Annotated in this window: 53 protein-coding genes and 1 pseudogene (1 of these 54 running past the window's edge); 30 read left to right on the top strand and 24 right to left on the bottom strand. The window is 62.4% G+C overall.

Annotated elements, in window-relative coordinates; all coding sequences use genetic code 11:
• The first annotated feature begins 320 nt into the window (after positions 1–320).
• Positions 321–1,538, top strand: coding sequence for a methyl-accepting chemotaxis protein (locus H3028_RS07430; protein WP_375154398.1), 1,218 nt, complete (start codon positions 321–323; stop codon positions 1,536–1,538).
• A gap of 120 nt (positions 1,539–1,658) precedes the next feature.
• The gene (locus H3028_RS07435; protein ID WP_181296397.1) at positions 1,659–2,183 is read left to right on the top strand and encodes a DUF962 domain-containing protein; all 525 of its coding nucleotides are present in this window, start codon (positions 1,659–1,661) and stop codon (positions 2,181–2,183) included.
• A gap of 11 nt (positions 2,184–2,194) precedes the next feature.
• Here H3028_RS07435 and H3028_RS07440 read toward each other — a convergent pair whose 3' ends face one another.
• The 4 genes from H3028_RS07440 to H3028_RS07455 form a co-directional block, all read right to left on the bottom strand.
• Positions 2,195–2,944: a hypothetical protein gene (locus tag H3028_RS07440; RefSeq protein ID WP_181296398.1), complete on the bottom strand. Its 750-nt coding sequence runs from the start codon at positions 2,942–2,944 to the stop codon at positions 2,195–2,197.
• Between the two features lie 173 nt (positions 2,945–3,117).
• Positions 3,118–4,668 (bottom strand): phospholipase D family protein, encoded by a 1,551-nt coding sequence (locus H3028_RS07445; RefSeq protein ID WP_375154396.1) that lies wholly within the window; start codon positions 4,666–4,668, stop codon positions 3,118–3,120.
• Between the two features lie 62 nt (positions 4,669–4,730).
• Complete coding sequence (locus H3028_RS07450; protein WP_258237725.1) at positions 4,731–6,041, bottom strand: FAD-binding oxidoreductase; 1,311 nt, start codon at positions 6,039–6,041, stop codon at positions 4,731–4,733.
• A 91-nt stretch (positions 6,042–6,132) separates the two neighbouring features.
• Positions 6,133–6,621 carry an Lrp/AsnC ligand binding domain-containing protein gene (locus H3028_RS07455; RefSeq protein WP_181296399.1) on the bottom strand — a complete coding sequence of 163 codons (489 nt, stop codon included), beginning with the start codon at positions 6,619–6,621 and terminating at the stop codon, positions 6,133–6,135.
• 148 nt (positions 6,622–6,769) lie between these two features.
• Between H3028_RS07455 and dadA the strand changes: the two genes are divergently transcribed.
• From dadA to H3028_RS07480, 5 genes are all read left to right on the top strand, one after another.
• On the top strand, positions 6,770–8,068 hold the full coding sequence (gene dadA, locus H3028_RS07460) for a D-amino acid dehydrogenase (protein WP_181296400.1): 1,299 nt from the start codon (positions 6,770–6,772) through the stop codon (positions 8,066–8,068).
• Positions 8,043–8,399: a RidA family protein gene (locus tag H3028_RS07465; protein ID WP_181296401.1), complete on the top strand. Its 357-nt coding sequence runs from the start codon at positions 8,043–8,045 to the stop codon at positions 8,397–8,399. Before dadA ends, H3028_RS07465 begins: the two co-directional genes overlap by 26 nt.
• A 111-nt stretch (positions 8,400–8,510) precedes the next feature.
• Positions 8,511–9,059, top strand: coding sequence for a cupin domain-containing protein (locus H3028_RS07470; RefSeq protein ID WP_181296402.1), 549 nt, complete (start codon positions 8,511–8,513; stop codon positions 9,057–9,059).
• Positions 9,060–9,224: 165 nt separating this feature from the next.
• The gene (locus tag H3028_RS07475) at positions 9,225–9,647 is read left to right on the top strand and encodes a c-type cytochrome (RefSeq protein WP_309109532.1); all 423 of its coding nucleotides are present in this window, start codon (positions 9,225–9,227) and stop codon (positions 9,645–9,647) included.
• 154 nt (positions 9,648–9,801) lie between these two features.
• Positions 9,802–10,320, top strand: a complete 519-nt coding sequence (locus tag H3028_RS07480) for a cupin domain-containing protein (protein WP_181296403.1) — start codon at positions 9,802–9,804, stop codon at positions 10,318–10,320.
• Between the two features lie 59 nt (positions 10,321–10,379).
• On the opposite strand, the gene xpt is transcribed toward H3028_RS07480, so the two are convergent.
• From xpt to H3028_RS07500, 4 genes are all read right to left on the bottom strand, one after another.
• The gene (xpt, locus tag H3028_RS07485) at positions 10,380–10,952 is read right to left on the bottom strand and encodes a xanthine phosphoribosyltransferase (protein ID WP_181296404.1); all 573 of its coding nucleotides are present in this window, start codon (positions 10,950–10,952) and stop codon (positions 10,380–10,382) included.
• Positions 10,953–11,143: 191 nt separating this feature from the next.
• Positions 11,144–11,734, bottom strand: coding sequence for a DUF1080 domain-containing protein (locus H3028_RS07490; RefSeq protein ID WP_181296405.1), 591 nt, complete (start codon positions 11,732–11,734; stop codon positions 11,144–11,146).
• 4 nt (positions 11,735–11,738) lie between these two features.
• Complete coding sequence (locus H3028_RS07495; RefSeq protein WP_181296406.1) at positions 11,739–13,355, bottom strand: alpha-amylase family protein; 1,617 nt, start codon at positions 13,353–13,355, stop codon at positions 11,739–11,741.
• Between the two features lies 1 nt (position 13,356).
• A complete protein-coding gene (locus H3028_RS07500) occupies positions 13,357–14,892 on the bottom strand; it encodes an alpha-amylase family glycosyl hydrolase (protein ID WP_181296407.1) in 1,536 nt (511 codons plus the stop codon).
• A 176-nt stretch (positions 14,893–15,068) separates the two neighbouring features.
• Here H3028_RS07500 and gap point away from each other — a divergent pair, with 176 nt between their 5' ends.
• The 5 genes from gap (at position 15,069) to H3028_RS07525 (ending at position 20,872) form a co-directional block, all read left to right on the top strand.
• Positions 15,069–16,088 carry a type I glyceraldehyde-3-phosphate dehydrogenase gene (gene gap / locus H3028_RS07505; protein WP_168425433.1) on the top strand — a complete coding sequence of 340 codons (1,020 nt, stop codon included), beginning with the start codon at positions 15,069–15,071 and terminating at the stop codon, positions 16,086–16,088.
• Positions 16,089–16,101: 13 nt separating this feature from the next.
• Positions 16,102–16,698 carry a cyclodeaminase/cyclohydrolase family protein gene (locus H3028_RS07510; RefSeq protein ID WP_181296408.1) on the top strand — a complete coding sequence of 199 codons (597 nt, stop codon included), beginning with the start codon at positions 16,102–16,104 and terminating at the stop codon, positions 16,696–16,698.
• 359 nt (positions 16,699–17,057) lie between these two features.
• The gene (locus H3028_RS07515) at positions 17,058–18,224 is read left to right on the top strand and encodes an iron-containing alcohol dehydrogenase (RefSeq protein WP_181296409.1); all 1,167 of its coding nucleotides are present in this window, start codon (positions 17,058–17,060) and stop codon (positions 18,222–18,224) included.
• A gap of 4 nt (positions 18,225–18,228) precedes the next feature.
• Positions 18,229–19,731 carry a CoA-acylating methylmalonate-semialdehyde dehydrogenase gene (locus H3028_RS07520; protein WP_181296410.1) on the top strand — a complete coding sequence of 501 codons (1,503 nt, stop codon included), beginning with the start codon at positions 18,229–18,231 and terminating at the stop codon, positions 19,729–19,731.
• Positions 19,732–20,107: 376 nt separating this feature from the next.
• Positions 20,108–20,872, top strand: a complete 765-nt coding sequence (locus H3028_RS07525; RefSeq protein WP_181296411.1) for an IclR family transcriptional regulator — start codon at positions 20,108–20,110, stop codon at positions 20,870–20,872.
• A 154-nt stretch (positions 20,873–21,026) separates the two neighbouring features.
• Here H3028_RS07525 and rep read toward each other — a convergent pair whose 3' ends face one another.
• Positions 21,027–23,036 (bottom strand): DNA helicase Rep, encoded by a 2,010-nt coding sequence (rep, locus tag H3028_RS07530; RefSeq protein ID WP_181296412.1) that lies wholly within the window; start codon positions 23,034–23,036, stop codon positions 21,027–21,029.
• 261 nt (positions 23,037–23,297) lie between these two features.
• Here rep and H3028_RS07535 point away from each other — a divergent pair, with 261 nt between their 5' ends.
• Positions 23,298–24,941 (top strand): bifunctional diguanylate cyclase/phosphodiesterase, encoded by a 1,644-nt coding sequence (locus H3028_RS07535; RefSeq protein ID WP_181296542.1) that lies wholly within the window; start codon positions 23,298–23,300, stop codon positions 24,939–24,941.
• A gap of 28 nt (positions 24,942–24,969) precedes the next feature.
• Here H3028_RS07535 and H3028_RS07540 read toward each other — a convergent pair whose 3' ends face one another.
• The 3 genes from H3028_RS07540 to H3028_RS07550 all read right to left on the bottom strand — a co-directional run bounded on the left by H3028_RS07540 (position 24,970) and on the right by H3028_RS07550 (position 28,946).
• Positions 24,970–26,934, bottom strand: a complete 1,965-nt coding sequence (locus H3028_RS07540; RefSeq protein ID WP_181296413.1) for a choline BCCT transporter BetT — start codon at positions 26,932–26,934, stop codon at positions 24,970–24,972.
• Positions 26,935–27,150: 216 nt separating this feature from the next.
• Positions 27,151–28,650 carry a YifB family Mg chelatase-like AAA ATPase gene (locus H3028_RS07545; protein WP_181296414.1) on the bottom strand — a complete coding sequence of 500 codons (1,500 nt, stop codon included), beginning with the start codon at positions 28,648–28,650 and terminating at the stop codon, positions 27,151–27,153.
• A 32-nt stretch (positions 28,651–28,682) separates the two neighbouring features.
• Positions 28,683–28,946: an accessory factor UbiK family protein gene (locus tag H3028_RS07550; protein WP_181296415.1), complete on the bottom strand. Its 264-nt coding sequence runs from the start codon at positions 28,944–28,946 to the stop codon at positions 28,683–28,685.
• 393 nt (positions 28,947–29,339) lie between these two features.
• Between H3028_RS07550 and glnK the strand changes: the two genes are divergently transcribed.
• From glnK to sutA, 5 genes are all read left to right on the top strand, one after another.
• Positions 29,340–29,678, top strand: a complete 339-nt coding sequence (gene glnK / locus H3028_RS07555; protein ID WP_003096476.1) for a P-II family nitrogen regulator — start codon at positions 29,340–29,342, stop codon at positions 29,676–29,678.
• A gap of 133 nt (positions 29,679–29,811) precedes the next feature.
• The gene (locus H3028_RS07560) at positions 29,812–31,128 is read left to right on the top strand and encodes an ammonium transporter (protein ID WP_181296416.1); all 1,317 of its coding nucleotides are present in this window, start codon (positions 29,812–29,814) and stop codon (positions 31,126–31,128) included.
• A gap of 78 nt (positions 31,129–31,206) precedes the next feature.
• A complete protein-coding gene (locus tag H3028_RS07565) occupies positions 31,207–32,460 on the top strand; it encodes an ammonium transporter (RefSeq protein WP_181296417.1) in 1,254 nt (417 codons plus the stop codon).
• A gap of 97 nt (positions 32,461–32,557) precedes the next feature.
• Positions 32,558–32,983 (top strand): secondary thiamine-phosphate synthase enzyme YjbQ, encoded by a 426-nt coding sequence (locus H3028_RS07570; RefSeq protein ID WP_181296418.1) that lies wholly within the window; start codon positions 32,558–32,560, stop codon positions 32,981–32,983.
• 74 nt (positions 32,984–33,057) lie between these two features.
• Positions 33,058–33,396: a transcriptional regulator SutA gene (sutA, locus tag H3028_RS07575; protein WP_181296419.1), complete on the top strand. Its 339-nt coding sequence runs from the start codon at positions 33,058–33,060 to the stop codon at positions 33,394–33,396.
• Positions 33,397–33,543: 147 nt separating this feature from the next.
• Here sutA and H3028_RS07580 read toward each other — a convergent pair whose 3' ends face one another.
• From H3028_RS07580 to H3028_RS07605, 6 genes are all read right to left on the bottom strand, one after another.
• Positions 33,544–34,239, bottom strand: a complete 696-nt coding sequence (locus H3028_RS07580; RefSeq protein WP_181296420.1) for an HAD family hydrolase — start codon at positions 34,237–34,239, stop codon at positions 33,544–33,546.
• Positions 34,236–35,135, bottom strand: a complete 900-nt coding sequence (gene xerC, locus H3028_RS07585) for a tyrosine recombinase XerC (RefSeq protein ID WP_181296421.1) — start codon at positions 35,133–35,135, stop codon at positions 34,236–34,238. The genes H3028_RS07580 and xerC overlap by 4 nt, the downstream gene beginning before the upstream one ends.
• A 108-nt stretch (positions 35,136–35,243) precedes the next feature.
• The gene (locus tag H3028_RS07590; protein WP_181296422.1) at positions 35,244–35,939 is read right to left on the bottom strand and encodes a DUF484 family protein; all 696 of its coding nucleotides are present in this window, start codon (positions 35,937–35,939) and stop codon (positions 35,244–35,246) included.
• Positions 35,936–36,766 (bottom strand): diaminopimelate epimerase, encoded by an 831-nt coding sequence (gene dapF / locus H3028_RS07595; protein ID WP_181296423.1) that lies wholly within the window; start codon positions 36,764–36,766, stop codon positions 35,936–35,938. The genes H3028_RS07590 and dapF overlap by 4 nt, the downstream gene beginning before the upstream one ends.
• Positions 36,767–36,776: 10 nt before the next feature.
• Positions 36,777–38,024 (bottom strand): diaminopimelate decarboxylase, encoded by a 1,248-nt coding sequence (lysA, locus tag H3028_RS07600; RefSeq protein WP_181296424.1) that lies wholly within the window; start codon positions 38,022–38,024, stop codon positions 36,777–36,779.
• 12 nt (positions 38,025–38,036) lie between these two features.
• Positions 38,037–38,177 carry a lipoprotein gene (locus H3028_RS07605; protein WP_019341253.1) on the bottom strand — a complete coding sequence of 47 codons (141 nt, stop codon included), beginning with the start codon at positions 38,175–38,177 and terminating at the stop codon, positions 38,037–38,039.
• Between the two features lie 202 nt (positions 38,178–38,379).
• Between H3028_RS07605 and cyaY the strand changes: the two genes are divergently transcribed.
• Positions 38,380–38,712 carry an iron donor protein CyaY gene (gene cyaY / locus H3028_RS07610; RefSeq protein WP_181296425.1) on the top strand — a complete coding sequence of 111 codons (333 nt, stop codon included), beginning with the start codon at positions 38,380–38,382 and terminating at the stop codon, positions 38,710–38,712.
• A 165-nt stretch (positions 38,713–38,877) separates the two neighbouring features.
• A complete protein-coding gene (gene rnk, locus H3028_RS07615; protein WP_181296426.1) occupies positions 38,878–39,285 on the top strand; it encodes a nucleoside diphosphate kinase regulator in 408 nt (135 codons plus the stop codon).
• 29 nt (positions 39,286–39,314) lie between these two features.
• Here rnk and H3028_RS07620 read toward each other — a convergent pair whose 3' ends face one another.
• From H3028_RS07620 to H3028_RS07630, 3 genes and pseudogenes are all read right to left on the bottom strand, one after another.
• The gene (locus H3028_RS07620; RefSeq protein ID WP_181296427.1) at positions 39,315–42,146 is read right to left on the bottom strand and encodes a class I adenylate cyclase; all 2,832 of its coding nucleotides are present in this window, start codon (positions 42,144–42,146) and stop codon (positions 39,315–39,317) included.
• 183 nt (positions 42,147–42,329) lie between these two features.
• A complete protein-coding gene (locus tag H3028_RS07625; protein WP_168425454.1) occupies positions 42,330–42,575 on the bottom strand; it encodes a TIGR02647 family protein in 246 nt (81 codons plus the stop codon).
• A gap of 98 nt (positions 42,576–42,673) precedes the next feature.
• A pseudogene (locus tag H3028_RS07630) lies at positions 42,674–42,928 on the bottom strand (hypothetical protein); the annotation flags it as partial.
• Positions 42,929–43,085: 157 nt separating this feature from the next.
• On the opposite strand from H3028_RS07630, the gene H3028_RS07635 reads away from it, so the two are divergent.
• Complete coding sequence (locus H3028_RS07635; RefSeq protein ID WP_181296429.1) at positions 43,086–44,051, top strand: magnesium transporter CorA family protein; 966 nt, start codon at positions 43,086–43,088, stop codon at positions 44,049–44,051.
• Here H3028_RS07635 and H3028_RS07640 read toward each other — a convergent pair whose 3' ends face one another.
• The 3 genes from H3028_RS07640 to H3028_RS07650 form a co-directional block, all read right to left on the bottom strand.
• Positions 44,052–44,579, bottom strand: coding sequence for a hypothetical protein (locus H3028_RS07640; protein ID WP_181296430.1), 528 nt, complete (start codon positions 44,577–44,579; stop codon positions 44,052–44,054).
• 155 nt (positions 44,580–44,734) lie between these two features.
• Positions 44,735–46,129 carry an argininosuccinate lyase gene (gene argH, locus H3028_RS07645; RefSeq protein WP_181296431.1) on the bottom strand — a complete coding sequence of 465 codons (1,395 nt, stop codon included), beginning with the start codon at positions 46,127–46,129 and terminating at the stop codon, positions 44,735–44,737.
• A gap of 167 nt (positions 46,130–46,296) precedes the next feature.
• A complete protein-coding gene (locus H3028_RS07650) occupies positions 46,297–48,228 on the bottom strand; it encodes a methyl-accepting chemotaxis protein (protein WP_181296432.1) in 1,932 nt (643 codons plus the stop codon).
• A 267-nt stretch (positions 48,229–48,495) separates the two neighbouring features.
• Here H3028_RS07650 and H3028_RS07655 point away from each other — a divergent pair, with 267 nt between their 5' ends.
• From H3028_RS07655 to H3028_RS07695, 9 genes are all read left to right on the top strand, one after another.
• Positions 48,496–49,578: a sensor histidine kinase gene (locus H3028_RS07655; RefSeq protein ID WP_181296433.1), complete on the top strand. Its 1,083-nt coding sequence runs from the start codon at positions 48,496–48,498 to the stop codon at positions 49,576–49,578.
• On the top strand, positions 49,575–50,321 hold the full coding sequence (locus tag H3028_RS07660; RefSeq protein ID WP_168426065.1) for a LytTR family DNA-binding domain-containing protein: 747 nt from the start codon (positions 49,575–49,577) through the stop codon (positions 50,319–50,321). The genes H3028_RS07655 and H3028_RS07660 overlap by 4 nt, the downstream gene beginning before the upstream one ends.
• Positions 50,322–50,474: 153 nt before the next feature.
• Positions 50,475–51,413 (top strand): hydroxymethylbilane synthase, encoded by a 939-nt coding sequence (hemC, locus tag H3028_RS07665; RefSeq protein WP_181296434.1) that lies wholly within the window; start codon positions 50,475–50,477, stop codon positions 51,411–51,413.
• Positions 51,410–52,180, top strand: a complete 771-nt coding sequence (locus tag H3028_RS07670; protein WP_181296435.1) for a uroporphyrinogen-III synthase — start codon at positions 51,410–51,412, stop codon at positions 52,178–52,180. The genes hemC and H3028_RS07670 overlap by 4 nt, the downstream gene beginning before the upstream one ends.
• Positions 52,181–52,196: 16 nt before the next feature.
• On the top strand, positions 52,197–53,438 hold the full coding sequence (locus H3028_RS07675; protein WP_181296436.1) for a uroporphyrinogen-III C-methyltransferase: 1,242 nt from the start codon (positions 52,197–52,199) through the stop codon (positions 53,436–53,438).
• Entirely contained in the window at positions 53,435–54,673 is a 1,239-nt protein-coding gene (locus tag H3028_RS07680) for a heme biosynthesis HemY N-terminal domain-containing protein (RefSeq protein ID WP_181296437.1), read from the top strand. Before H3028_RS07675 ends, H3028_RS07680 begins: the two co-directional genes overlap by 4 nt.
• A gap of 118 nt (positions 54,674–54,791) precedes the next feature.
• On the top strand, positions 54,792–55,283 hold the full coding sequence (locus H3028_RS07685; protein WP_181296438.1) for a disulfide bond formation protein B: 492 nt from the start codon (positions 54,792–54,794) through the stop codon (positions 55,281–55,283).
• 256 nt (positions 55,284–55,539) lie between these two features.
• Positions 55,540–56,007 carry a sigma D regulator gene (rsd, locus tag H3028_RS07690; protein ID WP_181296439.1) on the top strand — a complete coding sequence of 156 codons (468 nt, stop codon included), beginning with the start codon at positions 55,540–55,542 and terminating at the stop codon, positions 56,005–56,007.
• 102 nt (positions 56,008–56,109) lie between these two features.
• Positions 56,110–56,147, top strand: partial view of an AlgP family protein gene (locus H3028_RS07695; RefSeq protein ID WP_181296440.1) — the beginning only. The gene runs 721 nt beyond the window's last position; the window shows 38 of its 759 coding nt (coding positions 1–38); the start codon lies at positions 56,110–56,112; its stop codon lies off the right edge, out of view.

Genomic DNA, 56,147 nt, shown 5'->3' on the forward strand with positions numbered 1-56,147 from the left:
CCTGTCTGTTGCACGCAGCAGCCTTGCTGGGACTGCTGCTTTTTCATGGCTGGATGGGACTGCCGTTCTATCTGACTGCGATCTCTATTCTGCTACTTGGCCTGTGGCCTTGGTTTGGACCTTGGCGCACCGAGGCGAAGGTCCCGGCTGCAGCCGACACCGATGCCTTGAGCTCCGCTGCCCTGAGCAAGAGTCTATCGCGTCATACCTGCCACAACGCCCTGTCGGCGGCACAGGTTTCGTTCAGTGCTGAGCAACTGGCGGCGCGCCTGCAATCGCAGCTGGCGGCGATCAGCGAGATTGCCCAGGGTGCAGAGGCCATGACCACGACCGAGCAGGACAGCGCCACCCGTGCGCGCCAGACGCTCGAAGCGGCCGAAGCGGTGCGGCGCAGCAGCGATAGCGGGCGGGCAGAATTGCAGCATGCCATCGAGCGAATGCAACAACTCAGCGCGCAGACCGAAGCGAGTCGTGAGCTGCTGGACGGGCTTTCGGCGCGTACCGAAGAGATACGGCAGATCACCGATGTGATCCAGTCCATCGCTAGCCAGACCAACCTGCTTGCGCTCAATGCCGCGATCGAGGCCGCCCGTGCCGGGGAGGCCGGTCGCGGATTTGCCGTGGTGGCTGACGAGGTGCGCAACCTTGCCGGACGTACCAGCAGCGCCACCGAGGAAGTCGGTCGAATGGTCAGCGACATCCGCGAGCAGAGCGGGGCGGTGGTCAGCCATATACAGAAACAGGCCAGTGAGCTTGACCAGGCCGCGGCGCAGATTGCCGGGACCGGGACCCAGCTCAGCGGCATCGCGGACCTGGCCGGAAATGTCGAAACCCAGGTGGCCGAAATTGCCTCCGGCACGGCCAGCAATCACGAACGGCTCGCGCAGCTGTTCGTGGCGCTGGAGCAACTGCGCGGCGATGCGCTGGAGAGCGGAACCCAGACCCGCCAGCTGGAGCAGGCTGCCGAGACACTCGTCGGCCAGGCGGAAACCGTCAGCGAGCAGCTCGCGGAGGTGCAGCTCGATGACTACCATCAGCGCATCTTTGACCTGGCCCGAGAGGGCGCGGCGGCCGTTGGTGCGCGCTTCGAGGCGGATCTGCAAGCCGGGCGGCTCACCGTCGATGATCTTTTCGATCGCAATTACCAGGCGCAGCCGGGGACCAATCCAATTCGTTACAGCACCCGCTTCGACCGCTACGCCGATGAAGTCCTGCCGGCGATCCAGGAGCCGTTGCTCGCGCTTGACGGTGCGTTGATCTACGCCATTGCCACCACACCGGATGGCTACGTGCCAACCCACAACCGCGCCTTCAGCCAGCCCCCGGTGGGCGATCCGGAGATCGATAAGGTCAAGAGCCGCAGCAAGCGGCTATTCAATGACCGCACGGGTGGGCGCTGCGGCAGCCATGAACGCAAGGTCCTGTTGCAGACTTATAGCCGCGACACCGGCGAACTGATGCATGACCTTTCGGTGCCGATCATGGTGAATGGTCGTCATTGGGGCGGCCTGCGGCTGGGTTACCGCCCCGAGCCATAGCGGGCAAGCGGCGCGTTGGCACAAGAGCCGTAGCCTTTGGCACACGAACATCGCTCGTCGCCGCCCTGCATGCCGGCAAGCTGGCTAAGCTTGCTGCACAAAGCCATCCGGAGCTCGCCCATGAAAACCTTGACTGATCATTTGGCGCAGTACGCGGCCTATCACCGTGACCCTCGCAACCTATTGAGCCATTTCATCGGCATTCCGATGATAGTGCTGGCGGTTGCTGTGCTGCTGTCACGTCCAGGGGTGGAGGCGTTCGGGCTACGGCTGAGTCCGGTCGCGCCGGTTGCGTTGGCAGCGACCCTGTTCTATCTGCGATTGGATCTTCGCTTTGCCGTGCTCATGGCGGCGGTACTGCTGCTCTGCGTGTGGATCGGCGCAGGATTGGCGCAGCAGTCGACCACGGTCTGGCTAAGTGCCGGCGCCGGTCTGTTCGTTGTGGGTTGGATCATCCAGTTCGTTGGGCACTACTTCGAAGGGCGTAAGCCGGCGTTCGTCGATGACCTGACCGGGCTGATCATCGGGCCGCTATTCGTCGCGGCCGAGCTGGGGTTCCTGCTTGGTTTGCGTGAGCCGCTGCGTCAGGCCATCGAGGCGCGGGTTGGACCGGTACGGCTGCACCAGCGCCCGATCGATGCCTGACTGCAGGGCTTTCAGTTGGTAGCGAGTGCCATCCACTGATCGCTGAGGCTGCGGGCATGGCGGTCGACCATGATCGGCGCAAACGCTCGGCCCGAGGCGGTATTGAAACTGTTGTTGCCGCTATTCATGTCTTCCAGGGCCACCTTGAGAAAGTCCCAGCGGGTTTTCAGCTTGGCGATAGCAGGGTCCGATTGGCTGTCGAGCGCGGCGAGCTGCTCGTCGATAGAGGGCACCAGGCGCCGCTCATCCTGGCCGAGGTAGGTATCCGGTTGTTCTCGAGCAGTCTCAAAGGAGCCGACATAGGCGCGGCTCAGATATTGAACGGTCAGGTACTCCACCTTGGCCGGCAGTTCGGCGCGGAAATCGGCACCCTGCTGGCTGCGTACCTCGGTCAGAAAGTCGCGTAGCGCCTTGCTCATCTGCAGCGGCCAGCCCCAGGGCATATCGTCTTCTTCGTAGCCGAAGCCTGCGCCCTCGCGCAGCGTAGCCTGCAGCGCCTGGTGCAGCTCGCGCAGCTCGTTGCTGCTGCCAGGAAAGCTGGCAACGGTATCGGCCAGCGCCTTGAGATCGTTTTCCATGCGCGCCAGATGCGCTTTCTGAAATCCCTCGCCGCGATAGAGCAGCAGGCTGCTAGTGGCGCGGTTGGCATGTATCTGCATGCCCTCCAGTGCGGTAAACGTCTGAGCCTTGGCGGAATTGAGCAGCCCTGGAAGCCAGCTCGCCAGCAAAACGGCCATCCATATCCATTTGCGATGATGCATCTCGCGCTCCTTTTTATTTTTATAGAAGCAAGTGCCGTATTGGCATTGGCATTGGCAGCCTAGCCAGCCGATGGCACCTTGGTATCACACGAAGGGGTGAAATCAAGCGGAACGGCAATTTGACAGGCTATGTTGGCCGGATCGCCATGCACCTCAACATTTCGTAGGCCCGCTTAGAGCATCCGTTCCAGTCCGATCATCTGACTGAACCAGGCGTTGAAGCGCCGCCAGGCGCCGCCGGGTTCATCCAGCAGCACCTTGCGGCGACCATTGTCTTCGGCGATCCAGATCAGCTGCTCGTGGCCGTCGAGTTTCACCAGGCGGACTTCGTAGCTGACCGTCGGCGAGGTACCTTCGAGCGTTAGTCGCTGCACCTCGCTGGCCAGCTCGGCGCTCTCGATCAGGATGCCGACCTCTGTGTTCCAGAGAATCGATCGTGGGTCGAAATTCAACGAGCCGAGAAACACATCCTGCCGGTCAAATATTACCGCCTTGCTGTGTAGGCTCGATTCCGATTCGCCGCCCAGGTTGTAGGACGCCTCCTGGTCGGGCTGTCGACGCAATTCGAACAACCGCACGCCAGCCTCAAGGAGCGGTCGGCGATAGGGTGCATATCCGCCGTGAACGAGGGGTACATCGGTGGCTTCCAGCGAATTGGTCAGAACCCGAATGGCCACGCCGTTTTCGGCATGGCCGGCGAGGTAGTCGACACCCTCTTGGGTGGGAACGAAATAGGCCGAAATCAAGGTCATTTCGCGCGTCACCGCATCCATGCTCGGCTGTAGCCGAGTGGTCAGCAGTAGACGCTCGTCGGGAATGCCGCTGGCGTTGATTTTTTCCGGGTGATCCCACATGGCCTCACCCGGCGCCCAGATCAGGTCGTCCAGCCACGTCTTCAGCGGTGGTTCGTCCAGTTCCGCCATCAGGCGCTCATACCGCTGCGGATTTCCTTGCTGCTCGGATTGCAAATACTGAGTGATCTGTCGGCGTGCCTCGTCCAGCTCCTCGATGCGAGGAGGGCGCCGCAGGAAATGCTGGATGGGGACGCTAAGGGGATGGTTCCAGTACTGATCGAAGCTGGTTGCCAGCTGCCGGGCAACCGGCCCTGCGCCGAGCAGGTCGATGTCCGTGAAGTTGAGGCCCTTGTCGGCGTCGAAATATTCGTCACCCAGATTGCGACCGCCAACGATGGCCAGGCTGCTGTCGGACAACATCAGCTTGTTGTGCATGCGTCGGTGTTGCTGGGAGAGATGCAGCAGCCGGCCCAGCGTACGGGTGACGATGTTGCTGCGGCCGACATGCAGCGGATTGAAGATGCGAATGAGGATGTTCGGATGGGCTGCCAGGATTGCGGTCTGGTAATCGCTGCCACTGCTGCCGATGTCATCGAGCAGCAGCCGGACCCTGACACCACGATCCGCAGCCTTGATCAGCTCGTCGATCAGCGCTCGCGTACTCAAGCCGTCGTGGACGATGTAGTACTGAACATCAAGGCTCGTTTCGGCGGCCCGGATCATCTGGATCCGCGCCGCGAACGCTTCAGCGCTGGCCGGCAACAGACGGAAACCCGAGTGGCCGGCCGACTGGTCGACGGCCAGCGAATCGACATGCCGAGCCAGTTCCGAATCCTGGTTCGGCAGGACATGCGACGAGGGCGGGGAAACCACGTGCCCGGCGCAGCCAGCCAGCAACAGCAGCGCCAGGAACATCAGAGATATGCGCAAGGGTCTGCTCCGTTTCGTTGTTATCGATCCTTGGCAATTGGACGCCAGCGCAACGGCGAAATTCAGAACTGGTCCTTGAGCCGGTACCAGAGCATGCCCAGCGCCAGCAGCGGCGAGCGCAGCCGCTGACCGCCGGGGAAAGTCGGATGCGGCACGCGAGCAAACAGGTCGAAGCGCCCCTGAGCCTGGCCGCTGATGGCCTCGGCGAGCAGCCGGCCGGCCAGATGGGTGGCGTTCAGCCCGTGGCCGGAGTAGGCCTGGGCATAGTAGACGTTGGGGTGATCGGTGAGCCGGCCGATCTGCGGCAGCCGGTTCGCACCGATGCCGATCATGCCGCCCCATTGGTAGTCGACGCTGGTGCCCTGCAGCTGTGAAAACACCTTGAGCATTTTTGGTTGCATGTAGGCGGCGATGTCCTTCGGGTCGCGGCCGGAGTAGTGGCAGGCGCCGCCGAACAACAGGCGGCGGTCGGCGGAAAGACGGAAGTAATCCAGCGCTACCCGCTGATCGCAGACCGCCATATTCTGCGGAAGCAGCTCGTGGGCAAGCGTCTCGGGCAACGGCTCTGTGGCGATGATGTAGCTGCCCGCTGGCAGCACCTTGCCCGCGAGGGCCGGTTGCAGTCTCGATAGGTACGCGTTGCAGGCGAGCACCAAGTGCTTCGCGCGAACGCTACCCTCTGCCGTATGTACACGCACCTGCGGGCCGTAATCTATCCGTTCGACTGCTGCGCCTTCGAACAGACGCACGCTCAGCGACTGCGCCGCAGCGGCCTCACCCAGAGCCAGATTGAGCGGATGCAGATGGCCCGAGCCCATGTCCACCAGCCCGCCGAGGTAGCAATCGGAGCCGATCACCTCGTGCATGTCGCTCCGGGGAACCAGGCGCAGCGGATGGGGATAGCCGAGGCGTTTGAGGTCGGCATGCTCCGCCTCGAAACCGTCAACGTGCCGTTGCTTGGTCGCCAGGTCGCAATAGCCCCAGGTCAGGTCGCAGTCGATGGCGTAGCGCTCGATGCGTTGTCGGACGATATCGACAGCTTCGAAGCCCATGCGCTTGAGCGCGTCCACGCCCTCGGCGCCAAGCACCGGCTGGAACTGTTCGACATCATGGCCGACGCCGCGAATCAGCTGGCCACCGTTGCGCCCGCTGGCGCCCCAGCCGATCCGATGCGCTTCCAGTAGCGCTACTGAAAAGCCGCGTTCGGCCAGTTCGATGGCCGTGTTAAGCCCGCTGAAGCCGCCACCAACGACGCAGACATCCGCTTCCTGCTCACCCCGCAGCGCGGCGAAGTTGAGCGCGCGATTGGTGCTGGCGGCATAGTAGGAGGGGGCGTGATCTTGGGCGTGGACGGCGGTTTGCCGGGTCATCATGGTCGAGCCTTGGACTGTGTGCCTGTCTCGAAGGGTAGACCGGACCGGGTCTGCGGAGCAAAAGCCGTCGGCCGAACGCGCTGCACAAAGATCAGTCCGGTACCGGCAGCTCGAGGGATTCCTTCACCTCTTCCATGACGATATAGCTCTTCGATTCGCGGACATGCGGCAGCTTGAGCAGAATGTCGCCCAGAAGTTTTCGATACGAAGCCATCTCCGAGATGCGCGCCTTGATCAGGTAGTCGAAGTCGCCTGATACCAAGTGGCATTCCAGCACGTGCGGCAGCTTGAGTACGGCACGGCGGAATTCCTCGAAGATATCGCCGGATTTGTAGGCCAGGCTGATCTCGACAAACACCAGCAACCCGCCCTTGAGATGCTGGGGATTCAGCCGAGCGGTATAGCCCATGATGATGCCCTCGCGCTCCAGCCGGCGGACGCGCTCGGTGCAGGGCGTGGTGGACAGGCCGATACGCTCGCCCAGCTCGGTGAATGGCATGCGCCCTTCCGTTTGAAGCAGACGAAGGATCTGGCGGTCGATTTTATCCAACTCGCGGCGGGTCTGATGCTTGGTTCGCATAGGCGTATCGCCTCCTGAAAAGCGGTTTATGGCGTGAATAAATCGCAAAGATCGCGCGTTATATGGTGAAATCCACTAGCAAGCGCTTTTTATACTCCGCCTTAATAGTGATTCGCAAAGTCCGGCCATGGCCGGATGGGAGGCGGAAATGCGTGTTCTGGTGATGGGTAGCGGCGTGATCGGCACAACCAGTGCCTATTATTTGGCTCGCGCTGGGTTCGACGTGGTGGTGGTCGACCGCCAACCCGCCGTCGCGATGGAGACCAGCTTCGCCAACGCCGGTCAGGTCTCGCCCGGCTATGCTTCGCCCTGGGCCGCACCCGGTGTGCCGCTGAAGGCAATGAAATGGCTGATGCAGCGCCACGCACCGCTGGCCATCAAGCTCACCGGCGATATGCAGCAATACCTGTGGATGGCGCAAATGCTGCGCAACTGCACGGCGGCGCGCTACGCGGTGAACAAGGAGCGCATGGTGCGGTTGTCCGAGTACAGCCGTGATTGTCTCGATGAACTACGCGCCGAGACTGGTATTGATTACGAGGGCCGGCAATGCGGCACCACACAGCTGTTTCGCACCCAGGCCCAACTGGATTACGCGGCCAAGGACATCGCCGTGCTGAAGGCCTCCGGCGTGCCTTACGAACTGCTCGACCGTGCCGGCATCGCCCGGGTCGAACCGGCGCTGGCACGCGTAGCGGATAAGCTCAGCGGGGCTCTGCGCCTGCCCAACGATCAGACCGGCGACTGCCTCATGTTCACCACCAGACTGGCCGAGATGGCCCGTGGACTCGGCGTGGAGTTTCGCTTTAACCAGGATATCCAGCGGCTGGAGTTTTCCGGCGATCGTCTCGATGGTGTCTGGATCGATGGCACGCTGGAGAAGGCCGATCGCTACGTGCTGGCGCTGGGCAGCTACAGCCCGCAGATGCTCAAGCCGCTGGGTATTCGCGCGCCGGTCTATCCGCTAAAGGGCTACTCGCTCACGGTGCCGATCAGCGATCCGTCCATGGCGCCGGTTTCGACGGTGCTGGATGAGGCCTACAAGGTTGCCATCACTCGCTTCGATCAGCGCATTCGGGTCGGTGGCATGGCCGAGATCGCCGGCCATGACCTGGCGCTGAATCCGCGGCGGCGCGAAACGCTGGAGATGGTGGTTGGCGATCTTTTCCCACTGGGAGGCGATCCGAGCAGTGCGCAACTCTGGACAGGATTGCGCCCAGCCACGCCGGATGGCACGCCGATCATCGGTGCGACCGCCTATCGCAATCTCTATCTCAATACCGGCCACGGTACCCTTGGCTGGACCATGGCGTGCGGCTCTGGTCGCCTGTTGGCCGATCTCTTGGCCAGCAAGCGAACCCAAATCAGTACGGATGGCCTGGATATATCCCGTTACGGCACGACCAAGGAGCCCCGCAAGCATGCCCATACAGCGCCTGCACACTAATTCACGCATGAGTCAGATCGTCATTCACCGTGGCACGGTTTACCTGGCCGGCCAGGTAGGTGAAGACATGAGTGCCGGCATCGAGCAACAGACCCGCGAAACCCTCGATAATATCGAGCGGCTGCTGCGTCAGGCCGGCACCGATAAGCAGCACATTCTTTCGGTGACTATTTACCTCAAGAACATCGACGCCGATTTCGCCGGCATGAACGCCGTCTGGGACACCTGGCTGCCCGACGGGGTCGCGCCGGCACGTGCTACCGTCGAAGCCAAGCTGTGTGAGCCCGAAATCTTGGTCGAGCTCTCGGTGGTCGCTGCGCTACCGGATTGACGGACCCGAGCTGCGACTATCAGGTCATTTCATTCTGGCGTGTTGAAAATACTGAACGCCCTCGCCATCATAGCGACCTCTATTTGTTGCGCTTGATTGGGGGCTCCCGTATTGGACGTCGGTGTTCGACTGCAAACCATCCGTAAACTCAAGGGTTTATCCCAGCGCGAGCTCGCCAAGCGTGCAGGCGTCACCAACAGCACCATCTCGATGATCGAGAAGAACAGCGTCAGTCCCTCGATCAGCTCGCTGAAAAAGGTGCTGAGCGGCATTCCGATGTCGCTGGTCGAATTTTTTTCGCCCGATTTCGAACAGGACAGCGATACCCAGGTGGTCTATAAAGCAGGCGAGCTGATCGATATTTCCGACGGTGCGGTGAGCATGAAGCTCATCGGCAAGGCGCATCCGGGGCGGGCCATCGCATTTCTGGCGGAAACCTATCCGCCCGGCTCCGATACCGGCACCGACATGCTGGCGCACCAGGGCGAAGAGGCCGGCATGCTGATCGAGGGGCGCCTGGAGCTGACGGTGAATGGCCAGACCTTTGTGCTCGAAACTGGCGACAGTTATTACTTCGAGAGCAGCAAGCCGCATCGTTTCCGCAACCCCTACGACGCGCCGGCCAGGCTGATCAGCGCGACGACCCCAGCGAATTTCTGATCCAGATTAACGGTCCCAGGCTCAGGCCGGACTTGCGGTGCGACACAGCGTCGCTGGAGATGCCTGCGCAACATGGGTTGTTTCGGCAAGCATGGCTTGCCGCTATACTAGCCGCCGCTCGCGTAACCGTGGCCGCGGGCGTGTCTAGCCACATGAGGGTGTAAGGTGAACCTGATTAAGAAGATCCTGGTAGCACAGACTGCCGTAGTGGCCCTGTGGGCAGTGAGCGCTCAGGCTGCGACCAATGACGACATCGCCGAGCGACTCAAGCCGGTGGGCGAAGTATGTATTCAAGGCGAGGAGTGCGCAGCTGCTGGCGCTGCGACTGCTGCCGCTGGCGGCGCTGCCCGCAGCGGTGAAGACGTGGTCGGCAAATTCTGCACGGCCTGCCACGGCTCCGGCTTGCTGAATTCGCCGAAAGTGGGCGATACAGCCGCCTGGCAAGCACGCGCTGACAAGCAAGGTGGTCTCGATGGCTTGCTGGCCACCGCGATCAGCGGTATCAACGCCATGCCGCCGAAGGGCACCTGTGCCGATTGCTCGGACGACGAGCTGATGGCTGCCATCAAGCATATGTCCGGCCTCTAAGCGCCAGCCGGTCCAACATAGCCGCCTTCGGGCGGCTTTGTCGTTTCATGGGGAGTAAAGCGGCGCGGCACCGGGTCGAAATGACAAACCCGTTGCCGGAGGCCAGATGCAAAGGTGTTCGGCCTTGTGATGTTCGGCCCTATGAGAGGTACCCATGCCCAGCTCTGCCCCGCAACCCGAGCAGCTGCAGTTCGCCAGCGACGGCCGCACGCCGAATAGCCCGCACCCGGTGCTGGTGTATCGTCAGCTGCCGCTGGCCGAGGACGACTATGCCACGGCGTTCGAGAACCTGTTCAACAGTCATCTGTGGCCAGCGCAATGGCGTGCAAGCGTCTACGACTATCACCACTTCCACTCCACCGCCCATGAGGTTCTTGGGGTTTCGCGTGGCTCGGCGCGGCTGATGCTCGGCGGTGAGCATGGCCAGGAGGTGGAGGTTCGCGCCGGGGATGCGCTGGTGCTGCCCGCCGGCACCGGCCATTGCCGATTGACTGCGAGCGAGGAATTCGAGGTGGTGGCGGGCTATCCGGTCGATCAGCAGTACGATCTGCTGCGTCCCGGCGAGAGCGGCCACGACGAAGCGCGCGCTCGCGCCGAGCGGGTCGGCGTACCGGTGAGTGATCCGATCGCCGGCACCCAAGGTGCGCTGGTCACACTATGGCGCCATGAATGAAGCGCGGCGCTCGAGCCCTTCGATGATTGGCCGCGAGCGCTGTTGGCGCGTCGCAGATCCTAGTCGACGAAAACTACCTGACCGTCACTGAGCGCGGCGACGCGGGCCAGCGACTCGACGCGGAAGCCCGCTTCTTCCAATTCCTGGCGACCTGCCTGGAAGGATTTCTCGATGACGATACCCAGCCCGGCGATGCTGGCACCGGCCTGCTGGATGATGGAGATCAGGCCCTTGGCGGCTTTGCCGTTGGCCAGGAAGTCATCGATGATCAACACGCGATCGGCGCCGGACAGGTGATTGGTCGAAATCGCAATGGTGCTTTCGACCTGCTTGGTGAAGGAATACACCGAAGCGGTCAGGAGGTGGTCAGTCAGCGTCAGGGATTGATGCTTGCGCGCGAAGATCACCGGAACGCCGAGCTCCAGTCCCGCCATGATCGCTGGAGCGATGCCGGAGGCCTCGATGGTGACGATCTTGGTGATGCCTTCGTCGCGGAACAGCCGGGCGAATTCCTGGCCGATCTGCTGCATCAGCACGGGGTCGATCTGGTGGTTCAGAAAGGCATCGACCTTGAGTACTCGGTCGGAGAGTACGATGCCTTCATTGCGGATCTTCTGTTTCAGCTGTTCCACGAACGCGCTACCTCAAGCGTGGGCGGCCCGGTACCTCTGACGGTTTCGCGCTCCCGAAAGCCGGCTGGGCGCTGCGCCACGATGGCGAGCGCCCAGCCCGTTTCGATCCCGCATCCATTCGCCAGCGTTTCCCGCAGCCTGGAAAGCCGCGCATTCTCGCTCAATTCCGTGCGTGGGTCCAAGTGGACCGTTCAGTCAGGTGTTTCGATCGACAAGCGGCGAAAGCGCGCGGCCTCGCCATGATGCTGCAACACCAGATGGCCCTTGTCGGCCTGTGCGAAGCGTGGAAAGCCGGCGAATTTGCTCTGGGCGATGCGCGCATGCAGGCTCGGGTCGTCGATTCGATAGCGCAGCACACGGCGGCCGCGTAGCCAGTGCTCGACATGCCCATCGTAGACGGTCAGCGCCGCCTCGATGAACTCGCCGGGCTCCATAGACGTTTCCTGTTCGGCAGCCATCAACCCATACAGGGCGCCGTTGCGGGTGGTGGGCTCGCGGCCGTCTGGGTGGCCGGCGTCATCTAACAGCTGCATTTCCGGGCCACTGTGCCAGCTGAGCTCGACGTCTTCCTCCACGCGGCAGAGCACGCCGGAGTTGCCGGCGATGGGCAGCGCGAATTCGAAACGGAAGGTAAAATCCTGGTAGCGCTGCCGTGAGATCAGATCGATTCGCGGAGCGCCGGCGATGGCCTGCAGCTCGCCGTCGCGGCTTCGCCAGCTGCCGACGGGAAAGCCGCCGGTGTGCCAGCCGCGCCACTCATCGGCGTCGAGTGTTCTTTGCATCGCCTTAGCCGAACAGCTGCTGCTTGCGCCGCAGCCAGCGATAGCCGTAGCCGATCAGGCGTATCCGCAGCGGATGCCCCTCGGGCTGTTCATAGTCGCTGTCGGCCAGCACATCGACCATCTCTTGAAGGTCGTCCTCGGCGATTACGACCTCGACCTCCCGGTCCGCCAGGTTCACGAGCATCAGCACGGTGGAGTCGTTGTCATGGCGAATGGCGAAAATCGACGGGCAGCCCGTCTCGACCGCACGATGTCGGCCACCGCCAATCTCGCGCAGTCCGATACGGGTGCGAATCATGGTGCCGGTCCTGGCTAGCAGTGAATCGTCGCGCAGGGTCTGCGCATAGACGTTGCGCTGCTCATAACCGAAGTCGCCCCCGTCGATCAGCGGCGCCGCCAGTTGCGGAGTATCAGCACAGGAGAAGCCGGCGTTGGGTTCGTTGGACCACTGCATCGGTGTGCGTACCGCCAGGCGCTCCGGGCGCGACAGATCTTCGCCCATGCCGATTTCCTCTCCATAGCGGATGATCGGCGTGCCGGGAAGCGCGAACAGCAGAGCGTGGGCCATGCCAATGCGCCGCTCGTTACCGTCGAGCATCGGCGCCAGGCGCCGGCGGATGCCGCGGTTGTAAGCGCGCATGTCAGGGTCGGGGGCGAAGGCCTGCATGACTTCTTCGCGCTCATCGTCGGTCAGCCGTTCCAGATCCAGTTCGTCATGATTGCGCAGCCAGATCGCGTACTGCGCGCGCTCGGGTGGTTCCGGCTGGCGCTCCAGCGCACGATGCAGGGGCTCGGCTTCGCTGCGGGCGAGGGCGAGGAAAAAATGATTGTTGGCCCAGAAGTTCAATAACAGAGTCAGCCGATCACCTTCGCCGAAATAGTCGCGGTACTGCTCCGGTTCGACATCTACCTCGCCCAACAGCACCGCTTCGGGGCGGCGCAGGGTAACGAAGTCGCGCATGTGCTCGAGCAGCCAATAGCCGTTGCGATCACCGTCACCGGCCTGTTCGATCAGGTGCGAGGCGGCATCGACGCGAAAACCCGATACCCCCAGGCGCAGCCAGAAGGCGATGATCCGCTCGATTTCCTTGACCACCGTCGGGTTGCCCAGGTTCAGGTCAGGCTCATGGTTGTAGAACAGGTGGCGGTAGTACTGCCCGGCGTCTTCGTCCCAGGTCCAGACGCTCTTCTCTATGGTGGGGAAAATCGGCTCGATGCTGTCATCCGGCTCGTCCGCCCAGATATAGAAATCCCGGTAAGGCGACTGCGGGTCGCGTCGTGCTTCCTGAAACCAGCGATGCTCGATCGAGGTGTGTTGCACCACCAGTTCGATCATCACATGCAGGCCCAGCTCCTCGGCCTTCTCCAGTAAATAGACCACGTCGGCGAGATCACCGAAGCGCGGATCGACCTGCAGATGATCGCTGACATCGTAGCCCGCATCGCGGAAAGGCGACTGATAGAAGGGCATCAGCCAGATGGCCGTAGCGCCCAGCCCGCGGACGTAATCCAGGCGCTCGGTAATGCCGCGCAGGTCGCCGCAGCCATCACCGTTGACGTCGAGGAACAGTGACGGGTCGATCTGATAGATCACCGCGTTGCGATACCAAAGTGGTCTCATTTCAATGTTCCTCCGGTCTGAGCACCAGTGCCTGGCCTGCTGCCAGCTCGCCGCTGTAAGGTTCGTCCTCGCCCTGGGCGTCGCTGGCGATTTCGATCTGCCAGTGCCCGTTGATCGGAAAGGCATGGGGTTCATCGGCGAAGTTCAGGCAGATCACGCGCTGGTCATCGCCCAGCTGCCGCCGGTAGGCGAGTACATTCGGGTGTGATCGCAGTTCTTCCCAATCGCCATGAAGCAGAGCGGGGCTGCGTTTGCGTGCGGCGATCAGCCGGCGGTAAAGCTCCAGTGTCGAGCCGGGCGCCTGTCGCTGCCGTTCGGCGGCCAGCTCGTCGCTGTCCGGTGGGAACGGCAGCCACGGCGGACTGCCTTCCCAGCCATGGGGCGGCGCGGAGATCCAGGGGATCGGGGCGCGGCAGCCATCGCGACCACCGGGGTCGACCTGCTCGTCCGGCCCGACCACCGCATCTTCCAGCCCCAGTTCCTCGCCTTGGTAAACGAACGGTGTACCGCGCAGCGTGAGCAATAGCACCGCGGCGGCATGGGCGCTGCGCAGCGAGCCGTGATAGCGGCTGCGCTGACGATGATTGTCGTGGTTGGACAGCACCCAGGTCGGCCAGGCGTTGGCCGGTTTGAGCAGTGCCTCGACGTCGCGAATGCAGGTGCGGAACAGTACCGGTTCCCAGGGCGCATCCAGCGGCTGGAAGTTGAAAGACATGTGCAACTCGTCGCCGGCCCCGTAGTACTGCAGGACCCGCTCGGTGGAGCGGATGTTGACCTCGCCGACCAGCACGCGCTCGCCGGGGTAGCTATCGACCAGCCGGCGCAGGCCGCGCAGCACTTCGTGGCTGTAGGGCTGGTCGTTGAACTCCACCAGCGGCTGGCCGGCCAGGCAGCGTGGATCATCGGCGAAGCTCGGATCCTTGCCGGTGCAATGGATGACATCGACACGAAAGCCATCGATGCCGCGATCGAGCCAGAAGCGCAGCACGCCGTGCATCGCCTCGATCACTTCAGGGTTGCGCCAGTTCAGATCCGGCTGCTCGGGCAGGAACAGGTGCAGGTAATACTGCTGGCTGTGTTCGTCCCAGGTCCAGGCGCTGCCGGCGTTGAGTGCGGCGCGCCAGTTGTTCGGCTCGTCGCGCCAGATGTACCAGTCGCGCTTGGGGCTGTCCCGCGAGTTGCGCGACTCGATGAACCAGGGATGCTGATCGGAGGTGTGGTTGGGCACGAAATCGAGCAGCACTCGAATCCCGCGGGCATGCGCCTCGGCGATCAGCCGGTCGATGTCGTCCAGCGAGCCGAATAGCGGATCGATATCGCAGTAGTCACTGATGTCGTAACCGGCGTCGGCCATCGGTGAGCGGAAGATCGGCGACAGCCACAGCGCGTCGACGCCCAGATATTGCAGGTGGTCGAGATGGCGCAGCACACCGTCGAGGTCGCCGATGCCGTCACCGTTGCTGTCGGCAAAAGATCGCGGATAGATCTGATAGACGGTGGCGCCCTTCCACCAGGGTGGCTGGGTTGACTCGCTCATGCTCGTGCCCCTCTGTCCGGTGTTTCGGCAGGTCCGGCGGGCGGGCCTGTGAGGTGTAGGACTGACGAACGGTGCTCGGGTTTCCCAGCTTCGTTGATCTCCGTCGGACGGTACTGAACGTCACAGACCATACTCCGACTAACCTTGCACCTGCTTCAACGACCCAGGAGACCGCCATGTTGCGTATTGCCATCAATGGTTATGGCCGTATCGGCCGAGCCGTGTTGCGAGCCCTGTTCGAGCGAAATCTGGAAAACCGGATCCACATCGAGGCCATCAACGACCTCAGCGACCGGAGCGCGATGGCGCACTTAACGCGCTTCGATACCACCTTCGGGCGTTTCCAGGGGCAGGTCGATCTGCATGACGACGTGATGCAGATCCGTGGCCAATCGATCCGTCTGCTGCATGAGCGCGATCCCAGCCAGCTGCCGTGGAAGCAGCTCGGGGTCGATGTGGTGCTGGAATGTTCGGGCAAGTTCAAGAAGCGTGCATTGATCGACCAGCACCTGCAGGCCGGAGCCGAGCGCGTGTTCGCCTCGCATCCGCTCGATGACGCTGATCTGACGGTGGTCTACGGCATCAACCATGAATTGCTCGATGGCAGCCAGCGGGTGATCTCCAACGCGTCCTGCACCACCAACTGCCTGGCGCCGCTGGCCAAGGTGTTGCACGAGGCGGTAGGGATCCGTCAGGGGCTGCTCAATACCGTGCATTCCTACACCAATGACCAGAGCTTGCTCGACAAGGCTCACAAGGATCTCTACCGCGCCCGTGCCGCGGCGGAGTCGATGATTCCGTCCACTACCGGCGCGGCCAAGGCCATCGGCCTGGTCCTGCCGGAGCTGGCCGGGCGACTGGATGGGTTGTCGGTACGGGTGCCGACGCCCAACGTCTCGCTGGTGGACCTCACCTTCATTGCCGAGCGACCGCCGGCCGGCGTCGAGGCGGTGAACCAGATCTTGCGGGCAGGGGCGCAGAAAATGCCGCTCGGGGTGATGGAGTGCAACGACCTGCCGTTGGTTTCGCGCGACTTCATTGGTTATCCAATCTCCTGCGTCGCTGATCTCAGCCATACCCGTGTACAGGACGAATTGATCAAAGTGCTGGCCTGGTATGACAACGAATGGGCATTCTCAAATCGCATGCTCGACGTGCTGCTGGCCTGGGGTGACGGCACGGCGCAGGCCGCCTGATCGGATCGTTTGGATGAACGACGGTGCGAGCGTCTGGACGCAACGGCTGGCGGAGTTCCGGGTGGCTACGGCTGCTTGTCAGCCAACGCCCGGTTGCGGCGCGGCGGCGGCTGTCACGGCTGACATTGGGCTCGCGCTGGTACTCAAAGGCCTGCGCATCAGCGAGGCCCATACGTCCGACCCGACTCGCCTTGAGCTGACGCAAGCGGCTCAAGCGCTACTGGGAAGGCCGGGCGCTTTCGCTGACGATGACATGCAGGCCTTCAGCGAGTACCTGAGCGCGTCGCGAGAGGATGAGCCCGAGCAAAAGCAGGCGGCGTCCCGTCAGGCCTGTGCCGTGCCGCTGGCTCTGGCTCATTGCTGCCTGGAGGCGCTCGAACTCGCCGTCAACGCCTGGCCTTGTACGGCGCCGATCGTCCAAAGCGATGTCCAGGCCGGCGCCGTGCTTATCCACGCCGGGCTCAGCGCGGCCTTGATCAATGTCGATGCCGATATGGCGAGTCTTGATGATGCCTCTGCCCAGGATCAGGCCGGGCGAACACGCCGACGCCTGCAGGTCGAGGGTGACGGGCTCTTGCAGCAATTGCTCGGTCAGGTTCTGTCTCGCTAGCGGTGTAAATGCTCGCCAGCAAGGTGGCTCCTACGGAAAGCTCGTTTTACACGAGGGCGTGACGCCTACACTGCGGTTGTAGGAGCCCGCTTGCTGGCGATCCGGCCCCAGACCTTTGCACGACCATCAAGCACCCAGACGACACCGACGAATCTCTTTGCGATAACGAGAAAAATCGTCTCGTTTTAGGTTGACGCCAGAAGGTATTGTTTCTAGTCTCAAAGCCAAGTGAGACGAACCATCTCAAAATAACAATCGAGACCTGAGGTCTCCTCATGCAACCCGTTCGTGCATGACGCTTCGTCTGGCGGGCCTCGACGGCCTGTCCGACGCATCGCGAACGCCCACCGGAGAAGCCCATGAGCCATCGCATCGTCCTGCCACGCCTGATGGAAGTAGGCGCTGGCGCCAGTCAGCAAATCGTCTCGGTATTGCACAACCTTGGCTGCAAACGTCCCCTGATCGTGACCGACCGGATGATGGTCGAGTTGGGTTACGTCAGCCGGATCAGCGAAACCCTGGCGCAGGCGGATATCCCCAGCGATTGCTTCGCCGACACACTGCCGGAGCCGACCGCGGCGTCTATTCGCGCTGGTGTCGACATGGTTCGTCAGGGCGACTACGACTCGATCATCGCACTCGGTGGCGGCAGCCCGATTGATTCGGCCAAGGCCATCGGCATCCTCGGCAAGTTCGGTGGAGAGATGCGCGACTACCGCTTCCCGCGTGATGTCAGCGAGGCCGGCCTGCCGCTGATCGCCATTCCGACCACCGCCGGTACCGGCTCGGAGGCGACGCGCTTCACCATCATCACCGACGAGACCAGCGACGAGAAAATGCTCTGCGCCGGCCTCGGCTTCATGCCCGTGGCCGCATTGATCGATTACGAGCTGACCCTGTCGCTGCCACCGCGGGTGACCGCCGATACCGGTATCGATGCCCTGACCCATGCCATGGAGGCCTACGTCAGCCGCAAAGCCAGCCTCTACAGCGATGCTCAGGCGCTGCAGGCCATGCGTCTGCTGGCACCGAATCTGCGTGCGGCTTATCACGAGCCCGGCAACCATGCGGCGCGCGAGGCGATGATGCTCGGTGCGACGCTGGCCGGCATCGCTTTCTCCAATGCCTCGGTGGCGCTGGTGCACGGCATGAGCCGACCCATCGGCGCCTTCTTCCATGTGCCGCACGGGCTATCCAATGCCATGTTGCTGCCGGCCATCACCGAGTTCTCGATTCCGGCCGCGCCCGAGCGTTACGCCGACTGCGCACGCGCCATGGGCGTGGCGGGCGAGAACGACAGCATAGAGACGGCCAACAGCAAGCTGCTGGTCGAGTTGCGTGCGATCAACAAGGAATTGCAGGTGCCCGGCCCGGAGCAATTCGGCATTCAGCGCGATCATTTCTTCGAACTGCGCGAAACCATGGCGCGACAGGCGCTGGCATCGGGCTCGCCGGGCAACAACCCGCGTGTGCCTACGGAAGTGGAAATCATCGACCTCTACGAAATCGTCTGGAACCAGGAGTAACCCCATGCAGACCCTCGGTAATCTGATCAACAACGAGGCCGTCGCTGGCCGCTCCGAACGCCACGCGACCGTCTATAACCCGGCCACTGGCGAGCCGCGCTTGTACGTTTCGCTGTCATCTGCGGACGAAACCCGCGAAGCCATTGCCGCCGCTCAGGCAGCCTTCGAAGGCTGGTCAAAGACGCCACCGCTGGTGCGCGCACGTGTCATGTTCCGCTTCAAGGCGCTGCTCGAAGAGCGTCGTGACGAGGCCGCGCGCCTGATTTCGCTGGAGCACGGCAAGGTGTTTTCCGATGCCCAAGGCGAAGTGACCCGCGGTTTGGAAGTGGTGGAGTTCGCCTGCGGGATTCCGCATCTGCTCAAGGGCGAGTTCTCATCCAATGTCGGTCGCGATATCGATTCCAACTCGCTGATGCAGCCACTGGGTGTCTGTGTTGGCATCACGCCGTTCAACTTCCCGGCCATGGTGCCGCTGTGGATGCTACCGGTGGCCATCGCCTGCGGTAACACGTTCGTGCTCAAGCCGTCGGAGAAGGACCCGAGCGCCACCATGCTGCTTGGCGAACTGCTGGCCGAAGCCGGGCTGCCAGCCGGTGTGCTGAATATCGTCAACGGCGACAAGGAAGCGGTGGACGTGCTGCTGACCGATGAGCGCGTGCAGTCAGTGAGCTTCGTCGGCTCGACGCCGATCGCCGAGTACATCTACAAGGCCGCCTCAGCGCACGGCAAGCGCTGCCAGGCCCTGGGCGGCGCGAAGAACCATATGGTGATCATGCCCGACGCCGATCCGCAGCAGGTGGTCAGCTCGCTGATGGGCGCGGCCTATGGTTCGGCTGGCGAGCGCTGCATGGCGATCTCGGTGGCGGTCTGTGTCGGTGACGAAGTGGCCGGCAAGCTGGTCGAGATGCTCAAGGGCGAGATCGCGCAGATGCGCACCGGGCCTGGCACTGGCGTCGAGCCCGAGCCGCACATGGGCCCGCTGGTCACGCGCGAACATCAGCAGAAGGTGTCCGGCTACATCGACCTGGGCGTAGAAGAGGGCGCGACGCTGGTGTGTGACGGCCGCGGGCTGAAAGTCCAAGGCTACGAGAACGGCTTCTACATCGGCCCGACGCTGTTCGACCAGGTCACGCCGCAGATGCGCATCTACCAAGAGGAAATTTTCGGCCCGGTACTCGTAGTGGTGCGGGTCGGTTCCTTCGATGAAGCGCTGAAGCTGGTCAACGACCATGAGTACGGGAACGGTACCTCGATCTTCACCCGCGACGGCGACACCGCACGTCAGTACGAAGAGAACGTCAAGGTCGGCATGGTCGGCGTCAACGTACCGATTCCGGTGCCGATGGCGTTCCACTGCTTCGGCGGCTGGAAGCGTTCGATCTTCGGCCCGCTAAACATGCACGGCCCGGATGGCGTGCGCTTCTTCACCCGGATGAAGACCGTGACCCGGCGCTGGCCCACCGGCATTCGCGCGGGTGCCGATTTTTCCATGCCAACGATGAAGTAACAGGGCTCCGCGGGCTTATCGTAGGAGCCAGCTTGCTGGCGATCCCGGCTGCATGATTGCCGGCAAGCTGGCTCCTACAAAAGCGTTGTAGGTGGGCTTCAGCTGTAGGGTGGGCTTCAGCCCACCAATGGGCCGCCGCAACGCGTGCGAAGTGCTCAGCTGGCGAGGCCTGCTGTTGCGATCCCCGGGGACGCTGTGCCGTGCTGGTGGGTGAAGCCCACCCTACTTCATGCCGGTACGGATTTCTCGATGCCGACCATCAGGTAAGGTGATTGCAGGCAGTGGAATTCGCCTCGCCCCGGTTCCCGATCTTTCATTTAGACTTTGCCGCCTTCGGGGCGGCTGTTTCTTCATCTACCGCAACGGGCTTCGATCAATGCGCAGTACTCCCCGCGAAAAAGGCTCTTCTATCACCCGCGTGCTGGAGATCATCGAGGCCGTGGCCGGTGCTGCGGAGCCGCTGACACCCAGCGCGCTGGCGGAAAAGCTCGATATCCCCAAGGCCAGCGCCCATCGACTGGTGCAAACCCTGGAGAAGGAAGGCTTCCTGCAATTCGGTCTTCGTGGCGGGTTGTTGCCCGGTGATCGCCTGCATGCCACCGCAGTGAATATCCTCGGCAGCGGGCGGCACAAGGCATTGCGTCAGGCGATCCTGCGCGAGCTGTCCGAAGAGATCGGCGAAACCTGCGGCCTGTCGGTGCCGGATGGGTTGGACATGCTCTATTTCGATCGGGTGCAGACCAATTGGCCTTTGCAGATCAACCTGCCCATCGGCAGTCACACGCCGCTCTGGTGCACGGCTAGCGGCAAGCTATATCTCGCCTCGTTGCCGCTGGAACAGCTGGAAAAGATTCTCCCGCGCCTGCCGATCCGGCAGCTGGCACGCAACACCATCACTGACTTGAGCGCCCTGCGTGACGATCTGGCACGTATTCGCGAGGAAGACCTGTCCACCGATTCGGAGGAGTTCATCGACGGCATGGTCGCCTGCGCCGTGCCGGTGCGCGATGGCCGCGGCGAGCTGAGCGCCTGCCTGTTCACCCATGCGCCGGTGATTCGTTGTGGCATGGAGCAACTGCTGGCGTTCGTGCCGCGTCTGCGCGCGGCGGCTGCGGAGCTAGAGACGATTGTCAGTGGTTGAGTAGGTAGGGTGGATGACGCTCTTTTCATCCACCGTGATCCCGCTCGGTGGAGCGCCGCCCCAAGAATTGGTTAAGCGCCACCCGGTGGATCGCCACCCGGTGGATCGGTGAAGCGTGATCCACCCTGCGTCTGCTTGAGCCGCGCTGGCGCCGCTAGCGCTTCAGCATCGCGCGCATCGCCGCCAGCGCGTCATTGCCGCGCGCGGCCTTGACCTCCACTGGTGCATCTTCCTGGCCTTCCCATTCCAGGTCTTCCTGCGGCAGTTCGTCGAGGAAGCGGCTGGGCATGCACTCGATGATCTCGCCGTACTGCTTGCGCTTGGCGGCGAAGGTCATCGCCAGGTTCTGCCGCGCACGGGTGATGCCGACGTAGGCCAGGCGGCGTTCTTCCTCGATGGTATCGGCCTCGATGCTGGAGCGGTGCGGGAGAATTTCCTCCTCCATGCCGAGGATGAACACGTAGGGAAACTCCAGCCCCTTGGACGCATGCAGCGTCATCATCTGCACGCCTTCTGCGCCTTCCTCCTCTTCCTGTTGACGCTCGAGCATGTCGCGCAGCACCAGCTTGGCAATGGCTTCCTCGATGGTCATCTCGCCTTCTTCGTCGCGCTCAAGGGTGTTCTTTAGCGCATCGATGAGAAACCAGACATTACCCATGCGGAAATCCGCGGCCTTGTCGCTGGAGGTTTGCGCACGCACCCAGGTCTCGTAGTCGATGTCCATGACCATGCTGCGCAGCGCGGCGATTGGATCGTTCTGCGCACATTGCTGGCGCAGGTTGTCCATGTAGCGCTTGAAGCGTGACAGGCGATCGGTGAAGCGGCTGTCCAGATGCTCGCCGAGCCCCATCTCGTCGCAGGCGGTGTACATGGAGATCTTGCGTTCGGTGGCGTAGTTGCCGAGCTTCTCCAGGGTGGTCGAACCGATCTCCCGCCGCGGTACGTTGATGACGCGCAGAAAGGCATTGTCGTCGTCGGGGTTCACCAGCAAGCGGAAGTACGACATCAAGTCCTTCACTTCCTGGCGGCCGAAGAAACTGGTGCCGCCGGACAGACGATAGGGGATCTGGTGGTGCTGCAGCTTCAGCTCGATCAGCTTGGCCTGGTAGTTGCCGCGGTAGAGAATGGCGAAATCGCTGTAAGGACGTTCGGTCTTCAGGTGCAACGTGAGAATTTCCATCGCCACGCGCTCGGCCTCGGCTTCCTCGTTGCGGCAGCGGATTACGCGGATCGGGTCGCCGTGGCCCATCTCCGACCACAACTGTTTCTCGAACGCGTGCGGGTTATTGGCGATCAGGATATTCGCGCACTTGAGGATGCGGCTGGTGGAGCGGTAGTTCTGCTCAAGCATCACCACTTTCAGTGAGGGGAAGTCGTCCTTCAGCTGCATCAGGTTTTCCGGCCGCGCGCCGCGCCAGGCATAGATCGACTGATCGTCGTCGCCCACCACGGTGAAGTGCGCGCGCTCCTGGACCAGGAGCTTCACCAGAAGGTACTGGCTGGCGTTAGTGTCCTGGTATTCATCCACCAGCATGTAGCGGACCTTGTTGCGCCACTTTTCCAGCACATCGGGGTGATTCTGGAACAGCTTCACCGGCTGCATGATCAGGTCGTCGAAATCCACCGCGTTGTACGCCTTGAGCGTGCGCTGGTAGTGGGTATAGACGATCGCGGCGGTCTGTTCCTTCGGGTTGCGCGCGTTGGCCAGCGCCTCCTCGGGTACGATCAGGTCGTTCTTCCAGCTGCCGATGTAATTCTTGATCTCGTCGACCCCGTCATCACCGGCGTATTCTTTCTGCATGATGTCGGTCAGCAGCGCCTTGATGTCGCCCTCGTCGAAGATTGAAAAGCCGGGTTTGTAGCCGAGCTTGGCGTATTCCTTGCGGATGATGTTCAGGCCGAGGTTGTGGAAGGTCGACACGGTCAATCCGCGGCCTTCGCCGCCGCGCAGCAGGCTGCTGACGCGCTCTTTCATCTCGCGCGCGGCCTTGTTGGTGAAGGTCACGGCGACGATGTACTGCGCACGGATGCCGCACTGCTGGATCAGGTAGGCGATCTTGCGGGTGATCACGCTGGTCTTGCCGGAACCGGCGCCGGCGAGCACCAGCATCGGGCCGCCGACGTAGTTCACGGCTTCCTGTTGCCGGGGGTTGAGTCGGGACATTCTCGTTTGGTCTGTTGGAGCGGGGGCGAGAGTTTAGCAGGGCTGGCCGAGCAAAATGGGGCCGCCTGAGCTCTGTGCCTACCAGTCGTCGCCAGTAGGGAATGGAACGAGGACTGAATGCTTTAGTCTAGAGGCGCGGGGCCCGTTTTCGGCTGTTCAGCCCGCCGGGCCGCTTCACACCGAATGTGTACCGTCGAGGTGGCCAGTCATTTTCTGCTCCGCACGCACCGGGGAAACAACGTGACATTGCCCGTACAACCTATGCGCCTGGTTTTGCTGGCCGACGAGCCTGAGTGGGGCGAGCGCCTGCGCGTCGCGCTGACGGCGCTGCGTAGCCATCATCTGCTGTTGGTCGCCGGCTGCTGGCAGGAGGTATCTGCGCATCTGGCCGACGTCGGACATACGCTGGTACTCACCACGCCGCAGCATCGTCCTGCTTCGGGTCGTTTCCCCTGGCCTACCATCCTTCTGCTCGACGAAGAGCCCGACGAGGCGCCCGAAGGCGTTGTGGATTGGCTGGTGGGCTCGCAGTTCACCCCCGATGTGTTGCGCCGGTGCCTGCGCTACGCCCGCGAACGCTGCAGCCTTCACGCCACGCTGCAACGCCTGGCAGAGCAGGACCCGCTGACCGGCATCGCCAATCGTCAAGGATTCCGCGCTTTGCTCGAGGCCCAACTGGCCGAGCATGACGGCGAAGGTTTGGCGCTGGGGTTGCTAGATATGGACAATTTTCGTCGAGTCAACGACGCCCTCGGTCATCAGGCCGGTGATCGGTTGATCCTGCAGGTCGTGGCGCGTTTGAAAGCGCAGCTCGAGGTGGGCGATCGAGTCGCTCGGTTGGGGGGCGATGAATTCGCGCTGCTGCTCGATACCGCACGCCGCTCCGGGCGCGCTGAAAAGGTGGCCGACCGTGTGGTGGAGGCGCTGGCCGAGCCGTATTGGCTCGATGGTGAAAGTCTGATGCTCGGCTGCAGCCTCGGGCTGGCCCATGCCAAGGCCGATAGCGATGCCGATCAGCTGTCGTGGCTGGCGCAGGTTGCGATGCGCCACGCCAAAGCCAGGCAAGGGTGCACCTGGTATCTCTACAACGAGCGGGTCAATCGCAGCGCCAGCAGCCTGGCGGACCTCGAAGGCGAGTTGCGCCGAGCGTTACGCCGCGACGATCTGGAGCTGCATTACCAGCCGCGATTGTGCATTGCGACCGGACGCATCATTGGGTTGGAAGCGTTGGTGCGATGGCGTCATGCCTCGCGCGGCCTGCTCGCGCCGAATGAGTTCATTCCGATGGCGGAGGAGAGCGGGCTGATAGTGCCGTTGGGTTACTGGGTCATTTCCCGGGCGCTGCGTGACATGCAGTGCCTTCGCGAGAGCGGTGCAGGCGAACTGCATATGGCCGTCAATCTGTCGTTCCGGCAGTTTCAGGACAGCCAGCTGCTGGTCACTCTGCAGCGGTTGATCGAGGAGCGCGGTGTGGACCCGCACTGGCTGGAATTCGAACTCACCGAAACCGCCGTGATGCGCCGCAGCGAACAAGTCAGCGGCACCATGACTGCACTGGCGGAGCTCGGCGTGCGTTTTTCGCTGGATGATTTCGGTACCGGTTTTTCATCGTTCGTTCACCTGAACAGGCTGCCCATCAGCCTGCTGAAGATCGACAAGAGCTTCGTCGATGGCATAACAACCAAGACGGACAACAGCCTGGTGCAGGCCATGATCGGCCTGGCCCATAAGTTGGGGCTGGAAGTGGTGGCCGAAGGCGTAGAACAGATCGCCCAGCTGAAGCTGCTGGAACGCTATGGTGCCAACCAGGTACAGGGCTATCTGATCAGCAAGCCCCTGCCGCTGGCGGAGCTGGAAAAATACCTGAGTGACCGCGACCAGCCGGAGAGCGTTGCCGAAGGCTAAGCCAACCGCAAAGCTCTCCGGCGACCGCTTATCGGACCATGTGCAGGAAGTGCATGTGCTTTTCGTACTGGTCGAGGATGTCGCCGATGACGCCCTCACGGCTCCAGCCCATCACGTCGTAGTTCTGCCCGCCTTCCTTGAGATGCACCTCGGCGCGGAAGTAGGTGGGCTCGTCGCCGTCGGTCTCATTGGCGACGAAACTCGGCATCGGATAGCCGCGCGGGCGAATCTGGTAGATGAAGTCAGGTGCGCCCTCGTGGGTGATCTGCAGCCCGGTACGGTTGTCCTCATCAGTAGTCAGTTCAACGCCGTAGCCCTGCTGGCGCAACTCATCTGCCACGGCCGCACAGGCTGGGGTTGCGATTTCGCTAATGAAGCGCTCAACGTCGCGGCGGCGCGGGTACTTGGTCAGGCTCTGCACCCGGCGACGCCATCCGCCCTCTTGCGGCGCTGTAGGCGTGGTACTGATCGTTTGGTAACGCAGGCCCTGTTTGGTGGCATCGACGCGCAGCGCTTTGAGCAGGCCCCACATGGCGCAGAGCAGTACCAGGGTGAAAGGCAGGGCGCTGGCAATGGTCGCAGTCTGTAGCGCGGTCAGGCCATCGGCGAGCAGCAGGGCAATAGCCACGGCGCCCATGGAACAGGCCCAGAAGACGCGTTGCCAGGCTGGCGTCTGGCCTTCGCCACCGGAGGCGAGCATGTCGACGACCAGCGCGCCGGAGTCCGCCGAAGTGACGAAGAACACCACCACCATGATGATCGCGATCAGCGATAGCAGCGAGGCGAATGGGAAATGCTCGAGGAAGGCGAACAGCGCGAGGGAGCTGTCGCGTTCGATGGCTTCACCCAGGCTGGTGACGTGGTCCCACAGAATCATGTGGATGGCCGTGTCGCCGAACACTGTCATCCACAGCAAGGTGAAGGCGGTTGGCACGAGCAATACGCCGGTAACGAACTCTCGGATGGTGCGGCCACGGGAAATACGCGCGATGAATAGGCCGACGAAGGGCGACCAGGCCAGCCACCAGCCCCAATAGAACAGCGTCCAGCCGCCGATCCAGTCGTTGGGCTCGTAGGCGTAGAGGTTGAAGGTGGCGGTGACGATCTGCGAGAAGTAGTTACCAGTGTTCTGCACGAAGGTCTGCAGGATAAATACGGTTGGGCCGGCAATCAGTACCAGCAGCAACAACAGCACGGCCAGCGTCAGGTTCAGTTCGGACAGTCGGCGTACACCCTTGTCCAGGCCGGTGACCACCGAGATGGTCGCCAGCAGCGTGGTGCCCGCGATCAGTGCAATCTGCACCGGTACTGAAATCGGCAATCCATACAGGTGATTCAGGCCGGTATTGATCTGCGTAACGCCCAGGCCCAACGAGGTGGCCACGCCGAGCACGGTGCCGATGATGGCGAAGATGTCCACAGCGTGACCAATGGGCCCGTAAATGCGTTCGCCGATCAGCGGGTACAGGGCTGAGCGCAGCGTGAGTGGCAGACCCTGGCGATAGCTGAAATACGCCAGAATCATCGCCACGATGGCGTAGATGGCCCAGGCATGCAGGCCCCAGTGGAAGAAGGTGATCTTCATTGCTTCACGTGCGGCAGCAACCGTGCCACCTTCGCCAACCGGTGGCGAGAGGAAGTGCATGACCGGCTCGGCCACGCCGAAGAACATCAGGCCGATGCCCATACCTGCCGAGAACAGCATCGAGAACCAGGTCAGATGGCTGTAGTCCGGCTCACTGTGGTCGGGACCGAGTTTGATTTCCCCATAACGGCTGAGCGCCAGCAGTACGACCATCAGCAGGATGATCGCAACGGCAAGAATATAGAGCCAGCTGACGTTGGCGATGATCCAGGCCTGAACCTCGCTGAAGACACTTTGGGCGTGTTCCGGGGTGGCGACGCTGTAGATCACCAGCAGCAGAATCAGAACGGCAGAGCCGTAGAAAACGGGGGGGTTTAGCGTGGGAGAAGAAGACTTTTTGGCCTCCATGCTGCGCTCCTTAATTACCGATTCGGGAGTGGCCGCCTGTGGCGAAGAGGGCGCAATCTAACATACTGGTCAGCTTTCGACCGGGCCCGTTCCGCGTCGACGAAGGTGCTACCGAGGATGTGACCGCTTGAAAGGGCAGGTTGCAGCAAGCGTTCTTATCTTATTTGCAACCGCTCGATGGGTGCCGGCATCGTCGCCCAGATGCCGGTTAGCGGCTTAGCCCGCCTGGCTGCTGGGACGATATTGCAGAGCTTCGGCCAGGTGCGGGCGGCCAATGGACTCGACCTGCTGCAGGTCTGCCAGTGTGCGCGCCACTTTGAGGATCCGGTGTGCGGCCCGTAGCGACAAGCCGAGGCGCTCACAGGCGCGTTCAAGCCACTGCTGATCGTCGGCTTGCAGCCGGCAATGGCTGCGCAGGCCGGCCAGATCGAGGAAGGCGTTGGCGCAACCCTGACGCTGGAGCTGGATGCGCCGTGCATCAGCCACCTGTTCGGCGACCAACAGGGTGGTTTCGTGACTGGCCGGTGGGGCATTCAGCGCGGTGGCTTCGCGGGCAACCGTCAGGTGCAGGTCGATGCGGTCCAGCAACGGCCCGGACAGCTTGCCACGGTAGCGCTGGATCTGGTCCGGTGAGCAGCGGCAACGCCCGCTGGGATCACCCAGGTAACCACAGGGACAGGGATTCATCGCCGCAACCAATTGGAATCGCGCCGGAAAGCGCACCTTGTCGCGGGCTCGGGCGATAACGATGCAGCCTGATTCCAGCGGCTCGCGAAGCACCTCCAGTACCTTGCGGTCGAACTCCGGCAATTCATCCAGAAACAGCACGCCCTGGTGCGCCAGGGTGATTTCGCCCGGCCGCGGCCGGCTGCCTCCGCCAACCAGTGCCGGGCCCGAGGCGCTGTGATGGGGCTGCCGAAACGGCCGCTGCGGCCAGTGCTGCAGCGGCGACTGGCTGGCGACTGAGTGGATGGCCGCGACTTCCAGCGCTTCCTGTTCTTCAAGCGGCGGCAGCAAGCCGGGAAGACGGCTGGCTAGCAGCGTTTTGCCCGTGCCAGGCGGGCCGGAAAAAAGCAGGTTGTGCGCGCCCGCGGCGGCCACCAGCAGGCCGCGCTTGGCGGCCGCTTGACCCTGTACATCGGCCAGGTCGGGGTAGGGCAGCACCTGGCGCAGCAGGCCTTGTGCCTGGAAGGGCGGGATGATTGTTGCGCCGTTAAAGTGCGCGGCCACCTCAAGCAGGTGATCGGCGGCATAGACGATCAGGCCGGACGCCAGGCTGGCTTCTTCGGCATTTGCCTTTGGCACCAGCAGGGCGCGGCCGGCCTGGCGTGCAGCCAGCGCGGCGGGCAGCACGCCCTGGACGGATCGTAGCGCGCCGGACAGGGCCAGCTCACCCAGGCACTCCAGGGTGTCGAGGCGATCCGCGGGAATCTGTCCACTCGCCGCAAGAATGCCCAGGGCAATGGCCAGGTCAAAGCGGCCGCCATCTTTCGGCAGATCAGCAGGGGCGAGATTGAGGGTGATGCGGCGGGCTGGGAAGTCGAATCCGGAGGTAAGGATCGCGCTGCGCACGCGGTCCTTGCTCTCCTTGACCGCAGTCTCCGGCAGGCCGACCAATGCCAGTGAAGGCAGTCCATTGGCGAGGTGCGCTTCCACCGTCACGGTGGGGGCTTCCACGCCCACCTGGGCGCGGCTATGGACGATTGCGAGGGACATCCGATCACTCCTTGATCGTGACGCCTTCCGGTCTATTCGGACGCGGGCGGCGCGAGTTTCTCTTCCAGTTCGGCGACCTTGGTTTCCAGGGCTTCAAGACGCGCTCGGGTACGTGCGAGGACAACCATCTGGCTGTCGAACTCATCGCGGCTAACAACATCCAGCTTGCTCAGCGCGCCCTGCACGATTCCTTTGAGCTGCGCTTCGATTTCAGGACGGGGCAGCGACGTTTCGCCGTTGAACAGGCGCGAAGCCTGGGAGCCGATGGCATCGAGAAGAGCTTTGGGTGGGAACATGAGCATCACCTGTTTCTGAGCGGCCAGCAGTGTAGCACGGCCTGTCTGGGGGCGATTTTTGCCAGCGTGCACGTTTATGGACAGGCGTTTGCGTCTCGGTGCGCAGTATTGGTGCGCGGTTTCGCTGATCCGCGAGCGGTGCGGTCGCGCGCTGACGCCATGGAACGCGCCAGGCCGGACCTTTCGGAAAGCTGGCACTGATTCTGCTTGGTGGCCCATGACGATGCACCAGAGCGTTGCGGTGCCAAGGCGATTCGGGACGTTTCGTCGGTTTGGCTGATGGTGTCGGGAGTCGTTCGGCTACGCCGGCGCGTTACAAGAGCCAGACACTGAGCTTAGACTTGAACCGGGTTCGTACTTCTGGGGCAAGTCCACCTAAACGGGAGAAGTTTAATGAAACTAGTCACTGCCATCATCAAGCCGTTCAAGCTGGACGACGTACGCGAGTCATTGTCCGAGATAGGCGTTCAGGGCATCACGGTAACCGAGGTCAAGGGCTTCGGGCGCCAGAAAGGCCATACCGAACTCTATCGCGGTGCCGAATACGTGGTCGATTTCCTTCCGAAAGTGAAGATCGACGTTGCGATTGCCGACGATCAGCTCGATCGTGTGATCGAGGCCATCACCAAGGCGGCTAACACCGGCAAGATCGGTGACGGCAAGATCTTCGTCGTCAATCTGGAGCAGGCCATCCGCATCCGGACAGGCGAAACCGATACCGACGCGATCTGATCGGCCAGGTCGCGTAGCGGGCGAAGCCAGCCAGGCCAACCGAGTCTGGCTTCACACCTTCACGCACGATCCGATCATTACGATTGCCTGCCGTTAGCAGGCCTACGAACCCCCACGCCCCAGGAGTAAAACCATGACTCTGCGAAAAATCGCAGGGCTAGGAGCCCTTTTGTCTCTGATAAGCCCCGGCATCGCCATGGCGCAAGAGGCAACGCTGGATTCAGGCGATACGGCATGGATGCTTACAGCTACCGCGCTGGTCCTGTTCATGACGATTCCGGGCCTGGCGCTGTTCTACAGCGGCATGGTCCGCGCCAAAAATATCTTGTCGGTCATGATGCAATGCTTCGCCATCACTGGCCTGATGAGCATTCTCTGGATGGTCTACGGCTACAGCCTGGCGTTCGACACGACTGGCATGGAAGCGGGCATCACCAATCTCAGTTCGTTCATCGGTGGATTCGACCGCGTTTTCCTCAGCGGCCTGACCCCTGACGCCCTCACCGGTACTGTTCCGGAGAGCGTCTTTATCACCTTCCAGATGACCTTCGCCATCATCACCCCGGCGCTGATCGTCGGCGCTTTCGCCGAGCGCATGAAATTCTCCGCGATGCTGGTGTTCATGGGCGTCTGGTTCACCCTGGTCTATGCCCCGATCGCGCACATGGTCTGGGGCGGCGACGGCGGCCTGATGTGGGACTGGGGCGTGATCGACTTCGCCGGTGGCACCGTGGTGCACATCAACGCCGGTATCGCCGGGCTGGTGGCCTGCATCGTGCTCGGCAAGCGCAGGGGATTTCCAACCACACCGATGGCACCGCACAACCTGGGTCTGACGTTGATCGGTGCGGCGATGCTCTGGATCGGCTGGTTCGGCTTCAACGCCGGCTCCTCCCTGGGTGCCAACGGCACGGCCGGTATGGCAATGCTGGTGACACAGATCGCGACGGCTGCTGCGGCACTGGCCTGGATGTTCGCCGAGTGGCTGATGCACGGCAAACCCAGCGCGCTGGGCATTGCCTCGGGCGTGGTTGCCGGTCTGGTCGCCATCACCCCGGCTGCCGGCACGGTCGGTCCGATGGGAGCGCTGATCATCGGTTTGGCGTCTGGTGTCGTTTGCTTATTCTGCGCCACCAGCCTGAAGCGCAAGTTCGGCTATGACGATTCCCTGGACGCCTTTGGCGTGCATGGGGTCGGTGGCATCGTCGGTGCATTGTTGACGGGTGTATTCGCAGCGCCGGCGCTGGGCGGCTTCGGTGAGGTGGACAACATCGCGTTGCAGCTGTGGATACAGCTCAAGGGGGTGATCTTTACCGTCGTGTACACCGCCATCGTCACCTTCGTGATTCTCAAGGTGATCGACGGGGTGATGGGCCTGCGCGTCAGCGAAGAAGAAGAAACCATCGGCCTCGACCTCAGCCTGCACAACGAACGCGGCTACAACCTGTAAGCACACGGAGCGCGCCCGGAGCCAACCCGGGCGCCTTAACCGAATGGCGCCCAGGCGCTCGGCAAAAGGTGAAAAATAATGGATAGCACAGCACTGATACCCGTTCAGTACGGACTCGATACCTTTTATTTCCTCATCTGCGGCGCGCTGGTGATGTGGATGGCGGCCGGTTTCTCCATGCTCGAAGCCGGTCTGGTTCGGGCGAAGAACACCGCCGAGATCCTGACTAAGAACATCGTGCTCTACGCCGTGGCGTCGATCATGTACCTGCTGATCGGCTACTACATCATGTACTCCAGCCCGGACGGCGGCATCCTGCCGAGCCTGGGCTTCCTGATCGGTGACGAAAACGCGGCGGACGTGGTCGCCGCCGGTGGCGAAGACGCGCCGTACTACTCGACCCGCGCCGATTTCTTCTTCCAGGTGGTGTTCGCCGCGACCTGCATGTCCGTCGTTTCCGGTGCGGTAGCCGAGCGGATGAAGCTGTGGGCGTTCATCGCCTTCGCCGTGGTGATGACAGGCGTCATATACCCGGTGCAGGGCTTCTGGAAGTGGGGCGGCGGCTTCCTCGATGCAGCTGGCTTTCTCGACTTCGCAGGTTCCGGCCTGGTGCACATGGCAGGCGCCTCCGCTGCTCTGGCTGGCGTACTGCTGCTCGGTCCGCGTAATGGCAAGTACGGCCCGAACGGCCAGATCAACGCCATCCCCGGGGCGAACCTACCGTTGGCAACGCTGGGCGCGTTCATCCTCTGGATGGGCTGGTTCGGCTTCAATGGCGGTTCGCAGCTGAAAATGAGCACCATCGAAGACGCCAACGCGGTCGCTCAGGTGTTCACCAATACCAACATGGCAGCAGCCGGTGGCTTGGTCGCTGCGCTGATCACCGCCCGGCTGCTGTTCGGCAAGTCCGACCTGACCATGGTTCTGAACGGCGCGCTGGCCGGGTTGGTGGCCATTACGGCCGAACCGCTGACCCCGACCGCCCTGCAGTCTGTACTGATCGGTGGCGTCGGTGGAGTGCTGGTGGTGTTCAGCATCCTCGGCCTGGACAAGCTCAAGCTCGATGACCCGGTCGGCGCCATTTCGGTGCACGGTGTTGTCGGTATGTGGGGCCTATTGGCGGTACCGCTGACCAATGCGGACGCGACCTTCGGTGCGCAGCTGTTGGGGCTGGTTTCGATCTTCGCCTGGGTATTCATCGCCAGCCTGATTGTCTGGGGCCTTCTTAAGGCGGTGATCGGTCTGCGCGTCAGCGAAGAGGAGGAATACGAAGGGGTCGACGTCGTCGAGTGCGGCCTCGAAGCCTACCCGGAGTTCACCAGCAAGCGCTGATTGGCAAGCGGATGAGGAGGGCGCCTGCGGGCGCCCTTTGTTTTTTCTGGCGTCGCGCTAGAATGCGCCGGTTCAGGTGATCACAGAGGCTTCCAGCATGTGGCAACAGACGATGATCACGTTGCGTCCGAGGCCGCGAGGTTTTCACCTGATTACCGACGAGCTGCTTGCACAACTGCCGGAACTGCAACAATGCCCGGTCGGTCTGTTACACCTGTGGCTGCGTCATACCTCGGCCTCGCTGACTATCAACGAGAATGCCGACGGTGCGGTGCGCCGCGATTTCGAGCGGTTTTTCAATCGCCTGGTGCCGCAAGGCCAGGGCGGCTACGAACATGACTACGAAGGGCCGGATGATCTGCCGGCACATTTCAAGGCGAGTTTGCTCGGTTGCCAGGTGAGTTTGCCGGTCAGCGAGGGGCGACTGGCATTGGGGGCTTGGCAAGGTATCTATCTGGGCGAACACCGAGATCAGGGTGGCGCCAGGCAGATCCTTGCGACGCTGTACGGGATGGCAAGTTGAATTTTTTTTGGCGATGGCGAACAAAGCTCATCGCTGGGCTATAACTTCCGCTTTGGCAAGGTACGAGGTTGAACATGAGTGACGAAGAATTAGAACAAGACGATCTGGACGTTAGCGACGAGGAGGATAGCGAGGAGCTGGCCGCTGCGGACGACGGCGAGGCAGACAACGGCGCCGACGACGAGGGCACTGACAGCGAACGCGCGACCCCGACGAGCAAGAAGGCCAAGGCCAAGACGGTCGTGGTCGAGGAGTTGCCGAGCCTGGAAGCCAAGCAGAAAGAGCGTGACGAGCTGGCCCGTGCAATGGAGGAGTTCCTGGCGCGCGGTGGGCGTGTGCAGGAGGTAGAACCCAATGTCGTTGCTGACCCGCCCAAGAAGCCCGACAGCAAGTATGGCAGCCGACCTATCTGAGCCGGTGACGCCGGGATTGCACAGGCGCGCCATCTCACGCCTGTAGTGGTCGGGTCGTTACCCGGCCGCTCGTTCCCGATGCGTGACCGCAGCAAAGCCCAACACTGCCGTGTTGGGCTTTGTCGTATCTGCAGGGCGGTTAGTTGATTATGACCAGCGTGCCAGCAACGCTGGAAGCTCTGCCAGGCTTTGTACTTCAGCGTCTGGTTGGCCTTCGTGCTGCCAGGATTTGCCGCCGGGATTGAACCAGATCGCTCGAACACCGGCGCGCTGCGCCCCGCCGATATCGTCGTCAGGGTGATCGCCGATGTGCACGGCATGTTCAGCCTTCACGCCAGCGCGCTCAAGCGCTTCCTGAAACGGGCGCGGGTCCGGCTTGCCGATGCCGAGGTCTTCCGCGCACAGGGTGAACTGGAAATAGTCGGCCAGACCTAGCCGCCGCACGTCAGCATTACCGTTGGTCAGTACACCGAGTGTGTAGTGATTAGCCAGATGTTCCAGGGTGGGATGCACATCGGGGAAGAGATCAATGGCATGCCGGGCTTCCAGAAACACCTCAAACGCTTGATCGGCGATAGCGCGTGCTTCTCCATCCGGATAGCCAGCGTCATGCAGAGCGTGGAAGAGAATGCGCCGCCGCAGTTCGCTGATGCGGTGCTTCAGGCCCGGCTCGGACTCGACCAGCATGCGCCGGATCGCGGCCAGCGACTCCACCGGAAAGCCTCTTAGACGCGACGCATGTTGGTCGAGCCAGTCCCGCAGACGGATTTCCGCGCTGTGAATGACGGGGCCTACATCCCAGAGCGTGTCGTCGAGGTCGAAGGTGATCAGCTGGATACTCATTGCTCGCTGTCCTGTTTGCGTCGGGCACGTGGATGCGCCTGATCATAGACCTTGGCCAGGTGCTGGAAGTCCAAGTGTGTATAGATCTGTGTGGTGCCGATGTCAGCATGGCCGAGCAACTCCTGCACCGAGCGCAGGTCCTGAGAGGATTCCAGTATGTGACTGGCGAAGCTGTGGCGGAGCATGTGCGGATGCAGATGCTGGCCAAGTTCACGCACGCCGGCCTGGCGTACTCGGAGTTGTACCGCGCGAGCACCGAGGCGGCGCCCCTGCTGGCTAACGAACACTGCACCATCGGCGGGATTGCTCAGGGCCCGCAGCGGCAGCCAGGTCTGCAGCGCTTCGAGTGCCTTGCGACCGATGGGTAGCACGCGCTCCTTGTTGCCCTTGCCATGGACATGGACCAGTCTGGCAGACAGATCGAGCTGATCGAGGTTTAGCCCGACCAGTTCAGCCAGGCGCAATCCCGATGAATAGAACAGCTCGAGGATGGCCTGGTCGCGATGACCAATGAAGTCGTCTTCGATACCGCCGTCGAGCAGCTGCATGGCCCGGTCGGTGTCGAGCAGGCGCGGCAGACGCTTGTCGCCCTTGGGAGCGGAAATTCCAGCCGCCGGGTCATGGGCGCAGCGCCCTTCCTGATTGAGGTAACGATAGAGGCCGCGCAGCGACGACAGCAAGCGCGCCAGGCTGCGGCTGGATTGACCCTGGCGATGTTGGTCGGCGATCAATTGGCGAACGTGGGCGCTTTTCAGCTCGGCCCATTCCGCCAGATGCTGCTTCTGGCAGAAGGCCGTGGCCTTGACCAGGTCGCGCCGATAGCCATCGAGTGTATGGGGTGACACCTGCCGTTCACTGCGCAGGTGCTCGAAATAGGCGTCGAGATCGGCTTGCATCGGAAGGCTCCCATCGGTCGAAGAAGCAGCTACAGGCCTCAAGCTGCAAATAAACACGCAAGTAGCCAGCCTCGGTTCGACACTGAGCCTTCACGCCGCTGGCGTGCGCTAGCGCACCGAGCGCAGCGGTGTGGAATAGTGGGGCAGGACCCGAGTCAGCACTTCGGCGATATAACCGAGAAACAGCGTACCCAGCGAACTCTTGTAATGCTGCGGGTCCTGGCTGCCGATCGCCAGGATGCCTTGCTGCTGGCTGAGCGCGACCACTGCGGCCGAGCCGATGCCGCTGCTTTCCTCTTCACCGAACAGGAACGCCAGCTCATGCGGGCGAAGTACACCACAGACGGTCTTGCCGGTACCGAGCAGACCGCCGATGGCCTGTTGCGCCTCGGCAGCGGCCACGCTACGGCCGACCGGCAATGGTGACTCGCTGAACAGGATCAGGCTGACGTAGGGCACCTGGAACTCGTGCCGCAGGCTTTCGTCCACCGCGCCGATGATTTCTTCCAGGCTGTTGGCATCGAGCAGGTCGAGGACCAGCCGACGGGTCTTGTCGAACAACCTGTCGTTGTCGCGGGCCACGTCCATCAGTTGCGACAGGCGATGGCGCATTTCGATGTTGCGCTCGCGCAGCAGCTTCACCTGGCGTTCGACCAGCGACACCGCGCCGCCGGGCAGATGCGGGATGCGCAGCTCTGGGATCAACTCATCGTGATCGACAAAGAATTCCGGATGGGCACGCAGGTAGGCCGCAACGCTTTCGGCATCCGGCAATTGCGGCTTGTCCTGGTTTTGCTCGGTCATAGGCGAACCTGTCCTTCGAAAACGCGAACGGCGGGGCCGGTCATCATAACCGGCTGTCCTGGGCCTGCCCATTCGATGGACAGACGGCCACCCGGCAGATCGATCTGCACCGGCGAATCCATCCAGCCCTGGCGAATCGCAGCAACCGCCGCGGCGCAGGCACCGGTGCCGCACGCCTGGGTTTCCCCTGCGCCGCGTTCCCAGACCCGCAGTTTCGCGTGTTGGCGGTCGACGACTTGCAAAAAACCGGCGTTGACCCGCTGCGGGAAGCGCGGATGATGCTCGATCTTCGGTCCTAGCTCGTGCACCAGTGCGCTCGTGACGTCATCCACGCGCAGCACGGCATGCGGATTGCCCATGGACAACGCGGCGATCTCCAGCTGCTGTTGGTCGACGTCCAGTGCATAGGTGAGGCTCTCGCGGTCGGCCTGGAACGGTATGTCTGCTGGGACCAGCCGCGGCGGGCCCATGTCGACGCTGATCTGCCCATCTGGGCGGATGTCCAGCTCGATGATGCCGCCCCGGGTTTCGACGCGGATCTGCCGTTTCATGGTCAGGCGCTTGTCGAGCACAAAGCGCGCGAAGCAGCGCGCGCCGTTGCCGCATTGCTCCACTTCCGAGCCGTCGGAATTGAAGATGCGGTAGCGGAAGTCAACGTCGGGATCGTGCGGCGGCTCGACCAGCAAGAGCTGATCGAAGCCGACGCCCGTATGCCGATCACCCCATTGCTTGGCGTGTTTCGGCTGGATATGCGCGTGCTGGCTGATCAGGTCGATGACCATGAAATCGTTGCCCAGGCCGTGCATCTTGGTAAAACGCAAAAGCATCGTCGTGGCCTCAGGCAGGCAGCAGGCTTTCGCCGGCGTATAGCTCCTGCACGCTTTCGCGGCGGCGCACTTCGTAGGCTTGGTCGCCGTCTACCAGCACCTCGGCTGCACGGCCGCGGGTGTTGTAGTTGGAGCTCATGACGAAACCGTAGGCACCGGCCGAACGAACGGCCAGCAGATCGCCTTCGGCCAGGGTCAGCGAACGTTCCTTGGCGAGGAAATCGCCGGTTTCGCAGATCGGCCCGACGATGTCGTAGTGACGGGCTTCGCCTTCACGCGGCTGCACCGGTACCACATCCATCCAGGCTTGATACAGCGCCGGGCGGATCAGGTCGTTCATTGCCGCATCGACGATGGCGAAGTCCTTGTGCTCGGTGTGCTTGAGGTATTCCACGCGGGTCAGCAACAGGCCGGCGTTGGCCACGATCGAGCGACCGGGCTCGAACACCAATGCCAGATCGCGCCCGTCGATGCGCTTGCGTACGGCCTGAATGTAATCGCCGGCCAGTGGCGGCTGCTCTTCGCGATAGCGCACGCCGAGCCCGCCACCCAGATCCAGGTGCCGAATGCGGATACCACGCACCGCCAGGCGATCAATCAGTGCCAACAGGCGGTCGAGCGCGTCGAGGAACGGCGGCAGGCTGGTGAGCTGGGAGCCGATATGGCAATCGACGCCGACCACGTCAAGGTTGCTCAGCTCGTGCGCTCGCAGGTAGACCGCTTCGGCATCGGCGATGGCGATGCCGAACTTGTTTTCCTTGAGACCCGTGGAAATGTACGGATGGGTGCCGGCATCGACGTCGGGATTGACCCGCAGCGACACCGGTGCCATCACGCCGAGCTCGGCGGCAACCTGCTGCAGGCGTTCGAGCTCCTCGGTGGATTCGACGTTAAAGCAGTGCACGCCGACTTCCAGGGCGCGGCGCATGTCGTCACGGGTCTTGCCGACGCCGGAGAATACGATGCGTTCCGGCAGGCCACCAGCGGCCAGCACGCGCTCCAGTTCGCCGCGCGAAACGATGTCGAAGCCGGCGCCAAGCCGCGCCAATACGTTCAGTACGCCCAGGTTCGAGTTCGCTTTGACGGCGAAGCAGACCAGATGCGGCATGCCCGTCAGGGCATCGGCATAGGCGCGGTATTGAGCCTCGATATGGGCGCGCGAGTAGACGTAGGTAGGGGTGCCGAAGCGTTGCGCGAGAGCGGGCAGCGCCACACCCTCCGCGAAGAGTTGACCGTCGCGGTACGAGAAGGCCTCCATGGAATGCCTCCTTTACAGTTCGAAACGGTCTTTGGAACGTTCTTTGGCGGTTGCCTCGTCGTCCGGGAGATAAAGCGGGCCTTTCTGGCCGCAGCCGGTAAGTGCGGAAGCGAGAACCGCGAGTGCAATGAGTGGAAGCAATAGACGCTTCATTGGGGTGCAATCCTAGAAAAATCGATGGGCCGGAGTATACCCAGCACCCGTCGGATTGCCTATTCGGCCGCGCTGGCTGGCACCGGCGCCGAGCGGCTGGTCGGACAGTCGCTCGCTAGACGCGGCGGTGGCCTGCTAAGCTCGCCGGCAACGTCGGTGGCCCTGGTGCCGCCGTACAACCCGTACCGAAGGAAATCGATTCATGAGTCTGAGCGAAGCCCGGTTTCACGATCTTGTCGACGCCGCGCAGGAAGAAATCGAAGATGTGTTCGATCACAGTGGTATGGATGTCGACCTGGAAAATTCTGGTGGCGTCCTTACGGTGCGTTTCGAAAACGGCACGCAGCTTATCTTCAGCCGCCAGCCGCCGCTGCGCCAATTATGGGTGGCGGCGCGCTCGGGCGGCTTCCACTTCGATTATGACGAAGCGTCCTCGTTGTGGATCTGCGACTCCAATGACGAGCGCCTTGGCGAGCTCTTGACCCGCGTCACGCAGGAACAGGGTGGCGAAGGGCTCGACTTCGAGGAGCTATGAGACGAGACGTTACCTGACCTGGGTCGCTGCGAGCGACCTTGATCTGGCCCCCCTTGCTTATTTAATGGGCTGTGATAGGGTCGAGTTCAGGTTTAAAAACCCCGCCTTCGGGCGGGGTTTTGCTTTTTTTGCCAGTCTACTTTCTAAAGGAGCTCACCCGGAGCCATGACCAGTGCACCGCCTATCATCATCACCCAACCCGATCTGCAGCGGCTCGAGCGGCTGCTCGATGGCCTGGCTGACTACGGTCCGGCCGCCGAGGCGCTCGAGGAGGAGCTGTCCCGTGCCCAGGTGGTGGAGCGCAGCGAGCTGCCCGCTGGCGTGGTGTCTATGAATTCTCGTGTCCATTGCCGCGAAGAAGGCAGTGGCAAGGATTATCACCTGACGCTGGTCTACCCACAGGACGCTCGTCAGGAGGGCACTGTTTCGGTGTTGGCGCCGGTTGGCACTGCGCTGCTGGGCATGAGCGTCGGTCAGCATATCGACTGGCCGACACCTGGCGGCAAGATCCTCAAACTCACCCTGCTGGCGGTCGAATATCAGCCGGAAGCGGCTGGTGACGTTAATTTGTAATGCGCGTTGGCGGCATCGCGCGGTCCTGGTCAGACCGACCGTAGCGCCTGATTGAGTGCAGTTTCGAGATGCGCCTTGTAGCGCAGGTGCTGCACGGTCTGGGTTTGCCCCCTGGCGTGCAGGCCGGACAGATCCAAGTCGGTGATGTAGCAGGGGTAGCGCTCGCCGCCACTGCGCTGGGCGAGAATGTAACGGGCCACGGCGGCGAACAATTCGGCGCCGTATTCCAGGCTAGAGAATTCCTGGTGGTTGCAATACAGCGTGACCTGCGAACGGCCTTTTTCGCTGGGCTCAATGATTGCCTGAATATCGTAAAACGGATCGCTGGCTTCCTCGCGTGGCGCCGCCCTTCGCTCGATAGACAAAGGGCGATCCGGTGCGGATTGTTGGAGCCGGTAGAACAGGATTTCCATCGCCGCGAGTCGGTGCTCCTCGAACGGCAGCTGGGTGGTACGACGGTAGCTCACCGACTGCAGGAAGCGCAGCAGCGGGGTCAACAGGCTCTGTTCGTCGCGATAAACCAGCTGCTGACGCCACAGCGCGTTGAACTCGTCCAGCACCGTCAGCTCCGCGAGCGCCCCCTGCACGCGATAGAACACCTGCAGGCATTGCGTTCTGGCCTGAGCCAGAATCAGCGAGAGGTCCTCGCCTTCCAGCGCATGACGATCCACGCGCACCGGTCGGTCCCGCTGGTGTGCCTCGCCCAAATATTGAACCAGCGCCTGCAGGTCGCCGAGCTTCGTGTGGCGGACGCTGCCTGGGGTCAGGTCGAACATATGGAACTGCTGACGAACCTGCAGCAGGTAGCGCCCATCACTCGCTTCGTCGAGGCAGCTCTGGGCGTCGCTGAAGAGCGTTTCCACCCGCCGCGCGATGGCCAGCCCGGAATGGCGGCAGAAGCAGCGCACCTGCAAACCGGGGCGTGTGCCGTTCGCGGGCAGCGCGTCGAGGTAATCGCGCAGGCACTCGGGCAGCGCTGAGGCGCCTTCGTAGCGGCTGGCGATCAACTCGTTCCAGCTGTTCAGAGTGAGCTGGTCAACCGTTAAAACCAGATTTTCCCGCGCCGCCCCATAGCCGAACGGATCGTTGCGCTCGTCGAGCGAGAGTGGGTACTCGGGGCTGAACGGGTCGAGCCCGATATTGATCAGCAGCAGCACCTGGGTCGGTATGGCCGCGGTCAACAGAGCAGGCTCTGCCACGGCAGTGAGCGGCATCGGAAACGCCTGGCGCAGGTCGGTCAATAGTGAGAACAGCTCGGCCTCGGTCAGGCCGCTATCGCCCGGGTGCAGCGCGATGTGGGTGGCGGTGTCGGCGATGCCGTTGCGATGGCACCAACCGAGCAGTGGTATCAGGTCGCGGGAGCGCTTCAACGGCGAGAAGTTTGCGACTTCCCGGGCGCTCATATTGCCCTCATAGAGCGCCCAGTAGATGTCGCCGACCGCATCGTAGCCCTGCACCAGCGTCAGGCTGTGTTCGGCCATGTCGGGAGAAATACCGAGGTTGATCGCCTCGATTTTGCCCGCCTTGCGCTCGATGGCAGCATGCAGGCGCCGGCCGAGCACGCCGAAATCGCGGCCATTGATGCTGCTGGTGATCTGTAGGCGTCGGGCGAACTCGCTGAGGAAGCGGTAACCATAGGTCAGTTCGTTGACCAGCGCCCGTCGCTCCTGATCGACCTGTCGAGCTTTCCACTGGCTGCGGCGGTCGAGCAGGGCGAACTGACGCTCGTCCCAGGCCCAGTCGCGGATGAGGCGTTCGAGCAGGCGCCGCTTCCAGCTTTTGTTGCGACTCACTGGTGGCTGGCTCAACGGTTTGTTGATTTTCAGATACAGGCAGCGTCGCAGCAGGGCCAGGCGCTCAAGATCGCCGCGGCCGGCGAGATACTGTTCAATACGGCGGTACGCGACGAGATAGGGGTCTAGGTCGTCTAGATCCAGGTGGTTGGCGTAAACCGCCTGCTTGAAATCGAGGCTCAGGCACCGCACCTGTGGATGCTCGCTGGCATACACCTCAACCAGCAGCAGCTTGAACAGCGACTTATAGGGTGATTCGATGGCTTTGTAGAGCTGCCACAGGCCCGCGCCCAAATACTCTCCCGGTGGAATGTTGCCGAGACTGCCGAGATCCAGCACCTCATCGCTGCGCACGAAGCGTTTGTCGAGCAGCGTGCGGGCGTAGTCGTGGTAACGATGTTCTTCGTAATCCGGCACCAGCCACCAGAGCGGGATGCGGCCGCCAAGCCAGATGGCGGTGCGGTAAAACTCGTCGAGCAGCAGGTAATGCTGGGTGGTGCCGCAGTCATCGGAGGTCAGTTTCGCCTCGCGTTCGCCCAGGGTGAAGCGCACCGGGTCGACCAGAAAGAAATGCGCCTCGCTGCCCTGGGTGGCGGCCCAGGCCTGCAGCTGATCACATTTTCGCTGCAACTCGTCGAGCTGCTGTTCAGACAAGTCAGGGTCGTGGCAGACCCAGACATCCAGATCGCTCTGCTCGTCCTGCGCGACGGTGCCAAGGCTACCCATCAGAAACAGGCCGAGGATCGGCTGTGGCGGCTTGCCGCGCAGCGGCTTGTAGGAAAACGAACGGCTCAGGCGCTGGGCCTCCGCCAGGGTTTCGGCGTCCGGCTCGAAGCCGGACAGCCCGGCTGGCGCAGTGCCCGAGACGTATCCCGGGAGGATCGGATGATTGACATGAAACAGCAGCGGCAACAGCTTGAGTACTGCTTGCTGGCGTGGCGACATAGCCAGTCGGGTGCGCTCCAGGCGACCGGAATTCACCGACAAAAAGCGCTCGCGGAGCGCGCCGAGTACCTTGCGGTCGATACCCTCTTCGAGTACGGGGCGGATTTCCTGGTGGCGAGTCATTCAGACAGTTCGTGAAAAACGGATGGGATTCCGCCCTGATGGAGCAGTAAGGGCGGAAAAGTAACATGTGCGAAGGCTGGAAGGAAAAGCCGCAACGGCCGCTGTGGCCGACTGGCAGCTGGGTTGCGTTGTGGCGAACGCTCCAGGCGCGGTACTCGTACTGCGGCGTCACCGACTGAGTCGTCAGGCTGGGACAGTTTCCGAAAGAATGGTCAACAGGACTTGCGCATGCTCGGCGGCATCGCGACCGAGGCTGGTCAGGTAACCGCCGTCTGGCTGGGTTGTCAGCCCCTTGGCATGCAGACGCTGGGCAGCGGCGATGGCTGTGTGACCGGCATCATGATGGACCTTGAGACCTTCGAGTGTGTTGTCCAGGTTGAACAGGCGAAGAATTTCCAGCTCGGCTACCAGTTCGGGGGTGTATGACATGTCTGATCCTCGGGTGGTGGGTCTGGGCCCTGTTTGCGAAGTGTAGATGCTCTGCGCGTGCCTGCCGCGTCGGCGGGTCAGGCAGACGTGCGTTCGGGTTATTCGGGCAGATCGGGCAGGTCGCGCAGCTGCGTTTCGTACCCTTCGGTATCGAATGGACGGTCTTGCTCGAGCATCTGCCGAATCTCGTGGGCCAGCACCAAAGCCATCATCTTGAGTATCTCGTCGCGCTCGTAGCCGACCAGCGTCAGCTTGTTCAGCGTAGCCTGCGTGGCGGCGGGCTCGCCAGCTTCAAGCTGGTTCTCGATCGCCTGGATCAGGGTTTCTTCGGCGAAAGTTTCATCGTCGTCGGAAGTAGCATCGGTCATGTCGCAACTCTCGTCAGGGAAGATCTCGATAGCGTGTTTCGCTGAGTAGCGGCAAGCTGGCATCGGCGGTGGGGCTGCCTGAACGCTTCGCTTGGTGCGGTTTCTACTCCTACTATGGACTATCGAGAGCCCGACTACCGCAATGATCACTCTGTACTGCCTAGAAAATGGCGCGCTGGTACGGCGCGTTACGGATAACCTGCAAACGTTGCCCGACAACGTCCTGTGGGTCGACCTGCTTTCGCCAGACCAGCAGGAGGAGCGCTTCATCGAATCGGCGTTGGGGCTGGATATTCCGACCCGCGAGGAACTGGCGGAAATCGAGGACTCATCGCGTTTTTATGATGAGGACGGTGCCATCTTCATGACCACGACGGTCGTGATGGGGATCGCCGAACGGCGTCCGGAAAATGCCGAAGTGACCTTCGTCCTCACCAAGCGCAGCCTGGTGACGGTCCGTTATAGTGAGCTCAGTGCGTTTCGCCAGTTCGAAGTCACGCTTTCGCGACAGCCCTCTAGCTATGCGACCAATCATCAGATCTTTCTCGCACTGGCCGACGCCGTGGTCGATCGCATTGCCGATGTGCTGGAAAGCGTTCAGATCGAGTTGCAGACGTTGTCACGGCGCATCTTCGACGAGCGAAAGGAGCAGCGCAGGGATCTGCAGCAGATCATTCAGCAGCTAGGGCAACATCGCTCGCTGCTGTCACAGCTGGGTGAAAGCCTGTTCAGCTCGAGTCGGCTGATTGCCTTTTATCGCCTACGCGCTGGCGAGCGCGGGCAGGGTGTTGCCAAGGGGCTGTTGAAGGCGCTCGAGCGGGACGTACGCTCGCTGGGCGAACACCAGGCGCGCCTGCTCGGTGACATTGCATTTCTGCTCGATGCCACCCTGGGCCTGATCAGCATCGAGCAGAACAGCATCATCAAGGTGTTCTCCATTGCCGCCGTGCTGTTCCTGCCACCGACTCTGGTTGGGACGGTCTATGGGATGAACTTCGAGCGCATGCCCGAGCTCGGTTGGCCGTTCGGCTACCCGATGGCCCTGGGAATGATGGTCATATCGGCGATCATTCCCTACGCCTGGTTCAAGTTCCGTGACTGGCTCTGATCAGCCGAAGAAATACAACACGACGCAAAAGGCGCCAAACAGCGCCCAAACACTGGCGAAAATCAGTGGAGTACGCAACGAGAAGAGCAGGGTGCGCTTGTAGCGATGGCCTCCTGCCGGACTGTTGCCCTCGCCGAAGAGGGCGGATTCCTGATTTGGCAGCAGGGCGGCATGCCCTTCGATTTGCAGCAGCTCGGCCTGTTTCTGATGCCAGCGCTCGATCACTTCGAAACTGGCCTTGATGCCTGGCATCGCGTGAAAGGATGTCAGCAGGCCGAGCCCAGCCAGGATTGCCGGAACCACCAGCCGAAACAGGCTGCCCCACTCCGGGTTGGTATTGGCCATGGACGACGCGAAGGCGATCATCAGGAACGATTGGGAGGACAGGTAAGAGCTGGTTCGCTCGCTCAGCACGCCGGATTCGAAATGAATTTCGGAGCGGTAGAACGTCAGTCGCTCCTTGGGCGAATCGAAGACTTCAGCGCCCTGAGTGTCCTGGTTCAGTAGTAGGGTTCTTAGGTCGGTCATGAGGCTCTCGAATGGCTGATCAGCGCGACGGGATAGTCGCGCTGGCTATCGAGTACAGTCCCGGTTACGCCTCGAGAGTTCCGGATTCGCTACCCGTCCGGCTGCTGGCGCGGTAACCGTACCGGAGTGAAGTTCGCTTCGCTCCGGCGTCCGCTTTATCGTTGGGCCAACAACGTCTGGCCGCGCTGGACCGCCTGCCTCACCTGATTCGGCGCGGTGCCGCCGATGTGGTCGCGGGCGTTGACCGAGCCTTCCAGAGTCAGTACGGCGAAGACGTCGTCGTCGATCTGGTCGCTGAACTGACGCAGCTCGTCGAGGCTCATTTCGGCCAGGTCCTTGCCACTATCGACACCGTACTTCACCGCGTGACCGACGATCTCGTGGCAATCGCGGAACGGCAACCCCCTGCGCACCAGGTAGTCGGCCAGATCGGTGGCGGTGGAGAAACCACGCAGTGCCGCCTCGCGCATGATTTCTCGCTTGGGCTTGATCGCCGGAATCATGTCGGCGAAGGCACGCAGGCTGTCACGCAGCGTGTCGGCGGCGTCGAACAGCGGTTCCTTGTCTTCCTGATTGTCCTTGTTGTAGGCCAGCGGCTGGCCCTTCATTAGCGTCAACAGGCCGGTCAGCGCGCCGAACACGCGGCCGGTCTTGCCGCGCACTAGTTCCGGTACGTCGGGGTTCTTTTTCTGCGGCATGATCGATGAGCCGGTGCAGAAACGGTCGGGCAGGTCGATGAACTGGAACTGCGCAGACGTCCAAAGCACCAGCTCCTCGGAGAAGCGCGACAGATGCATCATCGCCACCGAGGCGGCAGCGCAGAACTCGATGGCAAAGTCGCGATCCGAGACGCCATCCAGCGAGTTGCCGGAGATTGCCTCGAAGCCCAGCAATTCGCAGGTTATCTCGCGCTGAATCGGGTAAGTGGTACCGGCCAGCGCGGCCGAGCCCAGCGGCATGCGATTGGTGCGCTTGCGGCAGTCGACCAAGCGTTCGTAATCTCGCGAGAGCATCTCAAACCAGGCCAACAGGTGATGGCCGAATGTCACCGGCTGAGCGGTCTGCAGGTGAGTGAAGCCGGGCATGATGGTGTCGGCTTCCGCCTCGGCTAGGCTCAGCAGGCCCTGCTGCAAGCGGGTGATTTCGCCGAGGATGGTGTCGATTTCGTCGCGCAGCCACAGACGAATGTCAGTGGCGACCTGATCGTTGCGCGAGCGGCCGGTGTGCAATTTCTTGCCGGTGACGCCGATACGGTTGGTCAGTCGTGCCTCGATGTTCATGTGCACGTCTTCCAGGTCGACGCGCCAGTCGAAGGTGCCGGCTTCGATTTCTGCCTGGATCGCCTGGAGGTTGGCGATGATCTCATTGCGTTCGGCATCGCTCAGCACGCCGGCCTTCGCCAGCATCGTGGCGTGGGCGATCGAGCCCATGATGTCGTGACGGTAGAGGCGCTTGTCGAACTCGACGGAGGCGGTGAATCGGGCGACGAAGGCGTCGACGGGCTCGCTGAAGCGGCCGCCCCAGGACTGGTTGGTCTTGTCGGTGCTCATGAATGCGCTCGCTGAATCGGATGGGCGAAAGAAAGGCTGAATAATAACAGGGTTCAGTGACCCCTCGCCGGGCCGGCCGACTGCGCATCACGCCGGCGAGCCGTCGGTGGGGTAAGCATCACCGACGGGTTTCAAATGGGATTGCTGGGCAGAGCCCCTAGTCTGGATCAGGCCCTGAACTGGCCGAGGCTGGCGTCGAGCCGTTGCGCCAGTTTGCCCAGTTCCCGGCCGCTGGCGGCGGTGGCGGTGACCGCTTCTGCGGATCGCTCGGCCTCGGTCAAAATCACCTGTACGCGTTCGCGTACGCTGGTCGCGGTGCCAGCCTGCCGCTCGGCGCCACGTGTCGCTTCCTGTACGGCGTCGTGTACCTGCGTCACGGCGAGCTGCAAGGCCCGCTGAAGCTCGCGGCTGTTAGTAAGCGAAGCCAGGCCGCTGTCGGCCTGCTGGCCGGTGCTGCTGATCGCCGAAACGGCATCGTGGGCGCCTCGCTGGAGACTCTCGATATGCGCGCGGATATCGCCAGTCGATTGCTGGGTCTTGCTGGCAAGCGCGCGTACCTCGTCCGCCACCACGGCGAAGCCGCGACCGCTTTCGCCGGCGCGTGCCGCTTCGATGGCAGCGTTCAGCGCGAGCAGATTGGTCTGCTCGGCGATGCCTTGGATAACCGTTAGCACCACCTCGATCTGCTCACTCTGCTTGGCCAGTTTCTCGATCACGCCAGCGCTGCTCCGTACGCCTTCGCCGAGCGCTTCGATCGTTTTTTCGACCTGATTGGATATCGCCTCGTTGTCGCTTGCGGCCTTGCGGATTGATGCGACCTGCTCCAAGGCGGCCTGCATCGCCCTGCTGTCCTCCTGGGCGTGGCGAGTCATCTCGGCGAGCGCCTGCAGGCTGCCGGCGACCTCATCGCGCTGGCGTCCGGCGGAGGCCGCTGCCGAGGCGCTACGGGTGCCCAGCGCGTCGATTTCGGCGCCGGTCTGCACGGCGATGGCACGCGCCTCTTGGACGATGGGTTGAAGCTTGGCCAGGAACAGGTTGACCGCATCGGCCATGTCGCCCACTTCATCAGCGCTATGAATCTCCACGCGCTGGGCGAGATCGCCGTGGCCTGCCGACAGGCCTCGCAGCGCTGTCACCAGCAGGCCCAGGCGGCGCAGCACCTGGCGGCCCAACACCAGGGTGACGGCAACCAGCAGCAAGGCACCGGTCACCGCCAGGCCGAGGCTGATTTGCCATAGCAGGGTGGTTGATGAGCGCTTTACGGCCTTCTGGCTGTTCGCATCGATGGTTTCGGCCACGCCGGCAGCCGCGGCTAGGCGTGCTCCCAGGATTTTCGCGCTGTCGCTCGCGGTGGCGGCGAGGCCTGTTTCGACCAGGCTCGCGGTACCGGTGATCAGCGTCTGGAAGCGGCTGTTGAACGCGCTGAGCTCGGTGCTAACCGCTGATGTAGAAAGGCCGAGAATAACCTGCCCGATCTCAGCACCCTTGGGGTTGATGGCGGTCTTCGCGAGGTAGAACGCCGGATCGTTCTCGGCCGCAGACAGGACCTTGTCGAATGCGGTGCGACCATCGCCCTTATCCAGCAATGCCTTGACCCTCGGATCCTTGCGATTCAGATGGCGGGTGAGCTGATTGCCATCGGCATCGAAGTAGACGACAAAGACCACAGCCGGGTTCTGGTGGGCCATCCTGACGAACTCCGTCAGGGCAGGAATATCGTTGTCCCAGATCGCCGAGGGCGCGACGCCAGCCAGCAGAACGGCCAAGTCATCGCCTGATTGCTTGAGGTGGCGTTCAAGCACCTCCTGCAGTTGCGTCTGCTCGGCGGTGAGCCGCTGTGTCAGGCCCTGCGCGAGGTCGCCCTGCATGCGTTCCGACAGACTGGATAACCCGTTGCGTACTTCCACATCAGCGGACTGGAGCTCGCCCAGCAGGCGCGCGGCGTCAGCGCTCAGGCTTTCTTGCATCTCCTGCTCCAGTGCCCCGATTGTGCCGCGCGTCAATGCAAGGGCGACCATTACCTGGACTATGACGGCGGCAAGCAACGTGAGGAAAACCGGACGCAGCAAGCGGCTACGCAAAGAGGAAAACAGCAGCACGGCTCATACCTCCTGCCGCAACGGCAGTCAGTGGTTGATGGGGTTTATTGATATTGTTATGCCACTATTTTGATATCGGCACGTTCGGCCATCTGTTTAATTAATTTTTGCCGTCCGGCTGAGTATCCGATGTCGCACTAAGAAGTTGCGAAGGTCGATCACAACCGATTCGCAGCAGGTCGCATAGACTACGCATGCAGCTCACGCGCATTCCGCGCCTTTCGGTCTGTTCATTGCGTGGGCCCTGGCCGCGCGGAAACTCGATTCATGCAAATAAAAAGGCTTAACCGGCCACGTGCCGCCGCTCCGGCGGATGATTTTTTCGTGCCAGAACTGTGCGAGCCTGAAGCGCTGCTCGGCCTGGTTTTGCTTGCCGAATTACTGGTGCTCGTCCTGGTGCTGGCCGAGCCGATGCAGCCGGGCTTCAACTGGATGCGCCTGGCGTTAACGTCGCTGTTCGTGCAGTGGGTGATGCTGCTGGCGGCCGGCCTGACTTGCCAGCTGCGGCCGCTACTGGCGCGATTGTCGCCCTGGATGGCGGGGCTCGTCTGCTGCGCTCTTGTGGTCGGGTTGACGCTGGCGTGTACCGCGGTGGCCGATATCTACCAGTTGGGTGGTCCGCTGACGCGCGTCGGCGAGGTGAATCTGTATCTGCGACACGCGCTGATCAGCCTGATCATGTCCGGGTTGCTGCTGCGCTATTTTTATCTGCAGAGCCAATGGCGGCGACAGGAGCAGGCAGAGCTCAAGGCGCGCATCGAGTCGCTGCAGGCGCGTATCCGTCCGCATTTTCTGTTCAACAGCCTGAACAGCATCGCCAGTCTGGTAGTGACCGATCCGGGCAAGGCCGAGCAGGCGGTACTCGATCTGTCCGACCTCTTCCGTGCCAGTCTGGCGCGTCCCGGTACACTGGTGCCCTGGTGCGAGGAGCTGGAGTTGTCGCGTCGCTACCTGTCGATCGAGCACTACCGCCTGGGCGAGCGGCTGCAGGTCGAGTGGCAGGTCGATGGCGTGCCGGATGATTTGCCGATTCCCCAGCTGACCTTGCAGCCGTTGTTGGAGAACGCGCTGATTCATGGGATACAGCCGCGAATCGAGGGTGGGGTGGTTTGCGTGGCGGCGCATTATGCCGATGGCGTGTTTCATTTGGAGGTCAGCAATCCGTTCGATGACACCGCTAAAACGCTGCCGTCCCGGGGCACTCAGCAGGCTCTGCACAATATAGACGCACGACTAACGGCACTTTTCGGTCCCGCAGCGAGTCTCAGCGTGAAGCGGCGTAACGCCCGTTACTCCATCTGTCTACGCTATCCGTGTGCGACACAAAAGCAGGAAGCCAGATCCATATGAATGTGCTGATTGTCGATGACGAACCTCTAGCCCGCGAGCGCCTTGCCCGACTGGTAGGTGACCTTGACGGCTATCGTGTCCTGGAACCTTCCGCCTCCAATGGCGAGGAAGCGCTGTCCCTGATTGAGGAACTGCGTCCCGATGTCGTGTTGCTGGATATCCGTATGCCAGGCCTCGATGGCCTTCAGGTCGCAGCCAAGCTCTGCGAACGTGATGCGCCCCCCGCCGTGATTTTCTGCACGGCCCATGATGAATTCGCGCTGGATGCCTTCCAGGTCAGCGCGGTTGGCTATCTGGTCAAGCCGGTACGTCCGGAACACCTCGCCGAGGCACTGAAAAAGGCCGAGCGCCCGAACCGGGTTCAACTCGCTGCCCTTACCCGGCCTGCGGCCGTTTCTGGTACCGGGCCGCGCAGCCACATCAGCGCCCGGACCCGCAAAGGCATTGAGCTGATTCCGCTGCCTCAGGTGATCTACTTCATTGCCGATCACAAGTACGTCACCTTGCGTCACGAAGGCGGGGAGGTGTTGCTGGACGAGCCGCTGAAGGCGCTGGAGGACGAGTTTGGCGATCGTTTCGTGCGGATCCACCGCAATGCGCTGGTCTTTCGCGACCGCATCGAGCGGCTGCAGCGCACCCCGCTTGGTCATTTCCAGCTTTTTCTCAAGGGCCTCGAAGGCGAACCGCTGACGGTCAGTCGGCGGCATGTCGCTGGCGTCCGCAAATTGATGCAGAACCTCTGAATCGCGTTTTAGCCGCAGGCGTGAACGTCTGGAACAGCCCCCGTTTCGTACGGGGCGCTGGGCATGCGCTGTCGCCTTTCCTTGCTTCGGGCCAGCCCGGTGGCGAGGCCCGGCCTGTTATCATCGGCGGCAGTTCAATTGCAGGAATCGCCCATGTCTCGCGAAATTCGCATCGCCACACGCAAGAGTGCGCTGGCCCTTTGGCAGGCTGAATACGTCAAGGCGCGCCTTGAAGCCGCTCATCCCGAGGTGACCGTCAGCCTGGTACCAATGGTCAGCCGCGGGGACAAGCTGCTCGATGCGCCGCTGGCGAAGATCGGTGGCAAGGGGTTGTTCGTCAAGGAATTGGAAACGGCACTGATGGAGAACCAGGCGGATATCGCCGTGCATTCCATGAAGGACGTGCCGATGGAATTTCCTGAGGGGCTTGGCCTGTATTGCATCTGCGAACGTGAGGATCCACGTGATGCCTTCGTCTCCAATGATTTCGAGAATCTCGATGCGCTGCCATCCGGCGCGGTGGTGGGCACGTCCAGCTTGCGTCGTCAGGCGCAGCTGTTGGCGCGGCGCCCGGACCTGAAGATCCAGTTCCTGCGTGGCAACGTCAACACCCGTCTGGCCAAGCTCGACGCTGGCGAATACGACGCCATCATCCTCGCCGCCGCCGGCCTGATTCGCCTCGGGTTTGGTGAGCGCATCCGCTCCAGCATCAGTGTCGAGGACAGTCTGCCGGCAGGTGGCCAGGGCGCGGTTGGCATCGAGTGTCGCACCGGCGATACCGAGCTGCACCAGCTCTTGCAGTGCATGAACGATCCGCAAACGGCGCTGCGTGTCAGTGCCGAGCGAGCGCTGAACCGCCATCTGAACGGCGGTTGCCAGGTGCCGATTGCCTGCTATGCAGTGCTTGAAGGCGATCAGCTGTGGTTGCGTGGCCTGGTTGGTCAGCCGGACGGCGCCTTGCTGCTGCGTGCCGAAGATCGGGCCCCGGCGGCCGAGGCAGAGGCCCTGGGAGTGCGGGTTGCCGAAGCACTGTTGGCGCAGGGAGCGGCAAAGATTCTGCAGGACGTTTACGGCGAGGCCGGCAAGGCGTGAGCGGCTGGCGTCTGCTACTGACGCGTCCCGCTGAAGAATGCCTCGCCCTTGCTGCGACGCTGTCCGAGGCCGGTATCCATAGCGCCAGCCTGCCGCTGCTCGCCATCGAGCCGCTGGGAAAGGCGGCCGAGCAGCGCGCCACGATGCTGAAACTGGACCAGTACTGTGCTGTGGTGGTGGTGAGCAAGCCAGCAGCCAGGCTGAGCCTGGAGCTGCTCAATGGGTACTGGCCGCAGCCGCCGGTCGGTCAGGTCTGGTTCAGCGTCGGCGCCGCCACCGGTGCCATCTTGAAAGACTACGGTCTGGATGTCAGCTGGCCTGCTAGCGGTGACGATAGTGAAGCGCTGCTGGTTCTACCGCGCTTGGCCGAGGCGCTCGATGTGACTGAGCCAAAGGTCCTCATTTTGCGCGGTGAAGGCGGGCGCGAGCATATTACCGAGACGCTTCGTCGCCGTGGCGCTCAAGTGGACAGCCTCGAATTGTATCGGCGCTACCTGCCTGACTATCCCCAAGGGGCGCTGGTTAAAACCCTTCGTTCGGAACGGCTGAATGCCATGGTGGTCAGCAGTGGGCAGGGTTTGCAGTCGTTGCACGAGCTGGCGGGATCCGACTGGCCCGCGTTGCGTGAACTACCCTTGCTCGTACCCAGCCCTCGTGTGGCCGAGATGGCCGCGACCTTGGGCGCTAAAACAATAGTGGACTGCCGCGGTGCCGGAACCGCGGCTTTGCTGGCGGCGCTACGGGAAAATCCCGCACCCGCCTCCTGATGCAAAGGATGGAAACGTGAGCGAAGTAGATTCCGATAAGGCAGCGCAGCAACCTACGGGCAATGATCCCGTCGCCCCACAAAAGCCCGTCAAGAAAGAGCCCCCGAAGGATTCGAAAGAGCCGCCGAAGACTCCGCCGCCCAAGACGTCGCCTGCAGCCGCCTCCGACTCCCATGGTGGCGGCAAAGCGCTGGCCGGCCTCGCTCTGTTGGTCGGCCTGGCGGGTCTGGCGGCCGGTGGTTACAGCGTCTGGCAGACCCAGCAGCTGGCCGAGCAAGAACGTCAACAAGTCGATGCTGCTCAGGCGACGCGCGAGCAGGCACGTCAGCTGGATCAGCGCAGTCAGCAGCTGGCCAGCCGTCTCACGCGGCTGGAGCAGCTGCCTTCGGCGGAACAGCTGGAAGACCGCCGCCGCCTGCTTTCGGAGCTGCAAAGCGATCAGCAGCGCCTCTCGGGACGGGTCGAACAGGTGCTCGGCGCCAGTCGTGAGCAGTGGCGGCTGGCTGAGGTCGAGCACCTGTTGCGTATGGCGATGTTGCGCTTGTCGGCCATGCAGGACGTGAACAGCGCTGAGTCGCTGATCGCTGAGGCCGACCTGATCCTGCGCAAGCAGGACGATCCCGGTGCGTACGGCGCACGGCAGAAACTGCTGGAGGGGCTCGAGGCATTGCGCAGCCTGCCGGAATTAGACCGCACCGGGCTGTTCCTGCAACTGGGCGCCTTGCGTGGACAGGTCAATCAGCTCAGCGGTCTGGCCCCGAAGTTCGAAAACGGCCCTAGCCAGTCCGCGACGCAGGGCGAAAGCCGCTGGCGGCAATGGCTGGACGAGTTGACGCGCTACGTCCGGATCGATTTCGATGCTGGTACCGATGTCAAACCGCTACTCGCTGGCCAGAGCCTGGCACAGGTGCGACTGGCTCTGTCGCTGGCTATCGAGCAGGCGCAGTGGGCCGTGCTCAATGGCAACGAGGAAGTCTATCGGCAGTCGCTGGATCAGGCTGCTCGGTTGATCGAGGACCATTTCAGCGAGGGGAATGGCCAGAGCCGCGGTCTACGTGATCGCATCGAGCAGCTTGCAAAACGGCAGGTCTCAGTCACGTTGCCGGACCTGGCGCCTGCCCTTCAGGCCATTCAGGCCTATGTGCAAAAGCGAGAATCTGCCGGAAACAGTGAGCCTGCCGAACGCGGCGAGCCAGCTGGCGAGGCCGCGCAACCGGCTGAAGCCGAGCAGACGGCAGAAGGGGATCTGCGCACATGAAGCGATTGGTGATTTTTGCTGTAATCCTGCTCGCGATCGCCGGCTTTCTCGGCTGGGCCATCTATCAGGATTCCGGATACGTCCTGATCAGTTATGACCGCTTTCGTTACGAGTCGAGCTTCTGGATTTTCCTCGGTCTGATCGCCTGTCTCTGGCTATTGGCCATGGTGCTTCACTGGCTGCTCGGGTTGCTTCATGCGTCCGGCACGCTGGTCAATCCCTGGTCGCGGCGCCACCGCGCGCGGCGGGTCGCCAAGGCTTCGCGTTCGGGCCTGCGGGAGTTGGCCGAAGGGCAGTGGAGCCATGCACTAGGCCATCTGCGCATCGCCGCCGAACACGATCGCCAGCCGCTGGTGCACTACCTCGGTGCTGCCCGGGCGGCGAGCGAGCTCGGCGAGCATGAGCAGAGTGATGAATTGCTGCGCCAGGCCCGCGAGCGTGAACCAGCGGCCGGACTGGCCGTCGGTCTAACGCGGGCCCAGTTGCAGATCGCGCGGGGCCAATACAGCGAGGCGCGGGAGTCCCTGACGGTGCTGCACAACGAGCACCCACGTCATCCCTATGTGCTGACACTGCTCCAGCAGCTCTATGTGCAGCTGCAAGATTGGCCTGCGCTGTGCCGGCTGCTGCCGGAGCTGCGCAAGCACCGTGTGCTGCCGCCGGCACGGCTGGACGAGCTGGAATTGCTGGCCTGGACTGCTGCCCTGGAGCAGGTCGGTCAAGTGCAGGGTGTTACGCCGGAGGATGCGCAGCAGGCGTTGAATCAGCGCTGGCAATCCGTGCCGAGCAAACTGCGTAACGAGCCGCTGCTGGTGCGTGCCTTTGCCGACGGCTTGAGTCGGTCGGGCGCGGACGAGAAAGCGGAAGAGGTGCTCCATGCAGCGCTCAAGCGCCAGTTCGATGACCGCCTTGTCGAGCGATATGGTCGCGTTCGCGGGCGCGAGCCAGGGCGCCAGTTGGCCAACGCGGAGGCCTGGCTGAAGGCGCATCCGGAAAATCCCGAACTGCTGCTCGCGCTGGGCCGCCTGAGCCTGCGTAACGAATTCTGGGGCAAGGCGCGTGACTATCTGGAAGCGAGCCTGCGCCTGGAGCATCGTGCCGAGACCTGCGCCGAATTGGCTCGTCTGCTCGCGCAGCTTGGCGATAAGGAACGCAGTAACCGGCTGTTCCAGGAGGGGCTCGGGCTCCTCGATCAATCCAGCGCCAATCGGTTGCAGGTTATCAGCAACGGCTAGCGATTTGCGGGGCGCGGGGCTGTAGGCCATTCCGCGCCCCGCGTCGATTTACCGTATGGCTTGCAGCCCGCCGCGTGCAGCACTACCGTAGCGAACTTTTCCTGTCTGCGGAGTCACCATGAACCTGGCCAGACCACGTTCGCTGTTTCTTCTGGCTTTCATCGGCTGCGCGCTGATGATGATCGCTGCGCTGTATCTCGAGCATGTAGTCGGGTTGGCGCCATGTCCCCTGTGCATAGTTCAGCGCATCTGCGTGATCGCCTTCGGTCTGGTCTGCCTGATCGCCGCGCTTCACGGGCCGCGCAAGACCGGCCGCCGTGTTTATTCGGTGTTGGCGCTGCTGTTCGCTGCTGCAGGCGGCGCCACAGCGATACGCCAAATCTGGCTGCAGAACATGCCGGCCGATCAGTTGCCGAGCTGCCTGCCCAGCCTCGACTACATGATGGATGCGCTGCCGTTCCAGGAGATCGCCCGCCTGGTGCTCCACGGCACGGCCGAGTGCGCCGAAGTCAGTTGGACGCTGCTGGGCATGAGCATTCCGGAGTGGACCTTGTTGGCGTTCATTGCGATGGCTCTGCTCTGTTTCTGGCAGCTGCTGCGGCGCGATTGAGACATTTTGTCGGGGTGGGCGAATGATCGCTGCGCTTGGCGGTCAATGGACCAGAGCGAAGCGATCTGCTCCTGCCGGCTGGCTGGATGAAAATTCATCCCTACTGCTTGATGCTTCGGTCGCCGCAGCTTAGTCTGCTCTGGCAGCGTCGGTTTTCTGCCAATTTCGCTGCCACTCACCCAAGGCCGATATCCCAAGACAAAAAACCGTCTCGGAAGGCGCAACAGGCATCATCGATTAGGGAAGTGAGGTCATCATGCTCGAGAGCTGTCGGAACGCCCAGGAACGCTGGGGAGGTGTGCACCTGCTGATCGACCGCTGGCTGCAAGAACGCCATGCCTTGATCAATGCATTCGATGGACTGCATGTCAGCGACGCCGCCACGGCGAGTCGCTCCGCCTTGCAGAAGTTCTGCGAAATCCTGCTCGACTATGTGTCGGCTGGGCATTTCGAAATCTACGAGCAGCTGCTCAATGAAGCCGAAGCATTCGGCGACAAGCGCGGCCTCGACCTGGCCCGCCAGATCTACCCGCGCATCGAAGCCATCACTGAAGTGGCGGTGGCCTTCAATGATCGTTGCGATAACGGCGATTGCCTGAACAGCCCAGGCCTGCCGGACGAGTTGAAGCGTCTGGGGCAGCTGCTGCATGAGCGTTTCGAACTCGAGGATTGCCTCATCGAAGTGCTGCACACCGCGCACAAGCAGGCGGCTGCGACGGCCTGATCCGTGACCCAGGTGAGTGGGGCCGCCATGCTGTATGGCGGTCTGTTGGTGGATTTCTGGGAACGTCAATCCGGCTGACCCATCCCGTCAGGAGGCGGCTTCATGCCCGCAAAGAAGGACTCGGTCACCACGCCGCTGCA

This window comes from Pseudomonas sp. Q2-TVG4-2, from assembly GCF_013620795.1.
Taxonomy (GTDB): domain Bacteria; phylum Pseudomonadota; class Gammaproteobacteria; order Pseudomonadales; family Pseudomonadaceae; genus Stutzerimonas.

Bases quoted from the DNA above. Each gene is read 5' to 3' on its own strand.
- H3028_RS07520 (WP_181296410.1), top strand. From the start codon at position 18,229: ATGCAGACCCTCGGTAATCTGATCAACAACGAGGCCGTCGCTGGCCGC.
- rsd (WP_181296439.1), top strand. From the start codon at position 55,540: ATGCTCGAGAGCTGTCGGAACGCCCAGGAACGCTGGGGAGGTGTGCAC.
- H3028_RS07655 (WP_181296433.1), top strand. From the start codon at position 48,496: ATGCAAATAAAAAGGCTTAACCGGCCACGTGCCGCCGCTCCGGCGGAT.
- H3028_RS07515 (WP_181296409.1), top strand. From the start codon at position 17,058: ATGAGCCATCGCATCGTCCTGCCACGCCTGATGGAAGTAGGCGCTGGC.
- H3028_RS07510 (WP_181296408.1), top strand. From the start codon at position 16,102: ATGAACGACGGTGCGAGCGTCTGGACGCAACGGCTGGCGGAGTTCCGG.
- H3028_RS07465 (WP_181296401.1), top strand. From the start codon at position 8,043: ATGCCCATACAGCGCCTGCACACTAATTCACGCATGAGTCAGATCGTC.
- H3028_RS07455 (WP_181296399.1), bottom strand. From the start codon at position 6,621: ATGCGAACCAAGCATCAGACCCGCCGCGAGTTGGATAAAATCGACCGC.
- glnK (WP_003096476.1), top strand. From the start codon at position 29,340: ATGAAACTAGTCACTGCCATCATCAAGCCGTTCAAGCTGGACGACGTA.
- H3028_RS07625 (WP_168425454.1), bottom strand. From the start codon at position 42,575: ATGTCATACACCCCCGAACTGGTAGCCGAGCTGGAAATTCTTCGCCTG.
- rnk (WP_181296426.1), top strand. From the start codon at position 38,878: ATGACCAGTGCACCGCCTATCATCATCACCCAACCCGATCTGCAGCGG.
- H3028_RS07525 (WP_181296411.1), top strand. From the start codon at position 20,108: ATGCGCAGTACTCCCCGCGAAAAAGGCTCTTCTATCACCCGCGTGCTG.
- H3028_RS07685 (WP_181296438.1), top strand. From the start codon at position 54,792: ATGAACCTGGCCAGACCACGTTCGCTGTTTCTTCTGGCTTTCATCGGC.
- hemC (WP_181296434.1), top strand. From the start codon at position 50,475: ATGTCTCGCGAAATTCGCATCGCCACACGCAAGAGTGCGCTGGCCCTT.
- H3028_RS07440 (WP_181296398.1), bottom strand. From the start codon at position 2,944: ATGCATCATCGCAAATGGATATGGATGGCCGTTTTGCTGGCGAGCTGG.
- xerC (WP_181296421.1), bottom strand. From the start codon at position 35,135: ATGCAAGCCGATCTCGACGCCTATTTCGAGCACCTGCGCAGTGAACGG.
- gap (WP_168425433.1), top strand. From the start codon at position 15,069: ATGTTGCGTATTGCCATCAATGGTTATGGCCGTATCGGCCGAGCCGTG.
- H3028_RS07435 (WP_181296397.1), top strand. From the start codon at position 1,659: ATGAAAACCTTGACTGATCATTTGGCGCAGTACGCGGCCTATCACCGT.
- H3028_RS07500 (WP_181296407.1), bottom strand. From the start codon at position 14,892: ATGAGCGAGTCAACCCAGCCACCCTGGTGGAAGGGCGCCACCGTCTAT.
- sutA (WP_181296419.1), top strand. From the start codon at position 33,058: ATGAGTGACGAAGAATTAGAACAAGACGATCTGGACGTTAGCGACGAG.
- H3028_RS07560 (WP_181296416.1), top strand. From the start codon at position 29,812: ATGACTCTGCGAAAAATCGCAGGGCTAGGAGCCCTTTTGTCTCTGATA.
- cyaY (WP_181296425.1), top strand. From the start codon at position 38,380: ATGAGTCTGAGCGAAGCCCGGTTTCACGATCTTGTCGACGCCGCGCAG.
- dapF (WP_181296423.1), bottom strand. From the start codon at position 36,766: ATGCTTTTGCGTTTTACCAAGATGCACGGCCTGGGCAACGATTTCATG.
- H3028_RS07605 (WP_019341253.1), bottom strand. From the start codon at position 38,177: ATGAAGCGTCTATTGCTTCCACTCATTGCACTCGCGGTTCTCGCTTCC.
- H3028_RS07590 (WP_181296422.1), bottom strand. From the start codon at position 35,939: ATGACCGAGCAAAACCAGGACAAGCCGCAATTGCCGGATGCCGAAAGC.
- H3028_RS07570 (WP_181296418.1), top strand. From the start codon at position 32,558: ATGTGGCAACAGACGATGATCACGTTGCGTCCGAGGCCGCGAGGTTTT.
- H3028_RS07580 (WP_181296420.1), bottom strand. From the start codon at position 34,239: ATGAGTATCCAGCTGATCACCTTCGACCTCGACGACACGCTCTGGGAT.
- H3028_RS07550 (WP_181296415.1), bottom strand. From the start codon at position 28,946: ATGTTCCCACCCAAAGCTCTTCTCGATGCCATCGGCTCCCAGGCTTCG.
- rep (WP_181296412.1), bottom strand. From the start codon at position 23,036: ATGTCCCGACTCAACCCCCGGCAACAGGAAGCCGTGAACTACGTCGGC.
- lysA (WP_181296424.1), bottom strand. From the start codon at position 38,024: ATGGAGGCCTTCTCGTACCGCGACGGTCAACTCTTCGCGGAGGGTGTG.
- H3028_RS07635 (WP_181296429.1), top strand. From the start codon at position 43,086: ATGATCACTCTGTACTGCCTAGAAAATGGCGCGCTGGTACGGCGCGTT.
- H3028_RS07450 (WP_258237725.1), bottom strand. From the start codon at position 6,041: ATGATGACCCGGCAAACCGCCGTCCACGCCCAAGATCACGCCCCCTCC.
- H3028_RS07430 (WP_375154398.1), top strand. From the start codon at position 321: ATGACCACGACCGAGCAGGACAGCGCCACCCGTGCGCGCCAGACGCTC.
- H3028_RS07680 (WP_181296437.1), top strand. From the start codon at position 53,435: ATGAAGCGATTGGTGATTTTTGCTGTAATCCTGCTCGCGATCGCCGGC.
- H3028_RS07545 (WP_181296414.1), bottom strand. From the start codon at position 28,650: ATGTCCCTCGCAATCGTCCATAGCCGCGCCCAGGTGGGCGTGGAAGCC.
- H3028_RS07620 (WP_181296427.1), bottom strand. From the start codon at position 42,146: ATGACTCGCCACCAGGAAATCCGCCCCGTACTCGAAGAGGGTATCGAC.
- H3028_RS07535 (WP_181296542.1), top strand. From the start codon at position 23,298: ATGCGCCTGGTTTTGCTGGCCGACGAGCCTGAGTGGGGCGAGCGCCTG.
- argH (WP_181296431.1), bottom strand. From the start codon at position 46,129: ATGAGCACCGACAAGACCAACCAGTCCTGGGGCGGCCGCTTCAGCGAG.
- H3028_RS07480 (WP_181296403.1), top strand. From the start codon at position 9,802: ATGCCCAGCTCTGCCCCGCAACCCGAGCAGCTGCAGTTCGCCAGCGAC.
- H3028_RS07660 (WP_168426065.1), top strand. From the start codon at position 49,575: ATGAATGTGCTGATTGTCGATGACGAACCTCTAGCCCGCGAGCGCCTT.
- dadA (WP_181296400.1), top strand. From the start codon at position 6,770: ATGCGTGTTCTGGTGATGGGTAGCGGCGTGATCGGCACAACCAGTGCC.
- H3028_RS07495 (WP_181296406.1), bottom strand. From the start codon at position 13,355: ATGAGACCACTTTGGTATCGCAACGCGGTGATCTATCAGATCGACCCG.
- H3028_RS07565 (WP_181296417.1), top strand. From the start codon at position 31,207: ATGGATAGCACAGCACTGATACCCGTTCAGTACGGACTCGATACCTTT.
- H3028_RS07490 (WP_181296405.1), bottom strand. From the start codon at position 11,734: ATGCAAAGAACACTCGACGCCGATGAGTGGCGCGGCTGGCACACCGGC.
- H3028_RS07540 (WP_181296413.1), bottom strand. From the start codon at position 26,934: ATGGAGGCCAAAAAGTCTTCTTCTCCCACGCTAAACCCCCCCGTTTTC.
- H3028_RS07640 (WP_181296430.1), bottom strand. From the start codon at position 44,579: ATGACCGACCTAAGAACCCTACTACTGAACCAGGACACTCAGGGCGCT.